Source organism: Limnobacter sp. (assembly GCF_964228395.1).
In the GTDB taxonomy this organism is placed as follows: domain Bacteria; phylum Pseudomonadota; class Gammaproteobacteria; order Burkholderiales; family Burkholderiaceae_B; genus Limnobacter.
Genome location: NZ_CAXQZX010000114.1, coordinates 1 through 57,671 on the forward strand (window position 1 = coordinate 1; position 57,671 = coordinate 57,671).

Genomic DNA, 57,671 nt, shown 5'->3' on the forward strand with positions numbered 1-57,671 from the left:
CCCGCGACTAGAGCATGTATTCTTAGTTAGAATTGAGGGTGACAGCGAGCCCGCCATGCCGTAACATATACTGGGCGTATGGGTAGTCTATGTTCCTCCGTCTTCACTTTGCCTTTGCGCAGCATTTATCTTTCAAGGCCCATACAAGCTCATGCAATTTAAAGCCGACCTCTCAAACCCCAACAAGCCAACGCATGTGGTTGGCATCGGTGCATCCGCTGGCGGCCTGGAGGCGCTGGAAAAATTCTTCAGGGCAGTGCCCCTGGATACAGGGCTTGCTTTTGTGGTGATTCAACACCTGTCGCCCGATTTCAAAAGCCTGATGGATGAGTTGCTGAGCCGTGTCACCCGAATGCCGATTCGGGTGATTGATGCGGACATGCCCGTGGAAAAAAACTGCATTTACCTGCTCCCTCCCAAAAAAGATGTGGTCATTGACGCTGAAAAACTGGTGGGTTACGACCGATCGCCCGGCAAACAGCTCACCATGCCCATCAATGTATTTTTTCGTTCGCTGGGCGTGGCATGGGGGGAGCGTGCCGTGGGGGTGGTGTTGTCTGGCACAGGCACAGATGGCACCGAGGGCTTGCTGAGCATTCGTGATTGCGGGGGCTTGGTGTTGGTGCAAGAGCCGGGCGATGCCAAGTTTGACGGCATGCCCATGTCGGCCATTTCTACCGGTTGCGTGGACAAGGTGGCCAAGGCCGAAGAATTGCCCGAGGTGCTGCTTAGCATTCTTAAAGACCCTCTGTATGCACGCAATGCCGGTTTGGACGAGACCGTCAATTCTGAGCTGTCGAACCACCCAAAAATGGATTTGATTTACCGGGTGCTCAACGACACGTTCAGCCTGGACTTCAAGCTCTACAAACCCAGCACCATTTTGCGGCGCATTCAACGCCGTGCGGCCATGAGCAAAAATGGATCCGACCTCGATGAGTATGCCGAGGCGCTGGGCTCCACCGATGGGGAGTTGTATTCGCTTTACAAAGATTTGCTGATTGGAGTGACAGGGTTTTTTCGCGACCCCAAGGCCTTTGAGTGTTTGCAAACCAAGGTTTTGGCAGAGGATTTCAACGATCCCAACCTGGTTCACGATTACCGGATTTGGGTGTGTGGTTGCTCCACTGGCGAGGAGGCTTACACCATTGCAATGTTGGTGATGGAAGAATACGAGCGCCGCAACATCACGCCAAGTTTCAAGATTTTTGCGACCGATGTGAACAAGGAATACCTGGAGCTGGCCGCCGAGGGTTTGTATTCGGCCCAGTCCATGGAGGCTGTGCCGCAATACTTTAAAGAAAAATACTTCACCCCTGTGGGCGCAGGCAGCTACAGGGTCAGCCCAGTGCTTCGCAAACCGATTATTTTCTCAGAGCACAACCTGCTGAAAAACCCACCATTCACCCGGATGAATTTGGTGAGTTGTCGCAATTTGCTGATTTATCTTCGAGGCGAAGCCCAAACCCCGGCCATCAGCTCGTTCAATTTTTCTTTGGTCAACAACGGCTGCCTGTTTTTGGGCATCAGCGAGTCGTTGGGGCCGGTGTCAGATGATTTTCTGGTTGTTGACCGGCAGTGGAAAATCCACCGAAAAATTCGCGAAGCCAGCCTGACCATCCCCGTTCGCTCGGTGGACAACACTGGGCAATTGATGTCGTTTGATTACAACAGGCACCGCAACGACAGTCGCCATGCATTGGGCAGGCTCTACCAAATTTTGCTGCACAAGTACATCCACTGCGGTGTGTTGATGTCTGAAGATCTCGAGTTGCTGCAGGTGTTTGGCGATGACCCCAGAATTTTGGCTTTGGGTGCCAAGGTTAACCACAACAACGCCACTTCGGTGTTGGTGCCAGAGTTGGGCAAGCACGTTGAAGCGCTGGTAGAGCGTTTGAAGAAAGACGCCTCTGAGCGGAATTGCCAGCGAACCGTGCAACTCGCGGGCCAGGAAGAAAACATTGCAATCGACATTGAAAGCATTGTCGACAAAATTGGTGGCCACCGCACCTTCATGGCTATTTTCCGGGTGGTGTATTCCAACAAAAAGTTTGCAGTCAGCGAAACCGATAACCCGGACAATCCACTGGCCAAACATTTTTCGCTGCCCATCGAGTCGCGGCAGTACTTGATTGATCTACAAAACGAACTCAAGAGCGTCAAGGAAGCCCTGCAAACCAATGCCGAAGAACTGGAAACCAGCAACGAGGAATTGCAGGCCAGCAACGAGGAGCTGCAAGCCAGCAACGAGGAGCTTCAAAGCACCAATGAGGAGCTTCACTCGGTCAACGAGGAGCTTTACACCGTTAATACCGAGCTTGAGTTAAAAATTGTTGAGCTGGACAGGCTGTCCAGCGATCTAAAGAGCTTGGTGGCTTCCACCCAAATCGGGTCTGTTTTTTTGGACCCCAATTACAAAATTCGAATTTTCAGTCCCTTGGCGGTTGAGGTGTTCAGCCTGATGGAAGGCGATGTGGGTCGTGATATACGAGACTTCTCCCCCAAGGTGCTCGACCCCAATTTATTTAACGACATTGCTTCAGTGTACGCACATGGTCAAACCGTCGAGGTGGTGGTTCGGCACCGGGCTGCCAATGACCGGGTGTATTTGCGGGTGTGTAGCCCCTATAAAAACGGTCGCGGCCAGCTAGAAGGTGTGGTGGTGGTTTACGTTGATTTGAGTGATCTACGAAAGCGGGGTTCTGCTTTGGTGTGGCAGGGCCTGAAAGCCTTGTTCAAGCGCATTAAATAAACCCTGCAAACGAGGCAATTGAGGCCTCAAGAGAGATGCATATGGAAAACCTGAGCAAGCCAACGCACATCGTTGGTATTGGCGCTTCGGCGGGTGGCCTGGAAGCCCTGGAGAAACTGTTTCGGGTGATGCCCCCAAGCACAGGCATGGCCTTTGTTGTGGTTCAACATTTGTCGCCAGACTTCAAAAGCCTGATGGACGAGCTCATGATGCGCTTTAGCACCATGCCCGTTAAGCTGATCGACAGCGAAATGAATGTAGAGCCCAACACCATTTATTTGTTGGCCCCCAAAAAAGAGGTGGTGATTGAGGGTGAAAAGTTGCTCACCTATGACCGCCCACCCGGCAAACAATTGTCTCTGCCCATTAATATGTTTTTCCGCTCGCTGGCAGCCTCGTGGGGTGACAAAGCGATTGCAGTGGTTTTGTCGGGCACCGGGTCAGATGGCAGCGATGGGGTGTTGAACATCCGTGATGCTGGCGGTGTGGTGTTGGTGCAAGACCCTGCCACGGCCAAATTTGACGGCATGCCTCAAAGTGCCATCAGCACGGGGTGTGTAGACGCTGTGTTGCCACCTGAGGAAATACCCGCATCACTTGAATCGATTTTGCAAGACCCCTTGTTTATTCGCAATTACGGCAAAGACGAGGGGGGTGAACATGATTTGATTGAGCTCGAGGGCATCCAAAAAATCTACGAGCTGCTGCGCAATCGTTTTTCGATTGATTTTCGGCTCTACAAGCCCAGCACCATCACCAGGCGCATTCAACGCCGCATTGCCCTGCAAGGCAATGCCGTGTCGATCGATGATTACAGCGATCAGCTAGAAAATGATTCCCAAGAGCTTAACCTGTTGTACAAAGATCTGCTGATCGGCGTCACTGCTTTTTTCAGGGACATCGACGCTTACGATGCCCTGCGCAACAAGGCGCTTCAGGACTTGCTCGAATTGGTGCCGCCAAGCCAGGAGTTCCGGGTGTGGGTGTGTGGTTGCTCCACCGGTCAAGAGGCCTATTCCATCGGCATGATTATTCTGGAGGAGTTGGAGCGCCACGGTCGACCCGTGAATGTCAAGATTTTTGCCACAGATCTTCATCGCGACTCGGTGACCACGGCCGCAGAGGGCGTGTATTCAGAAACCGCGCTCGAGTCTGTGCCCGCACCGTTGAAAGAAAAGTATTTCAATTCGCTGGGAGGCGGCAATTACAAGGTGTCTGGCCATCTGCGAAAGCTGATTATCTTTTCTGAACACAATCTTTTAAAAAATCCGCCTTTTACCCGAATGCATTTGGTTAGTTGCCGCAATTTGCTGATTTACTTCCGTGCAGACGCACAGGTGCCTGCGGTTACGGCGTTTAATTTTTCGCTGGTGAAGGGGGGGATTTTGTTTCTGGGGGCCAGTGAGTCCTTGGGGACCCTGGCCGATGATTTCGACACGGTGGACAGCCACTGGAAAATTTACCGCAAAGCGCGTGATTCGCGTGCAGCGCTTGGCTACCGGGCGCCGGGTAGTTTTTCCCAACTAACAACGTTCGACCCAACCTCATCCAGGTCTAGAGCCGATCGGGCGGTTCCGCTAACCCGTGTGTACCAACATTTGTTGGACAAACACATTCCATCGGGTATTTTGCTCAACGAAAACAATGAGCTGATGCACGTGTTTGGCGATGCCCATCGGTTCATGAAAATTCCCACGGGGCGGCACACTGGCGACGTGTTCACCATGCTGGGACAAAGTTTGTCGATTGCCCTTTCTACCGCCTTGCGGAATATTAAAAGCCAAGCCATATCCATGAGCTACCGGGGCATTCGTGCCGAGGACCACGAGGCCTTGATTGAACTCACGGTTGACCCCGTGTTTGACAAGGTCTCTGGACGTCGCTTTTACATGGTGTTGATGTCGGATCAGCAAATTGGGACGGCGCTTACCCCCGACATTGATTTGTCTGTGGTCAAAGAAGATTTTTCACTCAGTGAGGAGTCTGCCGAATACGTGCGGCAGCTGCAATTGGAGTTGCAGCGCACCAAAGAGGCGCTGCAAACCAACGCAGAAGAGCTGGAGACCAGCAATGAGGAATTGCAGGCCAGCAACGAGGAACTGCAAGCGAGCAATGAGGAGCTGCAAAGCACCAACGAAGAACTGCATTCGGTGAACGAAGAGCTTTACACAGTCAACACCGAGCTTGAGCAAAAAATTGTTCAGTTGGACCGGCTGACAAGCGACCTGCGTAACCTGGTCGACAGCAGCCAAATTGCAACGGTGTTTTTGGACGGCAACTACTGCATTCGCGTTTATACACCCAGAGCCACCGATGTGTTCAATCTGGTACGAAAAGACCTGGGTCGGGATATTCGCCATTTCACACCCCGAATTCCGGACCACCAACTCGAGAGCGATTTGGAGCGGGCTTATCAGCAACAAAAATCGTCTGAGCAGGAAATAGAGGCCGATGGGCGCTATTACCTGCGCCGGTGTGCGCCCCACAAAGATTCTAAGACCGGCAAGGTTGGCATCATTTTGACCTACATTGACATCACCAAGATTCAGGTGGGTGCCTGGGGCATGATTTTCAATGGTTTGCGTTCAGTGTTCTCCGGCTCCAAAGAATCAGCTGACGGTATGGTTCAGGTCTCGGACGCCGACACCGACACCGACAGCAAATCAAAACCCGAGCGCCTGAGCTAAGCGGGTCGCTCCCCAACACATTCAGCCCTCCCCAATCGAGGGGGGGCTTACACAACAGTAAGCCGTTAAACCCTTTGCGCTGTCGATAATTTCAATGTCGGGTTATTTCCTACATTGAGTTTAGACCGCAATGAAGATTTTTTATCTTGAAGACGATGAGCATTTGAGCTGGCTCACAGCCACCGTCCTACGAAAAGCGGGGCATGAGGTGGTGTGTTTTGCCTGCGCAGATGCCTTGATTTCCTCGTTGTCTGCCTCGGCGGCCAATGAACAGCAACCCGACTGTTTTTTGTTGGACCGTGATCTTCCCAAGCGATCTGGCCTGGAGGTGGTGAAGTGGCTCCGGGCTACCCCAATTCACGCGCAAACCCCTGTGGTGATGCTCACGGCCTGCGGCAAAAACGATGAAATTGCTGAGGGCTTGAAAGCAGGTGTTGATGTTTACCTGACCAAACCGATGTCCAGGCAGGTGCTTTTGGCTGCTTTGGATCACTTGTGCCGAGAGTACTTGGCCCGCAAAGACCTTGAAAAGCAAATGGGTGGCATGGCCGCTGGCATGCGGCAGGCCGACTTCATGCAATTCAGGCTGTCGTCCCTTGAGCATGCAAGCAACTTGGCGGCCTTGTTGGCCCACGCCACGGATCAGCCCGATCGCAGTGCGCTGGGCTTCTACGAGATGTTGGTCAATGCCATTGAGCACGGCAACCTGGAAATTTCTTATGAAGAAAAAAGCCGCTTCTTGGAGGCTGGGTGCCTTTCGGAAGAAATTCAAAAGCGCTTTGCCATGGAGTGTTATTCGAAGCGCCAGGTCAAGGTCAATCTGCAGCGGCAGGCGGAAGGTGTGCTTGTAATCATCGAAGACGAAGGCCCTGGCTTTGACTGGCAGCGTTATCTGGATTTTGATCCAGACCGCGCCTTCGACCTGCACGGGCGCGGCATAGCCATGGCCAATCAGATGTTTTTTGATCGTGTGCGGTACCACGGGCGGGGCAATGTGGTTGAGTTGTTTTGTAAATGCGAAGAACCGGCCTAAAGGGGAACGACATGATTTCACAACGCGCTGGTGAAGCACAAAAAAATGATTACCGCCCAGGCGGCTCGGTTCGCTTCAGGTTCATGAGGCCGGTGGGTCTGCTGTTGGTGGTGTTGGCGGTCGCCTTTTTAGGATTTGTGCCCCAGCAGGGCAATGATTTTCAATGGGCCGCGGCGATTTTGGCTTTGGGTTTTTATTTGTTGATTGTGGGCAGCAATCGCAGCGCTGTTCATGGGGGGCTATTTGGTGCGGAGGTGCCTCGCGAACAAGGCATGGACCTGATTGCACGCGTGTCCCCGGTGGGCATTCTTCGCATTGATGCTGCGCTGGGGTGCACCTTTGCAAACCACTACTGGCAAGACCAGATTGGGGTTGAACCAACGACCTTGCAAGGCACAAGGTGGCTTAGATGCGTGCATGTTGAGGATCGCGACCGGGTCAAGCTGGCGCTGCTGGATTTAGTCCAGGGCGAAGAGCCGATGGTGTGCCTGGAGCTGCGCATGGGCGCTGAGGGGGACTGGTCACGCAGCATGATGATGACCTGTAATCTCGATGAAGCCTTGGGCAAAGGTGGTTTGGTGGCTGCATTCACCGATGTGACTGAGCGCAAAGACATTGAGCTTCGCTTGCAGCAAACCAGCCACACCCTGTCGGTGTTAAACCGAATTACCTCGAGTTTTTTGGTTGAACAAAAGGTATCAGACCGGTTCAATGAGGTGCTCGACACCTTGTTGGATATCTCCGAAAGCAAGTTCGGTTTTCTTGCAGAAAGGCTGCTTAACGACGATGGCAAGCCTTTCATGCGCCTGTATGCGCTGAGCGATATTTCTTGGGACAAAAATTCCAAGGGTCTGTACGAAGGGTTTTTGCGCACGGGCTACATCGATTTTCAAAGCCTGGACAATTTGTTCGGATGGGTGGTGTTGCATGGCAAACCTCTGTTGGCCAACGACCCGGCGTCTGACCCACGCTCCAAGGGTTTCCCATCCAAGCACCCCTTGGTAGAAAATTTTTTAGGCTTGCCCTTAACTGCTGGTGATGAAGTGCTTGGCATGATGGCGATCGCCAATCGCGCCGGGGGTTACACCGATGAGCAGATAGAACACCTGGAGCCATTTCGAATGGTGCTTTCGAGCATGATCCGCAGCATGCGGGCCGATCGAAACCGCGCGGCGGCTGAGGCCCAGTTGTTGCTGGCCAAAGAAGAAGCTGAACGGGCCAACAAGGCCAAAAGCCTGTTTTTGGCCACCATGAGCCACGAAATACGAACCCCCATGAATGGCATCATCGGCATGAGCGAATTGCTCAGTGCCACCGAGTTGAATGGCACGCAGGCCCGGTATGCACGCAATATTCAAACCTCTGCAGAGAGTTTGTTGGCCGTGATCAACGACGTGTTGGATGTGTCGAAGTTGGAGGCTGATCATGTTGAGCTTTTGAGCAGACCTTTTAGCCTTGAAAGCTTGATTACTGATGTGGCTGCAACGTTTGAGCACGCGTGTAGCAGCAAACAACTGGAGCTGATCATCAGCTACCCGCCCACATTCCCCCGCCACTTTGTGGGTGATCCATTCCGCATGCGCCAGGTGTTGGTTAATTTGGTGGGCAATGCCGTGAAGTTCACAGAGAGAGGCCATGTGGTGGTGGGAATTCGTTCCAGCGCCGCGGATGAGGACGTTCTTGAAGTGTTTGTTCAAGACACTGGTATCGGTATTCCGCTGCAGGAGCAGAGCAAGCTGTTCCGCGTATTCCAGCAAGTTGATCAGGGTGCAGACCGTCGTTTCGAAGGCACGGGGCTTGGTCTTGCAATCAGCCAAAAATTGATGAATCTGATGGGTTCTTCCATCAAGGTGGTCAGCGAAGCCGGGTTGGGCTCCATTTTTTCATTTCAAGTGCGCTTGCCTGTGGTTGAGAGCGAGGAGCCACTTGAGCCCGAGGTTTTACATAACGTAGCGGGCGAGGTTCAGCTGAAGGTGTTGATCGTAGACGACGTGCCGCTTAACGCATCCATCATTTCCGATAATTTGTCTTTCCTGGGCATCGAGCATGAAACAACCCACTCCGCGGGCAAGGCATTCGAGTTGATGCGGGCGGCCAATCAAGCTGAGAAACCCTTCAATGTGGTGTTGTGCGACATGAATATGCCTGAAAAAAATGGCGATTGGTTAGTCCGCCAGGTGTGGGGGCTTTGGGGAAAGCGTTCTCCGCACGTGGTGATGTTGAGCTCTGGCGGAAGCAGCGAGAACTTGCTCGCCAACAGCAGCGAGTGTTTGGTGGGGGCTTTGCTGAAGCCCTTGCGAGCTCAAGAGCTTAGGCAGTTGATGGCGGGTTTGTCCTCTTGCGTGGCCAATCAGTTGGACCACGTACATGCAAGGCAGCGAATTCTTCAATGTTTGGGAAGTTCTGATCAGGGTGAAGCCAGCAAAGCCACTCCTGTTGCCCCCGTGGAAAGCACATTCAAAGGGCATGTGCTTGTGGCCGAAGACAACCCAATCAACCAAGAACTGTTGGCCATTGTGCTTCCCCAGTTTGGGCTCACCTTCAAAATGGTCAGCAATGGCATTGATGCGGCACGCGCCATTCGCGATGAGCAATTTGATCTGCTGTTGATGGACTGCCAGATGCCAGAGATGGATGGGTACGCCGCCACAAGAAAAATTCGTGAATACGAACGTGATCACGGCCGTCGTGCCATCCCCATCGTTGCTTTGACGGCGAACGTCTTCGCGGCAGATCGAGAGCGTTGCCTGGCTGCAGGCATGAATGAGCACTTGGCCAAACCCATACGTCGGGCCGACCTCATTGAGTTGCTCAACAAATACCTGAGCCAGGGGGCGGGCGAGGAGCCAGAATCCGCTGTTAAAGCCATTGACTGGAAGGTGTTGGACGAGCTGTTTGCTGGGGACACCAGCCTTCAGGCGCAAGTGGTTAAACGCTTTTTGGAAGGCTTTCGGGAAGACGCTCGAACCCTGGTCGCTTTGGCGGATCAGGGAAATCAAAGCCAGCTGAAGCGACTTTTGCACAAAATGCGCGGCAGTGCAGCCTCCACGGGGCTGCGGAGTTTGTCTGAAGTGCTGCTGGCCTGGGAGCAACAGCTCGAAGATGGCGTCGGCTTACCGGATGAATTTAACCAAGTGCTAGAGCAGTGTATTTGTAGTGTGGATTCTGAGTTGAATTCGATGTGCCCTGTTTAGGCCTACCCAAAAGGGTAGGGGGGGGTGGTGTGTCCTCTCCCTAATATGAAAGGCACATCAATGATCAAAAGCAGTCAAAAAGGGGGATACCAGATGTCAGCACAACCTGGGCAAGCACTGTCGACACTCGAGCATGTCAGCGACCGCAGCCCGGTTCAGGACCTGAGGCCCTCCCTTTGGTTGTCCTTTTCCGGTGATTTTGTGATGGCCAATTTGGCTTGGCAGCACTTGACCAACAGCGATGACGACGATCTGTGGGGGCAGCGTTGGAGGCTTTGCATTCATCCCGACGACCGAGATACATTGAGCCTGGCCATTGATGAGGTGGTGCATGATCTTGATTCAACTGCAAAAAGGCTTGAGCTTCGTCTGGGTGAAAAGCCCAGTTGGAGTCACCCAGTTTGCGTGACCGTAGAGGCATTGAACGATGCGGGTGCGGGGGCTGTACGTTTGGGTGTGGATGAGATGCCTGCAATTCAACGGCCAAACAAAACGATGCTGCCGCTGAGCAAGCCCTTTGAACGGGCGCAACAAAGGCTGGCTCAGGGTTTGGGTTTTGAATTGAGTTCCAGTGCAAAGTTGTGTCGTGAAGCCATTTTTAATGGCATGCGACTCAAAACAGAGATAGAGGGTGGGGGGACACAGTGGCTAAGCCGCGATAAGCAAAAAAATTTAAATGCAATGATGGCAGAGCAGGAGCGGCTGCTGCAGACCATCGAGACCAGGGTGGCTGCAACTTCGCATGGCATGGATCAATCCATGCTCAGTATGGTGTCCGTGTTTGATCAGCTTGTCCGATCCTTAGGGGTGGGAGAACGCACTGGTCTTGCACCACAAGGCGCGTTTGTAAGCACGAGGATTTCACACAGCGACTTTCTGGTTTTTTACCGGGGCGTGCTGGCTGCGGTGTTTGAACGGTTCGACGTCGGTTTTATAAAAATTGATGCGCAGCCCCGGCAGGATGACTTGTTGATTCGTTTGATTTGCACCATGCGCTCAAATTTTGGGCCTGTGGACATTGATACATTGCGAGCCGGCATTGAAGCCTCGGCATTGCCACGTTCTTCTGCCTTCGACACGGTGCGTGTGCTGGCCTCTGAAGAAGCCCACACCCTGACGATTGAGTGCTTGCACCTCAATAGCACCGTAAGTTCTGCAGGCAGGTGGATGTCAGATGCCAGCCTGTGGTCAGTGGGGGTTCTATCAGAGAATCCTGAGGCGCTTGATTTTGTTTGTAGTTTGATTGAGCAAGAGGGTGGGGTGGCCATTCCTTACCGCATGGGTGCTGCAGCGCAAGGAAAAGCCCCTCACTCAAACCTGATTTGCCCAGACTTGCTGCTTCTGGTGGGCGATGTTGAGTCTGCCAATGATGCATCGGCTTGGCAACATTGGATGGGCAGTCAGTTTGGTAGGGCTTTGCCATGGGTTAAGTTGGGAGGTGGCGCACAGTGGGCGCGCGTGGGCGAGGACGATTGCCTAGGCCTGATTGACCAAATGATCGACGGACCCATGGTTTGTCGCAATTTGCGTGGGGCTTGTTTGCATCTGCAAAACCCCAAACCGGTCACGCTTGGTTCCATTTTTAAAGTGTCCCATTGCCGCCCCCGGGTTTGGGTTTGCGGTCCGTCGCAGTGGACCGCCCACACCGTTCAAACATGCCTTGGCGCCAATGCCGGTGAAGTTCTTTATTTGCCGACGCTGAAAGAACTCAACGAGGGCATGCGCAACCTGGGTGCAGACTTGCTTGTTCTGGATTTAGAACTGTTTTCTCACGCCGAGCAAGCGGATGTGAAATGTCTTTCTGACCTGGTTTATGAAACGGGCGTTCCTCTTGTCGCCTTGGGTGATCCCGCATGCCCCGTTGCAGACCACATGCATGGTTTCAGTGGCGTTGCCTCCCATGTTGATACCGCTTGGATGGTGTCCCGCCTGAATGTTTCAGCGCAGGCATTCACAAACATGTCCCGGTGGTTGGCCTCTGGCACGTTGTCGCCCCTGTTGGTGCAAACCGAATCTGAAGTGCAGCGCTTGACTGATTTGTCCAAGCCTGTACTGCATGGCCTGCTGCACAGCATCTCCAGGGATTTTGATGCAATTCTGGCGCTCTACCAAGGGTTAAAAGGCAAGGTGGGCGCCTTGGTCGGATCGGTGCTTGATTTGAAGTTGGCTGATTTTGCCATGGCGCTGCAAGACGTGGGCTTTGGTCGCTTGTCACTTTTCATTCAGCGTTTTAAGGAACAGGCGGCATGCCTTAGCCCCACTCAAAGAGATGAGGCCCTCGCTATTTTTTCAGCCGCCTTTGAATTGACTTGTTTGCGCGCCTTGAAGGGCGGTTCTACTTAGGGGAGTACTATGAACGCCAATTTGAATATGGACCCCATGCAGCAGCGATGCGATGCGGTTCTTGGAGTCTTGTCCAAGCATGTAGAGCTGACCGAGGTTGAAAAAAATCACGGCTTGGGTCCGCAACGTGTTTTGGTGGAGGTTTACCGCGTGGTTGACCAAGTGATGAGCGCGCGCAGCGCAGTGACAAGCGCTTTGCTTAACGGCGATTACGAATACGCGGGTTGGCATTTTTTGCGGTTTTATAAATCATGTGAACGTTTGTCCATGCCGGTATTGAGCCAGTATTTTTGGGATTGTGCTTTGGCGTGTCGTGAGCAAAACAAGCAAATTGCCAACATTAGTTGGCGAGAAGCCCAGCGCTGCGTGGGCAATATTTCACTGCAGTTGGGCTATGGCGTGTTGCCGGCAGATGTTCAGACCATGGCCGCAGCCTGAACAAGGGGTTTTTTTCCTTTAATTTGGAATTACGCCTGCTGCAAAAATGAATTAGCATGGCTGAAAGCGGTTTATATCGAGGTCAGCGTGCGTGAAGCATCCTCTTCCCAGCCCTGGGTACAATGGGGCAATGTTTGGCTACCTTGGCTGCTGGCCTTTGGAACGAGCATGTTGGTGTTTGCTGTTACCCACCATTTGGCCGTGGGCGAAAGGCAGCGCCAAACCACTTTGGTTAAGGACAGTTTAACTACCCTGCAAGGCGAATTGTCCAATTACATGGTCGACCTCATGACCGTGTACGAATATGGCCTGAGGGGCGCCCGCGGTGCAGTGGTGGCACGCGGAGTCAACAATTTGTCCGCGGATTCATTCCGGCAGTACATGCGTACCCGTGATTTGCAAGCTGAGTTTCCTGGCTGCCGGGGTTTTGGCTTTGTCCAATACGTGCCCAAGGCAGACGTGGAAGGGTTTCTGCAGGCGGCTGCGCAAGACGAAAGTGATCCCCTGGTGATTCGTGAATTAAGCCCCAATACCGGCGACCGGATGGTGATTCGCTTCATCGAGCCAGCCAACATCAATGGCAACGCGCGCGGTTTGGACATTGCCTCAGAGACCCATCGAAGAGACGCCGCATGGCGGGCATTTAAAACCGGGCAAGCGCAGCTTACGGCGCCGATTACCTTGGTGCAAACACCCAACACGCCCATGGGTGGACTGCTGTTCATCATCCCGGTGTACAGGGAAGACAGATTTTATAAGCCAAGTGGCGATGTTGAGTTAGAGGATCTGGTTGGGTTTGCTTACAGCCCCATTTTTGTTCACGAGGCCTTGGACAAGCTAAACCGCTATACCGATCGAGTTGGTTTCAACATTCAAGATGTGACGGTGGCTGGCCAAACCAAACCGGTTTTTGCCGCTGGCATGGATGCGACCTTGGACACCGGGTTTGAGTCGTTCACCGAGATTCCTTTAAAAGGGCGTGTGTGGCGGCTTACGGTATCGCCTCAATTGGACTATGTTCAGAGCCTGCAGGGGTGGAGCCAAAGGTCTATTTATGCCGTGGGTTTTGCCATGTCCCTTCTGTTGGCCTTAGCAACTTTGCTGCTGACCCGGCTCGCTCAAGCTCGACTCGAAAACTCAAGAAAAAATAAAAATCTCGAGAAGCTTCGCGTGCAGTTGTCCACCTTGAACGATGCGGTATCGGTTGCAATTGCATTGATAGATCGTGAGGGGCGCGTGGTGTCTGCCAGCAAGGCGTGGCACGAGCTTTTTGATTCCACGGGGCAGGCCTCGAATCACAACCAGCGTTTGTTTGACTTAACAGCCCGAGACAACGATCGCAGGTTGCTTCAGGGCCTGTTTGCCCGGGTAATGCGAGGCGAGCATCTGGACCATGATTTTTTGAATCTGGATTTGCCCAATGGCGACCAGCAAAGCATCCGCATGCACTTTACCCCGTGGATGGGCGATAAAAATCAGATTGATGGTTGTGCATTGTTTGTGGAGGACATTCGAAGTTTTCTGGAATACAAGGCGCATCAGCGGTCTGTTCAAAGCACCCTTGAGTTGAAGGTGCAGGAGCGCACCAGTGAATTGACCAAGGCCAAACGTTTTTTAACCGCGACCTTGGATGCGGTGCCCTCGATGATTTGCTATTGGAGTCGGGAAGGGTTTTGTGTGTTTGCCAACGCAGCCAGTGCCGATTGGTATGGGTATTCCGATGAGGAATTGCTCGGAGCAAGTTTGCCGGACGTTTGGGGGAGCTTATACGACGAGCCTGCCACGCGGGCAGTTGAAGGAGTGCTACAAGGCAGAGCCCAAAAGCTTCAGCGCACCTATCCACCACGAACGCTGAACGAACCAGCGCGCCACGCTTTGGTTCAATTGCTTCCCGATGTGGATCGCGGGAAGGTCATCGGCTTTTATGAGGTGGGCAACGACCTCACCGTCTTGATGTCGATGCAACAAGCCTTGGAACAGCGTGCCCAAGACAACCGGGTCATGGTGGATGCTATCAAAAATAGCTTTTCTTACACCCTCACGGACAAGGATGGCTTTTTTATTGAAGTGTCCGAGACCTTCAGTGCAGAGGTGGGGTACGAGCAAATCGACCTGCTGGGATGTTCCATAAAAAAACTCATGCCCTCCGAGGTCGGCCAAATGGCGTGGGACATCTTGGTGTCAAGGGACAAACCCAGTGGGTTTCATCAAACCGAGTTGCATGTGCAATGCAATGGCGACGAATTGCGGGTGTTTGATGTGTGGTTTATCCCCTTGTCAGAGGCGCGTACTTCAGAGTGGAGGCTGCTCGGGCTGTGGGTGGACGTGACCTCCAAACGCGAAACTCAGAAGCTCCTGGAAAATGCCAAACTGGCTGCTGAGCATGCAAACCTGCAAAAAAGCCAGTTCTTGGCCAATATGAGCCATGAATTAAGAACCCCTTTGAATAGCATCATCGGCAATTCTTACCTGCTTCGGCGTTTGCTGGATGCGCACGAACAGCTTGATTTGGTGGGCTCCATCTACAGCTCGGGCCAACATTTGCTCACCCTGCTCAATGACATTCTTGACCTGTCAAAAATTGAAGCCGGGGAAATGCACTTGGAGAAAAGCGAGTTTTCTCTGCATGTGCTGGTTCAGGAAGTGCTCGAGATGTTTTCCTCCGTGGCTGAGCAAAAAGGGATCGATTTGAATGCAAAAGTTGATCGCCAATCGGTGCCTGATGTCTTGGTGGGTGATGAAACCCGAACCAAGCAAATTTTGATCAACTTGGTCGGCAATGCAACCAAGTTCACCAACGCTGGGCAGGTTCAGGTTCGATGTACGCTTGCGCGTCAGAATCAAAAATCCAGCGGTACGCGCATTCGGCTTGAGGTCGAAGATACAGGCCCTGGCATGTTGGAAGAGACCCGGCAAAAGCTGTTCCGGCCCTTTGTACAGGCAGACACCTCCACCACCCGGTATTTTGGTGGCACTGGCTTGGGTTTGTCGATTGTTAAACAACTTGCCGAGTTGATGCGCGGTGAAGTGGGCGTGAGCAGCGCCTTGGGTGAAGGGAGTTTGTTTTGGGTAGAGATTGAACTGGAGCAGCGGGGGGTTTTGCAGGATCGGTCCATTGAGAATGTGACGTCCTCTGACTCGGTTTTGTTGCGTTTGGCTTTGTTCAATCAGACTGCAGAGTTGAAGGCTTTTGCCAGCCAGGCCGCGACTCAATTTGGTTGGGTGGTTTTGCCGGAGGACCAGCAAGCTTCCTGTGATGTCTTGATCGAAGATTCAAATGTGTCTGACGAAGAATTCAGTCAGCCACTCGACGCTGCATCTGCGGGTTTGAAGGTGAAAATCAATTTGAGTCAAAATGTGTGCGAGGTCGGGGGACAATCGTTTGCCATGGCTCGTGATCTGGATTTGTTCAACGCCATTGGTCAAGCTGCAACATTGAAGGGATTGCCCGTGGAATGGCTGGACCAGCGTTCTGTGTTGAAAGAGCCCAGCATGGCAGGCTTAACGGGTGTTCGGGTTTGTATTGTGGATGACAACCCTTTGAACCTGAAGGTGGCATCAGGTTTGTTGCAAACAGAGGGCGCCAAAGTGGTGGCAACATTCCCGGATGGGCAAGCGGTGGTGGATTGGTTGTGCGAAAATCCCGGCGCTGTGGATTTGGTGTTCATGGATATTCAAATGCCGGTGATGGACGGTAACCAAGCGGTTGCTTTAATTCGTAAATTGCCTGGTCTGGGTCAATTGCCTGTGATTGCCCTTACCGCGGGTGCCTTGACCAGCGAAAAGGAAGAGGCCATGAAAAATGGCATGACCGACTACCTCACCAAACCTTTCAACCCGGCCCAGGTTAGAAAAGTATCTCGTTTGTGGGCGCAGCGCGGTACTCAGCAATTCCTGCCTTTGAGGCATAATCAAGCCCCCGCCAAAAAAGACAGGTCCAAGCAGGTCCAGTCATAACCAGAGTCCTTCATGCCCAATACCTTGCTTTTGCCGACCATCAGTTGGATAGAAAATGGCATGCAGCAGCATGCCTTGTGGCAAAGCGAACGCAACCTGCCACCCCCCAAGCAAGTGCAGGTGGCTGACGACACATTGACAGCCGATGCGGCTTACCGCTTGGCCAGTGAGGGCAAGGCATTTGTGTGGCAGGGCGATTTTCAAAATGCACGCCAACTGGTGCAAGCCATGGCGCGCCGTTTGGATAAAAACGCAGAGTACAAAAAAGCCAAGGCCATCAAAGCAGGCAAAGCGACAGAGGATTACCCGCAGCGCTTCCATTTGTACCGCCAGGCGCAAGCCCAACGGGCGCGCATTTTGGGGGCGGTGCTCATTCCCTTCAACGGCGACTACAGCATCCCCCTGAAGCGCTCACCCGATGTGACCGAGGCCTGCACACAAGCCTGGGGTGAGCCGCAGCCCAATGGGCCCATGCGGCTTGCTTCCCTGCGTGAATTGCAGGGCCTAGTTGGGGCCTATGAGTGGCGCAAAAAAGGGGTGGAGGTGCCCGCCTTGGGCGCCGCACCCAACAACAGGATTCACCCCTTCTACGGTGTGTTTTCGCCCGTGCGTGGCGAGTACATCGACCTGGTGAACCAAGCCCCTTTGCCCCCGGCTTGCAAGCCAGGGGGAACGGCGCTGGACATTGGCACAGGCACCGGCGTGTTGGCAGCCGTGTTGGCAAGGCGCAGTGTGGGGCAGGTGCTAGCCATCGACAACGATGCGCGTGCTCTGGCTTGCGCAAGCTTTAACATCCATCAGCTGGGCTACAGCAAGAACGTGCAACTGTTGCAGGGCGATTTGTTTGGTGCGCAAAACCCACCTGCCAAGGCCGACCTTGTTGTGTGCAACCCGCCCTGGTTGCCTGGCAAGCCCACCTCGCCCATTGAGCGAGCGGTGTACGATGAACACAGCGGCATGCTCAAAGGATTTTTAAACGGGCTACGCCAGCACTTGAACCCCGGTGGCGAAGGGTGGTTGGTGTTGTCTGACCTGGCCGAGCATTTAAAACTTCGCACTCGTGAAGACCTATTGACTTGGATTGCTGAAGCAGGGCTGAACGTGCTTGGCCGCACAGACACAAAGCCCAAACACGGCAAGGCCTTGGATGCCAGCGACCCACTTTACGATGCGCGTTCTAAAGAGCTCACCAGTCTGTGGCGTTTGGGTTTGGTCGATTAGGTTTTAAGCCTGTGCCCAGAACACGGCAAACTGTTGCAGTGGGTCGGTGTATGCAGTGCTTTTGGCAAAGCCTGCTTGGGCCAGCAATTGTTCAAAGCCTGCCAGCGTCCATTTGTACGAATTTTCGGTGTGCATGCGCTCGCCTTCTGCAAAACGCCTCTGCCCACCATCCCACTGCACCACCACGTGGCGCACCGCTTCCAGGTGCATTTCTATGCGGTTTAATTCGGTGTTGTACAGGCCGATGTGTTTCCAGTCGGCCAACTTGAAATTGGTGCCCGCCAAACGGTTAAAGTGCAGCAGCATGTTGCGGTTAAATGCGGCTGTTACCCCCAGTGCGTCGTCGTAAGCGGCTTCCAGCACGGCCTTGCTTTTAACCAGGTCCACCCCAATCACAAGGCCACTGCCAGCGCCATGGCCGCAGGCGTGGTGCACTTGTTTTAGAAATGCGAGTGCGGCTTGCGGCGTAAAGTTGCCGATGCTGGAGCCCGGGTAAAACATCACGCGGGGTAGGTCAGCTGGCAATTTCAATTCAGCAGGCAATTGCAGTTGCTCAGAAAAATCCAGCCCAACACCGGCCATGTGCAGGCTGGGGAATTGCCGCTGAAGGCACTCAAGCGCACCTTTTAAAAATTCCACGGAGATATCGACTGCCACATAACGGGAGGGGTGAAACACATTGAAGAGCCGGGCCGCTTTCTCGCAATTGCCAGCGCCCAAATCGATGAGCACCGCGCCGGGTGGAACCTGCTGGGCCATGGCCTGGCTGTGTTCTTTAAAAATGGCTGCTTCCGTGCGGGTGGGGTAGTACTCCGGGATGCAGGTGATGGCCTCAAACAGCTTGGATCCCAATTCGTCGTAGAGGTACTTGGGCGCAATGCTGGGGCACTCGGCTTGCAGGCCCTGCAGCAGTTCTTGCCGAATGTGCTCAGCACGCGCTTGGTGAATTTGAATAAATTGGGGAACAGGAAGCATGTGTTTTTATCGTGTAAGAGAGCGCCGCAATTGATAGCTTAGGCTATCGACCAAAGCAACCAGCAGCAGCATGGCAGCCAAAATGGTGGCGGTTTTGCCCATTTGAAACAGCCCCATGTGAAAGCTCAGCAACTGCCCCAAGCCGCCTGCACCCACCACGCCCAATACGGCGGCGGCGCGGATGTTGTTTTCCCAACGGTACAGGGTGTAGCTCAACAGTTGTGGCAATACCTGGGGCAGGGTGGTGAAATAAAACACGCGCAAATTGCCCACGCCTTGTGCGCGCAGCGCATCGGCAGGTTCGGGCGGAGCATTTTCAATGGACTCGGCAAACAAGCGGCCCAACACACCTGTGGTGTGAAAGGCCAAGGCCAGCGTGCCAGCAAAAGGGCCAAGACCGGCCGAAATCAATAGCAGCGCAGCCCACACCAATTCGGGAATGGAGCGAAGGGCATTGAGTAGCCAGCGTGTGGGGGTGCGAAAAAAACCGTGGTCTTTGCTGTGCAATTTGCTGGCGGGCAAAGCCAGACCCAAGCCCGCCACTGCGGCCAACAGAGTACCAAGCAGGGACATGGCCAAGGTTTCCAGGGTGCCCCAGCCCACTTTTTTAACAAACGCGGCGCCCAGGTCCATGGGGAAAAACTCGCCCACAAAGCGACCCATGGAGCGGAAAGCTTCCAGCGATAAAAATTCGCCCCATTTAAGTTGCAAGGTATAAAAACTGGCCAACACCAGTGCCAACAAAGCAGCCAGCAAAGCGGCTGTGCCGGGTTTGATGAGTGCTGGGGCGCGGCTGGGGCAAGTGGTTGGTGTGGGGTTGCTCACAGCAGCCTCCGCCTAAAAAAGCCACTGACCGAATCGGCCAGCGCCACCAATAGAATAAACACAATCAACATGGTGGCCACTTCGCCGCCGTTGAACATTTTCATGGAAGCGTCCAGCTCTTGCCCCAGGCCACCCGCACCCACAAAGCCCAGCACCACTGAAGAGCGAATGGCGCATTCCCAGCGGTACACGGTGTAGGAGGTGAGCTCCATCACGTTTTGCGGCAGTAGCCCATAAAAGAATGCTTGTAACCGGCTTGACCCGTTGCGCAGCAGGGTTTCGGTGGGTGTGGTTTCGCCGCTTTCAAGAATTTCGCCATACACCTTGCCCAGCATGCCGCCATAGGTGAGCGCAATGGCCAACACCCCAGCGGTGGGGCCCAAGCCCACCACACGCACAAACACCAGCGCCCACACCAATTCGGGAATGCTTCGCAAAAAAATCAGCAACCAGCGAATGGCCAAGCGCACAGCAAAAGGCAATACGCTCATTCGACCAGATATGGCCGACACCGACAGAACCCGAGTAGACAGCACGGTGAGCGGAAAGGCGATGCACAAGGCCAGCACCATGCCAGCAGTGGCAATGGCCACGGTTTTCCAGGTTTCACGGGCGATGCGTGCCAGCAGGTCGGGCTCCAGCACGGGCGGGAAAAAGCTGCCAATGAATTGCGCGCTCACGCGAAGATTGTCTGGCTCAAACAAAACAGCTGGGCGAAATTCAGTGGCCTGCATCAGCGGCCAAAGCAACAGCACCCCAAACACCATCCAGAATAGCCGCTGGTGCCAGGCCGGGTCTTTGAGGGGCACATCAAACCGCGGGTTGTGCACTGGCAGGTTGCTCATCGACAATTGTTGACCACCACCGTGGGCACTGAGCGCTCGAATTGTTTGGCAATCAGCTCCTGGTCGGGCTGAGAAAACAATTCGTGCTCGTATTGGGCATACAGGGATTTCAGCATGGCCGGGGTGACCTTCTCGGTGGGCAAATCAAACACAATTTGCCCATCGCGCAGGCCCACAATGCGTTTAAAAAATGCCAGGGCCATGTCCACCTGGTGCAGGGTGCACACCAGCGTGGTGCTGGTTTCGGTAGCGGTTTGGGTAAGGGCCGACATGGCCAAGCGTGCCCGGATGGGGTCCAGGGCCGACAAAGGTTCGTCCACCAGCCACAGCTTGGCGGGGGACACAAACAGGCGCGCCAAACCCACACGCTGGCGCTCACCCCCCGACAAGCGATCCACGCGCTCAAAAATCTTTTCGGGCAGATCAAGCTTGGCCAAGGCTGCGTGGGCGGCGGGTATGTCGACGGGGTAAAACAGGGACTTCAAACTTTGCCAAAAGCCCATGGCCGGCAGGCGACCCGCCAGCACCGAGGTGATCACCCTTTGGCGAGGAGGCAGCGGTGGCACTTGCGGGGCAATGATCAACTGACCACGAAGCTTCTGCAGCTTGCGTTTGCCCAAGGCCCAAGGGGATTGGTTTTGAACTTGAATGCTGCCTTGCACGGGTTGAAGTGTGCAAGCCAGGAGTTGCAGCAGTGTGGTTTTGCCTGCACCCGAGGGGCCAATAAGCGCAACTTGCTCGCCTTCGTTGATCAACAAGGACATGTTGCGAATGGCGGGGGCACTGCCGGTGGGGGCCGAGGGGTGGCAGGCGTGGATGTCCTGAATTTGAAGCTTCACTGCACTGCATCCCCCATAAGGCCAAGGGGGGTTACCGCTCCCCCCTTAATTAACGCGATTATAACAAGCCAGCGCTGCGGGCGGCGCTTTCCAGGCCTTTGTAGTTCTCGGGCTTGGTGTCCACATAGCGGGTGGCACGGTTCAGTTTCAAGATTTCAGCATGCTCGGGCACCGCTGGGTCCAGATCAAACAGCGCTTTCTGGATTTTTTTGCGCAAGTCTGCAGGCATGTCTTGGTGAACGGTCCAGTTGTAGTTGAAGTAGGGTGGGGTGGTGTAAAAAACATCCACGTCTTTGGTGTCCACCTTGTTCTCGTTCACAAACTTTTTCCACACGGTGATGTCCAGCGCGGCGGCATCCACTTTGCCGCTGACCACGGAGGCAATGGTGGCATCGTGCGCGCCAGAATAGGCCACGCGCTTGAATGCTTTCTCGGGCTCAAGGCCAGCGTCGAGCAAGAAGCTGCGGGGCATCAGGTGGCCCGAGGTGCTGCTTTGCGAACCAAATGAAATTTGTTTGCCCTTCATGTCTTGCAGGGATTTGATGCCCGAGTCGGTTTTGGCGATAAACACCGATTGAAACTTGGTGTCTTCAACACGCTGTGCAATGGGGATCACCTTGCCACCAGAGCGCAGGGAGGCCTGCACATGGGTAAAGCCACCCAGCCACACCAGGTCCACTTTTTTGTTCACCAGCGCTTCCACGGCAGCAGGGTAGTCGCTCACTGGGGTGAACTCCACTTTCATGCCCAGGCTTTTGCTGAGGTAGTTGGCCAATGGCTCAAATTTGCGAATTTGCTCGGTGGCGGCTTCTTCAGGAATGGTGCTCACCTTGAGCACTTGCTCTGCATGGGCTGGCAGTGCAACGCCCAGGGCCAAAGCCAAACCGGCTGCCGTAAACACACGACGGGACAAAGACAATCCAAACTTGTTCATTGATACCTCACGATTGGAGCCCCGGCCGGGGCGTTGAAAAATAAATATAACAGCCATTAGCTGCCATTGCGGGCGGCTTGCACTTGGGCGGCTTGCTCTTCGCCAGTTTTGTAATGCGGTACACGCACCACCAAGCGCTTGGCCCGCTGCAAAAAGCTGTTGTTGTTGGCGACTTCGCTTTGCCAGTAGCCATCGGCCAAGGCAATGTTTTGTTGCAGGTCGAGTTCGAATGCGGCTTGGGACACTTCACCGCCAAAAATGTACAGTTTGCCGTCGACCACGCGGAAATCTTGTGCGTTGCCGCCCCATGGAATACCAAACATGATGCCGTTGGCACAATAGCCACCGTATTGCGGCAGGTATTGTTCGGGTTGCGCATCAAACTGTGCTTTGTGTTCGGGCGTAGAAAAATAAAAATCCACGTCTTTGTAGGTGCTTTTGATGCCGGGTTGGCCTTGCACGTAGGCGTTCTGTGTAAAGTAGGCCACCACATCTGCACCAAACAGCATGACGCGTGGAGAGTCGTCCATGGCCGCTGCGTTGACGGGGCTCAAGCCCGATGACGGGTTTTGTGCAGTCATGGCGCTGCAACCGGTCAGCACCAAAGCGGCAATGCCCACCAGGGCCAGGCGGCGAATTTGTGTGAAAGTGTTCATGGTACTCAACTCCTGTGAATCTAAAAATTACGTGGCCTTACTGACTGGCTCTGGCCCAAACAGTTCCGACCCCTTGGGGTGCGGTGTGTTCATCCATTCCCAGGCCTCGCCTGCGTAGGGTGCAGGCCAACCCAAGAGGTGGCTGGCCTGTTCGCAGCGCTGGCGCAGGTCACTGCTGGTTTGCCCGCCCAAGTGCACAATGCCGTAGCGGTAACTTTGCAGCCATTTGAAGTCGCGCTCTATTTGTTTGCCGTCTTTGGGGAATTCAAAATAAAGCGCATCAGGAAAGGCCTGTGCAAATTGCTGCCTGGCTTGTGAGTCGGGGAATGTAGCACGCAGGGCTGGGTCAAATAAGCGATACACAAAACTGGCGGCAGCGCCTGCGGTGGGCGCATCTTTGGTCAGCATGGCGGGGTTTTGACCATGGGCCAATGCGAAGGCTATTTCGTGGAGGTTAATGCCGTCTACCCGCTGATACAGGTCAGAAAACTGCGAAGCCATTCGGGGGTTAAATTCAATGACCGTGAGCCTGTCGCTTTGCTCACAGTAAAAGAACTCCATGTTGAACAATCCATGCGTAAAACCAATGGCGTCTAAAAAGCGCTGGGCCACATCGGCCGCGCGCCGTTGCACACGGGCGGGCAGGCGGCTGGGGTATTCAAAGCGCATAAAAGCCTGGGTGTTGGGGTACATCACTTCGTCCACCACACCCAAGGGCTGTACCTCGCCCTGCCACACATAGCCGTCCAGGTTGTACTGGCGAGCATTCACTGCTTCTTCGAGCATCAGGCTGTGCGCGGTGCCCGCCTGGGGCAAACGCTTTTGAATAATGCGCTCAAAGGGCTCCACCAAATGCCGAATCACCCACAGTTCCCAGGGGCCAAAGCGTGTGTGCGCCTGCAGTTCTGCTTGGTTGTGTACGGTTTTGGCCAGCACCGAAAACGCGGCTTTGACTGGTTTTACAAAGCAGGGGTAGGCCAGACCATTGGGGATAGGCTCGCCATAGCGGGCGGGCAATCGCTCAAATTTTAAATTGGCCTCGGGCGCCACACGTTGTAATACTTTGCGGGCATACAGCTTGTGTTGGCAGGCCAAAATGGCATTCACCGGTGTGCCGGGCCAGCCCATTTTTTCGGCGATCAGCGCTGCACACAGGGCGCCAAACTGCTCATGGTTAGACATCACGGCCCGAGCGCCTAGCAGCTTGGCCTTAAGCGCGCACAGGCCTACAAATCGCTCCACGTCAAACCAGGCCAAGCGTGCATTGCTGGGGAAGGTGAACAGGTCAAACCCGCTGTGCACACTAGGCCACTGGGCGCGTAGGCGTCGCGTGGCAATGTCGTCCCAGTCGTAATTGAACAGCAGCAGGGTGGTGGGCTTGGGCATGGGGGAGCTGTAAAGTACACGCGTTAAACCTTAAGCAGTGTACTTCGTTTGATGGCTGCTTTTGGTTACACTTCACCACGCCTGCTGTATGCGCTGCCATATGCACCTGGAGACGCTTTCATGCCTGCTGTGCCCACCACCATCGCTTTGCTGCTTGTGAGCAATGTGTTCATGACTTTCGCCTGGTATGCGCATCTAAAGGACATGAGCCAAAAGCCCTGGATTGTGGCGGCACTGGCCAGTTGGGGCATTGCGCTGTTTGAATATTTGTTTCAGGTACCAGCCAACCGCATTGGTTACACCGCCTTGTCTGTGGGGCAACTCAAAGTGCTGCAAGAGGTAATCACCTTGTCTGTGTTTGTGCCTTTTGCTGTGTTTTACATGAAAGAGCCGCTAAAGCTCGACTACCTGTGGTCGGGCCTGTGCTTGGTGGGGGCTGCTTACTTTATGTTCAGAGACAAAATGTGAGTTTGTGTTGAGCCATAAACCGATCAATGGCCTGCTCAAATCGCGGGCCTTGGCCGCCTTTTTCAACCACCATAATTTTGCCGTGTGAGCGCTGGGCCAGCTCATCGGGCAGGATGGGGTCGGACGATTGCACCAGCACCGGCGTGTGTTCGCAGATCGACAACAAATACTTGGCGGTTTGTTCGCCCGGGGAGTCGGGCAGGTGAAGGTCTGAAATCAGCAAATGGCATGAGCGGCTGGTCTTCTTTAACTGCCCCATGGTGCGGAAGTAGTGCACCTCAGCATCGTTGTTCAGCAGGCGTTGCAGGTGGGACTCCAGAATGAAACGGTGCATCTCGAAATCTTCAAGGCAGTGGATGATGGGTTTCATGGGGGCACCTCGCCAGCGTTGCTTCAAAACGAAATGCTACGTCAAGCGTTTGAAAAAACACAAAAGAGTGAGTTTTTCCTCCCTCAAGTGAGGGTGAGGCCCTGCCCCCTAGCCCCAATTCGTTTAACTTGGTTAGACTGTGTACGGTGCCCACTTCACGAATTCACACTTTTATGCTCATCAACCTTGCGATGTTTGTATTGGGCCTGGTGGCCCTGGTGGTGGGGGCCAACCTGTTGGTGCGCGGTGCTTCCAACCTGGCCTTGTCATTTGGTATATCGCCCTTGGTGGTGGGCCTTACCGTGGTCGCTTTTGGCACCAGTGCGCCTGAAATAGCGGTGTCTGTTGGGGCGGTGCTCGAAGGCACCACCGACATTGCCACCGGCAACGTGGTGGGCAGCAACATTTTTAACGTGCTGTTTATTTTGGGCTTGAGTGCCGTCATTATTCCGCTGGTGGTGAACAGCCAGCTCATCAAGCAAGAGGTGCCCATCATGGTTGGCGCCTCGGTGTTGTTGCTGTTGCTGGCCCTGGACGGCCAATTGGGGTGGACCGATGGCGCCATTCTGGTGGTGTTGATGGTGGCCTACACCGCATTTTTGATTATTCAATCGCGCAGCCAAACCCAGGCGGCCGCCGCCGAGTTTGAGCAGGAAATTCTCCCTGCACAGGCGGGTTCTTGGGACTCCAGGTTGCCATTTCAGTTATTGCTCATCGCCGTGGGCCTGGCCTTTTTGGTGTTGGGGTCCGAATGGCTGGTGGGTGCAGCGGTAACCTTTGCCAAGGCTCTGGGCGTGAGTGATGTGGTCATTGCGCTCACCATTGTGTCGGCAGGCACGTCCATGCCCGAGGTGGCCACCTCGATTGCCGCTGCGCTCAAGGGCGAGCGCGACATCGCCGTGGGCAATGTGGTGGGCAGCAGTACTTTCAATATTTTTGCTTGTTTGGGAATTTCCGCGTTGGTGGCGGGCACCCAAGGCTTGGGGGTGGCGCCCTCGCTGCTGGCCTTCGACATGTGGGTGATGCTGGCGGTGGCGTTTGCCTGTTTGCCCATCTTTTTAACAGGCCGTGAAATTGCGCGTTGGGAAGGCGCGGTGTTTTTGGGGTACTACGTGGCTTATGTGGCCTACCTCATTCTGGATGCTCAGGGCCACGATGCGCTGGGCGCTTATTCCACGGTAATGATGAGTTTTGTGGTGCCTATTACGGTGATCACTTTGGTGGTGTCGGTTATACAGTCAAAGTCAGGACAACAAAAGGGCTAAGCCAACAGGCTTTACCCCGCGACAAAGGTGGCGCGTTCATCATGAACAAGAAGTGCGTTGTGGCGTGGTTGTGTGGTGTGTTGTGTATTCAGCCGGTTTGGGCGCAGGGCGACAGCGACCTGCCCCTGTGGCTGCAAGAGCGATTTGAGCCTGTGCATTATGACCTGACCCGCTTGGTGGATGACACTGCGCGGGGCCTGGACCAGTTTTTTGGTACAGACGACAGCCTGTTTGTCGACAATCAATCTTTTTTGCGGATCGGGCTGGAGACGCGCCTGCGCCCCGGGGATTCCAAGCTCGACCCCAGTGTACGTTTTAGGGTCGACCTGCCCACCACGCGTGAGCGGATGCGGCTCATCATCGAAAGCGACATTGAGGAACCCCTTGGGCGTTTGTCTGAGCAAGGGGTGCGTGAAATTCGTGGCGGTGAACGCTTTAACACCAACAATTCGGCGGTGGGTTTGGAGCAACGCAGCGCCAAAGATCCCACCGTGCAATGGGTACAAGGTGTTGGTGCAGGTATTAAATTTGGCTTGCCTTTGGACCCCTATGTGCGTTACACCGCGGCGAGGCAATGGAACTTGGCCGACAAACTTTGGCAGATTAATTCGGTTAGCCGTATTACCCAATTCAACCAGCGTGGTTTCCAGGCCAGAACCAATTTTGACGTCAGCCGCAAATTGGATGAAGACCGTTTTCTGCGCTTTCAAACCTATGTGGAATACGATGAGCGCCGGGATTCAACGGTGTTCTCACAAACCGCAGAAATCAACCGGGTGCTGGATTCGCGCACGGCCATGCGCTACGCCCTGATTGCAGTGGGTGACACCACTGGCAGCGAGCGCATCAAGGACTACATTGTGCAGGCCTTTTACCGGCGCGATGTTCACAAAAATATTGTGTTTGTGGATGTGATCCCCGAGTTGCATTTTCCGACCCTTCCGGGTCAAGACCCTTATGTGGCGCTTACTTTCCGCGTGGAGGCGTTTTTCCGGGGTAATTTTAGCCGTGCGTTTTAGCACTGGTGGCAGACCCAGAAGACAGCAACTCGGCCGGCAAAACGCGAAATTGCTCAATCGTTGCTGTGACCAAAGCCAGCGAAAGCTGGCTTTTTTTTATTCAGCCCGACCTTTTGAGGGATAGAAACCGCGCATACAATGGGGTGTACAGCATTTGCCTGTCTGGCTGACACAATTTAAGAGGGTGGGGATTTGAATGGGGACGCACCATGGCGTTGAATGAATACTTGCCACACGGGTTTTGCATCAACTGGGATCCATTTTTGCTCACCTTGCATGTGGGTTCAGACCTGTTGATTGCGCTGGCCTACTTCTCTATTCCAGTGAGTTTGATCTGGATTAGCCGCAGGCAAAACCTAGGGTCGCTACAAAAGCTGTACTACTTGTTTGCTGCATTTATTTTGGCCTGTGGTGTTACCCACCTCATTGGCGTGGTCACCCTGTGGGCACCGTTGTACCTTTTTGAGGGCTACGTAAAAGCAGTTACAGCAGCGGTGTCGGTGGCCACGGCCATTATTTTGATCCCCAAGTTGAAAGACATTCTTTCTTTGCCCAACCTCAATGAGTTGATTGAGATCAACAATCGGCTGAAAGCTGAGGTGGCCAACCGGGAACGTATTCAAGGCGAGTTGCAGCGTTCCATGGAAGATGCCGTGCAGGCCCGCAACACCCAGGCGCAGTTTTTGGCCAACATGAGTCACGAAATACGCACGCCGATGAATGGTGTGGTGGGTGCTTCAGAGCTGTTGTTGCGTAGCCGCCTGGGGGGCATGCAGTCGGATTTGGTTCGAACCATTCACGCCAGCAGCCAGGCCTTGCTCAGCCTGTTGAACGACATTCTGGATATTTCCCGGCTGGAGAATGGCGACTTTAAAGTTCATCCAGAACCGTGCGAAATGGAAGGCCTGCTGGACGAGGTGGGGCGTGCGTTTTCGCTGGAGGCCGAACGTAAAAAAATTGAATTGCTCTGCCCCGGAACCGCTGATGCGGGCACCGTGCTCGAGTTTGACCGTGGTCGGCTGCGGCAAATTCTGTTCAATTTGGTGGGTAACGCATTGAAGTTTACCGACGAAGGCCAGGTCAGCGTTAAATGGAGTCTGTTGGACCCCTTTGAGGCGGGCAAGCAAGCCCGCCTTTGCCTGACGGTGCAAGACACCGGTATTGGTATTCCAGTCGAACAGTTGGAGCTGGTGTTTGAGCGATTCAAGCAGGCCCTTGAGTTTCAAAATGCCCGCAACCGAGGTGGCACTGGTTTGGGTTTGGCCATTGTTCATGAAATGCTGGTTCGCATGGGGGGCAACATCGAAGTTGAAAGTGAGGTTGGCGTGGGCTCGATTTTCACGGTGACCCTGCCTGTGAAGTGCATCAGCCGAAACACAATCAAGTTGGACCCCCGCGTTATCGAGGGCGGCGCACCACTGCTGTTTGCCGTGCAAATGGCCACGCCTGAAAAACAACAGCTGCTGTTTGATTTGATTTCAACAATCGATCAACCCGTCACCTCTTGGCAAGAACTTAAACAACGTGTGGATTTGGAAGCCGCCCTGGCCAGCCACCGGGTGGTGTTGGTGGTCAGCCAGCATGTGCTGCATGAGGACATGGCCTTTGCCAAAAAATTAGCCATGTTGCGGCGAGATTATGGCGTAAAAGTAATCGGTGTGCAGCACTTGGGGCAAATGTCGGTCACCCCGGCCGACCACCTGCAAGATGCGGTGGATGTGTACATTCAACGTCCCATCGGTTTGCAAAAACTGGTGGGGGCTTTGCACTCCTTGTTTTTGCCGGTCGGTGAGACCCTTGATCAAGACGCTAACAATTCTCGCCAAATTGAAGACTCCTTCGAGGGCAGGGTGGTGTTGGCTGAAGACTCCATGGTCAACCAAAAAATTGCTGTGGGCTTGCTGCGGCATTTTGGCTGTGAGGTGGTCACGGTGAGCAATGGGGCGCTTTTGCTGGAATACCTGCGCGACCACTCGGCCGATTTGATTTTTATGGATGGTCAAATGCCTGTGATGGATGGGTATGAGGCCACGGCGCAAATCAGGAAGGGCGCGTGTGGCGAGGCACTTGTACACATTCCCATTGTGGCCATGACAGCCAATGCCATGGCGGGCGAAAAAGAACGTTGCATTGAAGCGGGCATGGATGGGTATTTGTCTAAGCCGATTAACGTGCAAGAGTTGATTGCCGTGCTTCGCATGTTCTTGAAAAAACGCGACTCAAAGCCTGTTTAATTGGCTGTGGGCACATCGAACCACATGCTGGTGTAGTTCATTCCAAAAATGGTTTGTACGGTGAACTCACTGGCCAAGGTGTGCACCAGGGCCAGCCCCATGCCACCCAGCGGGATTTGATCGTCCTGCTCAATATCAAAATCGAAGTCGTGGGTTTTGGCGTCTTCCAGCCGATCGGTTGGAATGGCGCTGCCCTTGTCCATGACCATCATCAAGAGGCTTTGGTCGGCTTGCAAGAACAAGCGCAGTTCATAGGTGTGTGTGGTTTGTAGGCCCGCATGGCGGCAAAGGTTGCTGGCCACTTCAAACAGCGCCAGTTGAATATTGCTGCTGCGCTCGTCGCCGGGCAGTTTGTCTTCCAGCCATTGGGTGACCTCGGTGTTCAGGTCGGGGATCAGTGTTGGCTTTGCGGCCACTTTTACATACGCGCCTTGACGGAACTTCAATCGGCGGTTGGGGTAGAGGTTTTGCAGCTCCAGTTCCATGCAGCGCAACTCGCCTTTTTCATAGGTGTGAAGTTCCACCGGTGCGTATTCGCTGTACTGGAAGGCCAGCAGGGCCAGGTCGGCGGGTGTTTCTTCTTCATCGCTGTTGGAGTCGAGCGACCATTGCGTGCTTTGCGGCAGTTCGTCATCAAAAAATTTCGGCAAATCGGGCAGGGCAATTTTGGCCGATTGTGCAAACAGCAGCTCGCCGGCTTGCACAAAGTCTTCACCAAGGCTGGGGTGGTCGTTCAGGCTGTTGGAGAACACAAAAAGCCTGTCACCAGGGTTGAGCGAAAAAAACACGTCTTGAAACACAGCCTCTGCGCTTACGCCCAGCGGTGGGCCGTAGGCGCCCACTTTTTCTACTTCGCCGCGCGCTCGCGTGACCACAGCATTGGGGTAGCCTGCATGGCTAATCCGCGCATCGCCGGTGGTTGGGTTGATCACGCCGTAGCACAGGGCATACACCCCATCGGCTCCTTCGCCTTCGTCCAAAACCCAGCTGTTGATTTCGCGCAGCACGGCGCCGGGCGAGAACCCCTGGTTCATGTATTTCGACAACACAGAGCGCCTTTCATCGGCTGCATCAGTGAGGCGGCGGTGCAAGGTCATACCCCGAGCCACGCCCACCAAGCCGCTGCCTTGAGCGCTGAGGTGAAAAAAAGCAATGTGCCCGTCGGCCAGTTGCATCACATTCATGAACTGGTTGGAGATTGGCCTGGCCGGCCTGAAGTGCGAAAACACATGCAGCATGTCTTGATACTGCGTGGCCTGGGGCACGTTGTTGGATTGTATTTGCGACACGCGGCGCACATCGTCTTCGATCTCTTTGTGCAGGCTGTCGATGCGTTCTTTTTCTTGCCCAAAATGCCGGTGAACCATGGCCAAGCGAAGGCCGCTGGCCAAGCGCACGTAAATTTCCTGAGGCGAATAGGCCAACTGTGTGAAATTGTCTGCACCCCACTCAATGGCTTGCAGCAATTGTGTGGCATTGCCCGCATTCGAGATGATAAGCACAAACACACTGGGGTTGCCGCCACGCTTGCGTGCCGCCTCTAAGGTTTGCTGCAGCCTTTGAGGAATATTCTGCAGGTCGATCACAAAAAAGGTGATGGCTCGCTGGGTAAGCTGCTCTTCACATTCAGTGAGGTTTTTGGCCACATGCAAGTGGTAGCCCCAATCGCTGAGCCATTGGGGCAGGTTGGGCGAGCCTTCTTCGTCGTTCAGCAGCAGCACTTCGCTGTTTTCTTTGCGGCGGGCAAAAACAAACGGTTTGGATTCTGGTGCGATGGCCTCGGCAAGCGCTTCCGCGGGCGATTTGGCATCGGCATCTGCGGGTTCGGTGGCCGCGCTGCTGTCTGCTTTTGGACTTGTTTCTTCTTCCGGCTCATCGGGCAGGTCGGGGGTTTTCCATTGCAGGGCCAAAAAAGTGCAGTCGTCGCTGCGCACTTTTTGGTCAAGGCGGCCACTGGACCAATGCACCACGCCTTGGCGCACATGCCTAAGCTGCGTGTGCAGGGTTTCACTGCGGTGGTCTTCTATCAACTGCAGCACACCGGGCAGGCCCAGCGGGGTGTCGTCATTGTCCAGCATTTGCGTTAGCCCGTCTGAAAACACAAACACGCGTTCGCCTGGCTGAAGGTTGAGTTGGTGCAGCGGGTATGTTGTGTCTTCGGCAATGCCCACGGGCACGTCGGCCTCGCCCACCAGCTTGATGGCGCCCTCCAGGTTTTGATGGGCCAAGCGGGGTGTGCCAGCAATGCTGAATTTAAGCTCGCCACTGGTGAGGCAGAACGTGCCCAGCAAAATGGAGATGAACGAGTCGCCCTCCGCATTCATCTGGAAACGTTGGTTGAGATCGTTCAGGATTTCGTTGGGCTCGCGCACGCGTTGTTGAAAGGCGGTGGTGTCGGTTTGGTCCAGCAGCAAGCCATCTTGGGCTTGCAAACTAAGCAACCTGCACAGGTCCAGCGCGTTCATGGCCGAGGCCACGCCATGGCCCACCACGTCAAACACATAAAACACGGCGTTTTGCTCGTCCACCTGCAGCCATTGCAGCATGTCGCCAGACACAAACACCTTGGGTGTCCAAAAGTAGTCCAATTCCAGCCCATGGCTGTTGCTGTTTTTCTGTGGCAGCAGCGAGGCCTGGAATCGCCCCATGGCACGCATGTCGCGTGCCATGGATTGCAAGGTTTTGGGCACGGTTTGCTTGATTTCAAAATACCCGCGTTGCATGGCCACAATGCGTTCAATCACGGCCAGGCGCACATGCATTTCTTCCCGGTTCACGGGCTTGCGCATGTATTCATCAGCACCGGCTTGAATGGCCTGGATGAAGCGGGTTTCCTCGTTTTCAGCACCCAGCAACATCACATACACAAAAAAGTCGAAACGGGCTTGCAAAATGGCGTGGCACAGTTGCAAGGCGTTTTGGTGTTGAAGGTGCTCGTCGTCGCAGATCACCAGGTCGATGCGCTCGTGTTCGATAATGTCCAGCACGTTGTCGAGCGAACTGGCGGTAATCGCCATGAAGTTGGCTTGCGATGCCGCCTTGGTCAACCAATTGCGCTCAAGCACGCTGTCGTTAACGATGAGCGCCTTGAAGGTTTTGTGCAGGGTCAGTTGAGGTGCATTCATGCCTACCACCTTGCCGGGCGTAGCCGGTGGTCGAGGTGCACATGGCTGTCGTACAGGCCCAGCCCCACATTGGGCAGGCGGTTGGCCAAGCTGTGTAGGGTATCCAGCGGCAAGCCCAGGGGTTTGAAGTCAACCGCGCAAAAGCGGTTGTGGGCATCGGGCAAGTGGTTGGAATGGTGTGCAGCACCCTCTGTGAGCGCATTGGTACCATGGGTTCGCAAACCCGAGGTGATGTCGAATACGCAATAGCGGTGGTGCTGTGCAATCAGCTCTTGAAGGGCAGCCATGCGCACCAGCAGTTGCCAGTCGGGCCTGCCCACGGTGTTATTGGCTCGAATGTCGCGAAGCAGCCAGGCTGCCGCATTGACACCGCTTTGCTCGGCGATGTTAACTCGCAGGCGTTGCTTGTTGCGTTGCAGGTCAAGCCAAATGGGGGTGGGGGCGGCAGACACCGGCTTTGCACTAAACCACAGAGCAAGTCCTCCCATGGCGAGCGGTACGCAGGCATGGGTCAGGAATGTTCTGCGGCTTATTTTTTCGCGCATGTAAGTGAAGCGATGTTGATCGTTGAGCTTCCATTCACGGCCAGGCAGCGCACTGTGAGTGTGCCGATGGTCGATGTTTGGGTGTTCAGCACCGTGGCCGAGGAACCCAATTGTACCGGGGGGTAGGTGAAAAAACACTGATTGCCGTTGCCAGTACCACCCGTGCCTGCTGCTTCTACGGTGTTGATGCTACCGCCGGGGCAGGGGCCACTCACCCCTGAGCCCGCTGCAGCCACCCCATCGGGCGTGAACGGCTGTATACGCATACCGACCACGCCGGCTGGGTAGGGTTGGCCATTCACCGTGATGGTGGGGTGAGCAAAATTGGTGGAGTTGGTGTAGTTGAAGCTACCCGCAGCGCTCACCAGGTTGGCGTTGGGGGCCACGCGCGCAAAGCCGTCGCCGCCTAGGCGTTCAAGAATGGCGCCCACGATGGTGCCATCGTATCGACCCGTGCTGGCCACATCGCCCTTGCCCAAAAATGGGTCGCGCACGTACACATACCCGTCGATGACACAGCTGCCCAAGGTGCACCCGGAAGGCGACACCGTGAGGCGCATAACAAACGGGCTGCGATTGAGGGTGGCCAGGGTGCTGGACCCAGCGGGCAGCATTTGCAGTGCTGTGAGCTCGGCCACGGTGGGCTGCAAAATATTGGATACGCCGGATATGGCACTGCCCGCGACCAGCGCAGTGGCATTGATTTTTGCATAAGACGACAAACCGTCTCGAATTTTTTTGATTTGGTCCGCTTGTATGTATGCGCTGTTGATGGTGCTGTCGCGCAGGGTGCTGCGAAGGGCATAAAAGCCAACCACGGCAGCAACAATTAAACCCAAGGAGATCTCGAGGCTGATAAAACCCCATGCAAGGCGGCGTCGAGAGCGATTATTCAATGTGTGCATGTTCGCTTTGACCGAAGAATCGGCCTTTTAAAAAGGAAAATTTGGACCCCTTTGCAGGGGCCCAAACTCAACTCAAAAACATCAATGTGGGCTGATTAACCGCGGTCAAACACCAGGTACAGCGAAGCTGTGGTGGTTACACCGTTGCAAGCTGATGTGGCTGTGGCGGCGTTGATGGCACCTGTTGTGCTTACCACGCTGGTGCCAGCAGCACCGCCAATGCTCACGGTGGAGCCGTTTACGATGTAGATGGCGTTGGTGGCTTGGGCCACAGCGCTGATCAGGTCGTAACACTGGGCTTTGTCCACACCGCCCCAGGCCAGGGTGGCGTAGGTGCCTGTGGGGGTTGTTTCAACTTTACCGTCCAGGCCGCTGCCGTACAGAATGGGACGCACGCCGTAGCTGTTGCCAGAGGTGGCAATTTGAGCTGGGATGGTGTTGGAAATGATGGCAGGGTCGGTGGTGTTGTTGGCGCCGTTCAGCGAGGTGTACTGGTTGGTGCGGCCAAATTTCTGCTTGGCTTCAGCAATGATTTCGGTGATGGCTGTGACGTTTTCGCGAACTTCGTTGCGGCGGGAGTTGTTCTGGAAAGCAATAAAAGCAACCGCTGCCACGATGGCGGCGATGATCAGGCCAATGGACACTTCGATCAAGGTGATACCAGCTTGTTGCTTGCGATATTGGAGGGTAGTGGTGTTCATAACTGTCTGTCTCTCAAAATTTGTGGGGTGAGCCACGGTTTTTAAAAAAGGTACTGCGGGGTTAAATCACTGCAATTCAATTAAATTGTAATTGCAATAATAAATGATGTGATTCCTAATATTGTTTCATCTTGTTAACTGGGTCCAAAGCGTCGGTCATGCTCTGTGCAATCGACAGTTGGCCGACGTATAAAAACAACACACAGGCGGCTGCGGCGATCAACAGCATGGTGTTTAAGCCTTTGGAGGTCTTCTCAATTTCCTTTCGCACCTCGCCAATGCCTTGCGTACCCAGTTCAATCAACACGCGGTCGAAGCGGCTGTCGTTGCGAATGGTGGTGGCCAGGCGGGCCAACAGTTTGGGGCTCAACAGGCCTTTTGCAAATGCCTCTACATATTCGGTGGGCGCCACATACAAGTGACGGCTAACCCGGCGCAAGTGCCACTGCATCCAGGGCTGCGCCGTGCTGCGCAGGCTGTCCAAGGCACCTGTGAGCGTGCTGCCGCTTTTTAACAACACCGCAAGCGATGTGAGCAGCAGCGACACCTGGAAGTCTCGGTAAATCGACAAGGGCAAAGCGATGGGAAACACCGGGAAAATCAACAAGCCCATCCCCTGAGGAATGCGCTCAATGCGCCCACGCCACACACCCTTCCACCTGGGCATTTGGTAGCCCACATAGGCCACCAGCGCAGCCAGCGCGCCCAGCACCTTAAAACCGTGGTTGGCCACATGCTGGGAAAAGTCTCGCACTGCAGCGTTGTAGGGTGTCCATACCTCGGGCGGTGCAATTTTTGAAATAACCGGTATGGACTGTGTGGCCAAGATGTAGCTAAAAATAAACACACCAGGCAACATCACCATCGGTGGAAACATGGCCTTCACAATCAGCGCTTTGGCCTGCTTTTGTTCACGAATGGCGGTGACCAGTGAACGCAGGGTTTCGGGCTTGTCTTTGGATTGATCCACAGCCGACAACATTAGCTTGTCTTCCCTGGGCATGACCTCGGCCAGAATTTGACTGATGCGGAAGTCTTGCCCTTGGCTTAGTTTGGCCAACATGCGTTGCATGGCAAACTCGCGGGAAGAGTCCCGAGTGGCCCTCGCCTTGGCTATTTTTTGCTCTTCAACCAAAAAGGTGCGCAAACGTTCGCGGCGTTCAATGGATTTGGCCAATTGAATGTAAAACTCGTCCCGCTTGCTGCGGAACTCGAGCAACTGCACCCAAACCCAGGCGCTTTGAACGGCTTGCATTAAATTCATGCAGCCTCCCCGGCCGCCACCCCGCTTGGCGGGGGCTTTGGAATTTCAAAACGGTGAAAGCTGTCAAAACGCTCGCACACCCGAAGATCAACCTGACCCAACAGTGCTTTATACAGCGCGTGTTCAAAAACGGTTTTACCGGTCATGTCTGGCGTGTCGAACCGCCCATCAGATTTTGAGCGGAAGTACTGCACTGCGTCGTAATCGCGGGATTGTCGAATAAGGGATAGCCACCCAGTGTCTGGCGCAAGCACCTCGGCCACCACTGTTAAGCCAACCGTACCACGCCCGCGGCAGCGGCTGCAACCGCGCGGATTTTTAAAAAAGAAGCGGTCACGGCTCAGGCCAAATCGCTTTTCTGCCAAGGCCAGGATGTCAAAGATGTGCTCGGAATCGCTGTAGTTGCGCGAATAAATCGAGCCGTTGATGCGGCAATTGGTGCACAGTTTGGGCACCAGGGCCTGGTAAACCAGCAGGGTCAGAATGTTGGGGTTGGTGAGCACTTCGCGGCTCATGCCGATTTCGTCGTTGGTCAGGCGCGGCACAATGCCCGAAATGAGGTGGGCGTGCACCGTGGCACAGGCCATGTGGCCGGTTTCCACAATTTGCTGGGCGGCCATCGCGCTGGCGGGGTCTCGAATTTCACCCATCATCACGCAGCCGGGGTCAGCACGCATCAGCGCGGCAATCACTTCCGAGAATTTGGCCATCGAGGCCTGTTTGTTAATCAGGTCGCGCTGAATGGGAATTTGGTGCACACCTTTCAAAGGGTATTCCACCGGGTCTTCCAGCGAATAAAACGCATCGGCACCCAGCGCGGGGTGTGTTTCGATGAATGTTTTAAGCGAGGTGGTTTTACCCGAACCCGTCACCCCCGCAAAAATAATCAAACCCGAAGGTGTGTTGGACGCGTTTTTTAAATCCTGAATTTGTGATTTCGCATAACCCAGTTGCTCGTAGCTGAGTGTGGGGGAATCCACATCCACGTAGAGCAAACGACACACCAGCTTGGTGCCAGACCAGCCACGAATACTCTGGTAACGCAAAGCCACGCGTTGCCCACCAATTTCGCGTGGCTCGATCATGCAGTACAGGTTTTCGGTGGCAGAAAACTGCGATTCGCTGTTGGAGCCCTTTCCAGAAGCGTTGTTGTAGGCCCAGGCCATGGCCCGCTCAGCTTGCAAGGGGGTGTAAATGCCATTTTGCCCGTCGCGCAGGGCTTCCAGGTCACCGTCCACGCGCAGTTGCACCTGAGCCACGTTGTTGGCGATGCGCACGTGGATGTCGGTGGCCTTTTCGCGCACGGCGGTATTGACCCAAGACTCAAAAATTTCTTGCGCCTGGCTTTGAGAAAACCCGCCGTCTTCGCCGCCGTCTTCGTCGCCCCGGTTGGCGTTGCCCAGCTCCACCAAGTGTTCAAGCACACTGAGCGAACAGGGTTTGTCGGCGCCATCCAGCGTGTATTTGTTGGCAATCAAGCGGCCTTTGGCTTGCGCCAAAAAGGCGGCCAAGGGTACAGGTGAGTCTGGGTTGAACAACACCAGGGCGCGCTTCACGCCGGTTTCAATGACCACCAAATGCGTTTCAACAGCAGCAGGCAACAGCACCACCGAAGACGCAGTACGACCACTGAGCAAGCCTGTGTAAAAAGGCAACTCGGACAGTGAGTTGACCACTTCCACCACGGGTTTTTCAGCGGGTTTGTTCATGGTTGGCCCCCCATGGGCACCCGAATTCGTTTGCCCTTGCCATTGAGTGGTTCGAGTACCGCTCCCTCTTGGCCAAGTGCGACAATTCTGTGATTTGCCCAGCGCTGCCCCACTTTGAAGTAGTCAATGCCGCCACGGCCATCGGCGGCTTCCATGGTGAGGTCTTCAACAGGGCCGTAAATGGCGAGAATCGTATTTTTGGGTGTGTAAGTGGGCTCCATCAAAGCCTGCAGGGCGGGCGAGGGCAGTTCCAAAGGCGGCACATCCACACTGTTGTTTGCTGTGGGTGCGGCTTGCTGTTGCGTGTTGGCTTGTGGTGCCTGGCCCGTGATTTTGTTCAGGAATTCCTGCTGCTCGATTTTGCGCTGCCGCTCGGCCAGCGCCCGAATGCTGATTACCCCTTGCCCTGCAGCGTCTTGGGCCAGCGCCAATGGGTGTGTGAAAGGCGCAGCCAAGGCAGCCAAGCTCAGCGCCATGGCCAACAATGAGGTGCGCGGCTTAGTAAGCATAGTAGGCTCCCTGCAAGTCTAGCTCGATGGTTGGGGTGCCCGAGGTCTCGTTGTTGAACCGCAAAGTAAGCCCTTCCCAGTACGTCGATTTTTCTTGCGCAGCAATAAAGGCCTCCGCATTGGCCACCCCGCCTTGGAAGCGGAACCGGTAACGAACCACCGCGTTGTCCCGCGCTATGTCGGGGTAGCCCAAGGGCCAAATTTCTGGCTCGGAAAACATCTCAATTTTTAATTTGGACAATTCGTAAACCTGCCGCTGGTTGAGGGCCCATACATCCAAATCGGCCTTGCTGGGCAGGTCGCTCCAAATGGTTGGTCCGCTCATGGGTACATCAAAATTACGCAGCACAACGGCCTTGAAGGGGTCGGCCCGGTTGAGTTGAACCACATAGCCTTTGTCGGCAGGTAGCGCAGCTTGTAGTTGCTGGGTGTAGCCACCCACGCTTTTCCAGCGCATCACACAGGCAGCAAACTTGCACTCAATGGCTTCCATGGCCCAGCCCGTGACGTAGAACGGCTGGTCGTAAATCATGTTAAGCAACTTCGAATATTCTGCTGTGGCCAAACCCACTCGACCCAGGTTGTCGGTCAGCGCCTGCCCGTATTCGATGGTCTTGTCGGCCTGGGCAATTTGTTCAGCCAAAATTCGGCGTTGAGTTTCAGCCTGGTAGTACTCATAACCCACCAGCGCCCCCACCAGCAGGGCCACCACCAAGGCAATTTGCCCCAGGTTTTTGTAGTCCAGTGGCACAGAATTAATTTTGTCAGCCCGATTGACATGTTTTTTGATGAAGGCCGAGTCGTCTTCAATGTGTTGGTCGGCCATCCAGATTTTGGTGTCGTTGCTGACCACGCGGTAGGGCTGCATGCCTTCGCGGCTGCGCTGGTAATACTCCATCATGGCGATGGTTTCAGATTCTGTGGCAATCACATCCATGGTGGGCACGCCATTTTCAATGACCACCAAAGCCACTTCGCCCAAACGATCGCCTGTGCGTATGCGCCAAGCCACCAATGTGTCAGCGTCTTTGTAAGCGCGCGCCAGCACCGCAGCGAGTGCATAAGGTGCTTCCGTGCGCTCTTCTTTGCTCACTGATTCATCGTAGGGGTCAAAGCCGGCCACCAGCACTTTTGCGGCCTTTACGCTGCTCCACAAGTTGCTGTCCATCAATTGGCTGTATTCCCGAACCTCGGCCATGCGTCCAAAAAAACGCTTGGCAAACACAGGCTGCCACGACAACCCGGCCACCATGAGCTTCTTGGAAAAATTGCCAATCACGCTGGTTTGCTCTTTCATGACGCGTTAAAGAATGATGGCCCGAACAAACACGATGAAGTTTTCTCGCTGAGCTGTGCTCGTTTTGGAACCACCCCACCACAGGCTTAGTGTTTCGGCCATGGTCCGCTTGTCGGCTTGGGAAATGTCCCGAGATAAACCCGTGATGGCCATCACCTCACCAGGTTTAAGTGCAATGGTGTATTGGTCAGAAATGGCGCTGGTGTTGGGGGTTTGCACGCGTTGCAAGGTGTCGCCACTGCCAGTGGTGACTTCAAACAGGCCCAGCAGGTCAGACAGGCTCAAGCCCATTTTTAGCATTACGGTGTTGTTGTCCAGAATTAATGGCATTACCGCATACTGGTCGCCCGTGGTGATTGAGCTGGTGGTCAGGCCTGGCAAACCCGTGCCGCCCCCTAGGGCTGAGGCAACCGATGGCTTGGTTTCAGACAGGTAGCCTGTGGTGTTGAGCCGGGCTTTTCTGGCCCATTGGCGGTTAAGCGCAATCAGTGAAATAGGCCGGTGCTGCACATTGTTGCCAATCTGGTTGAGCGCGTTGATCACGGCTCTGGAGTCGCCAAAGCGGCGGTTCAAGTCAGAGTTTGCTCCCGTGGCAGGCAAAATGGTGGCCGTCACAGAGCCCACATTGGTGGAGGCAATGGTGGTTGGCGATGTGGCACCCAAGGAGAATGTGCCAGACAGGCTGCGGTAAAAGGCCGTCCAGTCCACGCCGAGTTCGTTGCTGGAATTGGTGCTCACCGAGTAAATATCCATCTGGATTTGCACCTGCTTGAGCATGTTGGCATTTTCGGCACGAATAAACTCGCGCACCATGCCCTGCATGTCTTTGCTGGTTCGCACCACCAAGCGACCCGATCCATCGGCCACAATCACTTCTGAGCCCGGCACACCTTCAACCATTTTCTTGACCACGCTAATAAGGCTGGTCAAGCCATTGATGGCGCCTTGCTCTGCCACGTTCAGTTGTGACGAAGAGCTAATGCCTTGCCCGGTGGTGGAGCCTGTGCTGCCCGAGTTGATGGTGTAGTTGTAGCCGTTGGGGAAGGTGGCCAGCTCGTACGTGGCCGTGGTAAACCGCATGATGTAGATGCTGCCGTCCCGGTATTCCCAAGACAAACCCAATTGATCGGTGATGTGGTCCAAAAAACCCGTAAGGGTGCCGCGCCAGTTCACGCTGCTGGAGGGCAGGTTTAAGGACACGCCAGCGCTGGTGTTGTTGGAGGCAGTGCTGGGCAGCGGCACATTGTTGGCGCTGGCCGGGGCCAGGGCTTGAACAGCAGCTGATAACTGTGCTGCACTGTCGCCAGCCGCAGCGCCTGCACTGGACCCCCCCGACGCTCCGCCTGCAGCAGGAGCCGCCGAGTTTGCGCCGCTTGGCGCTGGATTACTGCCGCTGCCCACTGGGTTGGAATACACGTCTTGGGTGATGCGAACAGGAATGCCCACCATCTGGGCCAGGCGGGCGGTTACTTGCGTGAGGGGGAGGGTGCTGCGCCCGTCTGCAAAGCTCATCACGTAGTCCGACGAAAAACTGGCAGGCAGTTTGTCGTCAGCATTCACAGGCATCATGGCCGCGCCCACCCAGCTTTTGCTGGAATACCGCATCACCTTGGGTTTGATTTGCTGCTGAGCGGCCTGGTCTGCAAAAGCGGTGCCCCCGCGCACATTGGCGTTGCCGGGCAGGGGAGCCAGCACGGCATCCCGTTTCTCGGAGGCAAAGTCGAGCCTGGCGTTGGTTTCTCTTTCTGAACCGGGCATGGCGCATGCGCTTAATGCAAGCGCAGTGGTCACAACACCAAACAAGGTCAGCGGGTTTAAATGCATGTGGGTGTAATTGTTATGGCGCATTAGTTGCACTCCCGAACCTGATCGCCCAGGCGCGTAATGCGAAGCAAAGGCGGGCTGTTGGCGTAAATGCAGGCCTCCAAGGGGTACTCGGAATACAAAATACCCGGGGTTTCCAACACCTGTTGAACCGCCTGGGGCAGGGTGCCTTCAAAGGTGCTGGCTGCGCCTATTAATACATAGCGGTCGGCGTCCCAGCGGAACGAATACCCCGCTTCTTTGGCCCAACGGCCCAAGGCTTTGTCCAGGCGAACGTCGTCTAAGCGCAGATCCCATTGCTGCGCTGGTGCGGGGGTTGGGTTGTCAGCGGCCCAAGCCATGCTGCTGATTGTCAACAGGCAAGACAAGGCCATGCCGAGGTGTGTTTTCATCTTGGAGTGAAGGCGTGTTGTGGTTTTCGCGGGTAGCATTTAACGCAATATAGTTCGGTATTTTTCACATATTGCAACAAGAAAACCCCATCTCCAAATTTTTTTAACCTTGCTGCGCCTTGGCATACAGCAAGTTGTGTCATCAAGTGGTGATGAATGCCCCTCGATGTGCTTATACTGCGTAGAGCGACGGCTGGATGTGCGGCGGTCTTAATGCAAGTAATAATCCATGATTACCCTCGACGAAAAAGACAATGTGTTGCAAGCCCAAGTGCAGGCCAAGGTCATAGACGCCAAAACTGCCGGGCTGGTGCGTGAAACGCTCATGGAGCATGTGCCCCGGTGTCGGCGCTTCATTCTGGACCTTCAACTGTGTCAGCTTGTTGACAGTGGCGGCCTGGCGGGCGTCGTGATGCTGCTCAAGGGCATGAACGCAAACCAATGTGAACTGGTGTTGTGTAACCTCAACAAGCCGGTGACTTCCCTGTTTCAGCTCACTCGCATGGACCGCCTGTTCAAGATTGAGGCTGATGTACCGGCAGCCCAAGCCTATTTCAAGGCGCAGGCCTGATCGGTTAACTGGCTGGTTTACAGTATGTCAACAAAAACCAACACTCCACGGCCAGACTCTTTGTGTCATACGCTGTCGCAACTGGACGCCTTTGCGGAAGCGAGGGGTTGGAGGAAATTCCATAGCCCCAAAAACCTGGCGATGGCGATGATTGTGGAAGCCGCTGAGTTGGTGGAAATTTTTCAGTGGCAGACCGAAGAAGAGAGCAACAATGTGGAGGCCTGCCCGGAGCAGTGGGGCAACGTCCAAGACGAACTGGCCGATGTGATGCTGTACTGTTTGCGAATCGCGCAGGTGACTGGTGTTGATCCCATTGAGGCCATGCAGCAAAAATTGCAAAAAAATGCGCTGAAGTACCCGGCAAGCGCAAACCCTGCGCGGCGTGAGCCCGCGCCGAAGTAAACGCATCCCGCAAACGTGCGTTATGCCACCTGCCTAACTATTTTTTTGTAGTGCTCTGCCCATGCCCTCCATTCTTGCCTTGTTTGCTTTTGTGTTGCTGGTACTTGGCGGGTATGGCTATGTGAACCAGCCTGCGCAAGAGCCCCCTTGGGTGGACATCATCCCCGGCTACGCCTTTTCGCCCTACCAGCCTGGGCAAAGCCCGGTGGACAACATTCACCCCAGCTCGCAAGACATCGAGCGTGATTTGGCTTTGCTTTCTGGCAAAACCCACGCCATTCGAACCTACACCGTGGAAGGTGTGTTTGGTGAGGTGCCCGCACTGGCTAAAAAATATGGCTTGAATGTGGCTTTGGGGGCGTGGCTTGCGGCCAACGAGCAAGCCAATCAAGAAGAAATTACCCGCCTGACAAGTGCCCTGGCCAGCGCACCGGGCAATGTGGTTCGCGTGGTGGTGGGCAACGAAACCTTGCTGCGTGAAGACCTCACCCCCGAGCAAATCATTCCCTATCTAAAAGAGGTGCGCAGCAAAACCCGCTTGCCGGTGAGCACAGCAGAGCCTTGGCATGTCTGGATAAAAAATCCTGAATTGGCTGAGCATGTGGATTACCTGGCAGTTCACTTATTGCCATTCTGGGAAGGCATTGCACTGAACGACGCGGTGGACTACGCCTTCGGACGCTACCGCGAGCTGCAAGCCGCCTTCCCGGGCAAGCCCATTGTGATCACTGAAGTGGGTTGGCCAAGCCACGGTCGATCTATTAAGCAGGCCAATGCATCGCAGGCCAACCAAGCGAAATTTTTGCGCAGGTTTGTGCACAGTGCCGAGGAGCAGGGTTTGGTGTTTTATGTGATGGAAGCCTTTGACCAGCCCTGGAAAACCGACATTGAAGGCAGCGTGGGAGGGCACTGGGGGGTGTTTGATGCCCAGCGGCAGCAAAAATTCGAAACCAGCAACCCCATTATTCCCATACCTCAATGGCAGCTTTTGGCTTCGGCTTCAGTGTTGGTGGCGTTGCTGTTGATTGTGTTTTTGCTCATGGACAGTGCCTCACTTCGCGACAGCGGGCGCACCTTCTTGATGTTCAACGCCTTTGTGGTGTCGTCGCTGATTATTTATGTAATTTACGACTTCACCCTGCAGTATCACACTTGGGCCAGCATGGCCGTGTCGGTGGTGTTGCTGCTGGGTGTGGTGGGCGTGTTTGTCATTGTGCTGGCTGAGGCCCATGAGTGGGCTGAATCGATGTGGTACAAAGCACGCAAGCGATTGCTGAAAGTGGAGGCGGACGCCTGGGTGCCTCACACCCAGCCATTTGTTTCCATTCATGTACCGGCTCACGAGGAGCCGCCAGCCATGTTGATACAAACCCTCAACGCCCTGGCTCGTTTGGATTACCCTAACTTTGAAGTGCTGGTGATCGACAACAACACCGCCAGCGAATCCACTTGGCGGCCTGTGCAAGCCCACTGTGAAGCGCTGGGTCAGCGGTTTCGATTTTTTCATGTCAAACCCTTGGCAGGCTACAAGGCTGGCGCATTGAACTATGCGCTGGAACGAACCAGCGAGCAGGCCGAAGTGGTGGCCGTAATCGATGCCGATTACCAAGTGCACCCCGATTGGCTAAAGCACCTGGCCCCGCAATTTGAAAAACCCAGCATTGCCATTGTGCAGGCGCCCCAGGATTACCGCGATGGTTCAGAGAGCGCCTTTAAGGCCATGTGCTATGCCGAGTACAAAGGGTTTTTTCATTTGGGCATGGTGACCCGCAATGAGCGTAACGCGATTATTCAACATGGCACCATGACCATGGTGCGAAAAAGCGTGTTGCAGGGCGTGGGCGGCTGGGGCACCAGCACCATCACCGAAGACACCGAATTGGGCCTGCGTATTTTTGAACAAGGTCACGAGGCGGTGTACATCGACCGCAGTTATGGTCAAGGCTTAATCCCCGACACTTTTACCGATTACAAAAAGCAGCGCCACCGTTGGGCCTACGGGGCCATGCAAATCTTGCGTGAGCACGCGGGCGAATTGCTTCGCTCCAAGCGCAGCAAGCTGCAACCCGGCCAGCGTTATCACTTTTTTGCGGGTTGGCTGCCTTGGGTGGCCGATGGCTTTAACCTGGTGTTTACTGGTTTGGCCTTGGTGTGGTCGGCCCTCATGCTGTGGGATCCCTTGTCTTTTAATGCACCGCCCTTATTGATCAGTGTGGTGCCCTTGATGTTTTTTGCTTTTAAACTGGTGAAGCTGTTTACCCTCTATGTGTGGCAGGTTAAAACAGGTGTGCGTGGTGCTGTGGCAGCCACGCTGGCTGGGCTTTCGCTAAGCTACACCATTGGTCGGGCCACCTTGTCGGGTTTGTTCATCGGTAAAAAAATACCCTTTATTCGCACTCCAAAACTGGCTTCGCGAGCCGCAGTGCTGCGTGCCTTGTCAGCGGCGCGTGATGAATCCATTTTGGCTTTGGCCTTGTTGTGCAATGTGGGGGCGTTGTGGTTGGCACTGGGCTACGACTCCCGTGAGAACCTGGCTTGGAGCCTGGTGTTGATCACCCAAAGCTTGCCTTTTTTGGCGGCGGTGCTGGTATCGCTGGTCAGTGCCATGCCAGCTAAACCGTCCGGGGAAACCGTCGGAAACCCCGTTTGATGTGGATGTTGTAGCGCCATGAGTTCACCCTCTGCAAGTTTGCCCCAAGCACTGACTGCCCAAGCGAGGCAGGAAGCGCAGCCGCTTCATTGGCGCTCCCTTGGTCGTTTGGCCTTGGCGCTGTTGCTGATTAATTCCTCCCTGTGCTTTGAGGCCATTTGGCCCACGGTGTATGTGCAACCCAGCGCGAGCTTGGCGCCAGAGTTTGCATGTGTGGTGCTGCTGGTGTTGGCCTGTTTGGTGCTGTTTGGCCGTTTTCCAGGCCGATCGCCCGCTGGTTTGCCCCGTGGGTTGAGTAAAGCCCTGGCCATCATGCTGACCTTCATGGCAGTGGGGCGTTATGCCCAAGTGGTGGTGCCCAATATATTGGGCCGCCCAGTCAACCTGTATTGGGACGTGCCACAAATTCCACGTTTTGCCTGGGTCACTGCTCAAGGCTTGCCGTGGTGGATGTCTGCTCTGGCTGTGCTGGGTTTGTTGTTGGGTGTATGGGTTTTGTACAGGCTGATGTTGTGGAGCATTCAAACCGTGGGGCACGGCCTTGCGCCGTGGCACAAAAACCCTGTGGTGTGGGGCGTCGCCGTGTTACTTCTTTTCGCTGCGCTGCCCGGCTTTGAAAAAGAGCACCCGCCCAAGCACTGGGTGAGCCAGGCGGTGTTGCCGGTGTACGTGAATGAACTTGGCCGTTTGATTGACATTGCAGTGCCTGCGCGCGCAGCGCGTTTGTTGCCCGAGTCCACGGTGGTGGACGTCGCCATGGCAGCCGAGCCAGGGCAGGCGCTGGCCGCTTTGCATGGGCGCGACCTCACCATGGTGTTTTTGGAAACCTATGGTGCGGTACTTTACGACCAGCCTCAAGCCAGGCAGGCCGTACAGGCCACTCGCGATCAATTGGAACAAGCCATTGTGGCCAGTGGTCAGCAGGTGGTCTCTGCCTTTTTTACGTCGCCCACCATCGGTGGGGCAAGCGACCTGGCGCACCTGTCGGTGTTGTCGGGCATCGACCTAAAAGATTCGCGCAAACACGACGTGTTGCTCACCACCCAGCGGCCCACCTTGATTGATGTATTCCAAAGGGAAGGCTACGAGGCCTTTGGGCTATACCATTCGGTGGCTTGGGACTGGGTTGAGCGTGTGTACTATGGTTTTGATCAATACCTCAGTGGCCCCGATCTTCAATACCCGGGCCCCCCCATCGGGTTTTGGAAAATTCCCGACCAATACCCGCTGCCCCGCTTGGAGCAATTGCACCCACGCACCGCACAAACCAAGCCGCGGTTTACTTTTTTTACCACCATTTCAACGCATTTTCCGTTTCACCAGGTGCCGCCCTACCAGCCCGACTGGAAAAAGCTGCTGAGCGACCAGCCCTTTGATGCGCATACGGCCGCGCGTGCGCAAGCCGAGCCGGTGTTGTGGGACGACATGCGCCCCGATTTCTACCGCAGCATCAACTATGCCCACACCTGGTTGGCAGGTTATTTTGCCCAGCCACAAGCCCGGCCCACCGTGCATGTTTTGGTGGGGGACCACCAGCCCACGGGCAGCATTAGCCGCGAGGAAACCCCTTGGGATGTGCCCGTGTTTATTGTTAGCAGCGACAAAACATTGCTGAATCGTTTTCGCCATTTGGGTTTTACCGATGGCATGGAGCCAGCGGTGCGCAAACCCATGGGGGGCTTGCATCACCTCACCGAGGTGCTGCTTCACGGTTTGGGTGATAGCCTCCAATAGCGGCGCAAACCCGGTGCTACACTGCGCTTGGCTTAATCTCCCTTTGCGCCATGACCCTCCTTTCCAGCTTGCTGCTGCTTATTGTGGTGGCCCGAATATTCGGGCGATTATTTGCCCGTTTCAACCAGCCCGAGCTCATCGGTGAAATTTTGGCGGGCGTGTTGTTGGGGCCAGCCATTTTGGGTTTGATCGAGCCCAATGCGGCGTTGGCCGCCATCACTGAGCTTGCTGTGTTTTTGATCATCTTGAGCGCCGGGCTTGAGATGCGCTTTTCTGACATTGTGCAGGCCATGAAGGGCCGGGGCTTGGTGTTGGCGGCTCTGGGGTTTTTGATCCCCTTTGGCGGTGGGGTGGTCATTGCGGTGGCTTACGAATTGGATGTGATGCGCATGGTCTTTTTGGGCCTGTGTATTTCAATCACAGCTTTGCCAGTTGCCGTGAAGCTGATGGATGGCCTTGGCATTCTGAACACCCCAATTTCACGATTTGCGCTGGCCACCGCTGTCATCAACGATGTGGCCGCTTTGTTTATTTTGGGCATTATTTTGAATTTGCCTGAGCAGCGCACCCTGGATGATGCACTTAGCGCCATTGGCGTGGCCACCATCAAATTGATGGTGTTGTGCGCCATGGTGTTGGTGCTCAACGGCCTTTTAAAATGGTTGCAAAACAACAAGGTGAATGTGCAAAGCATTCCTGAGAATGTGATTCGCATTTTTGGCCCCGAGGCCTTGTTTGGCATGGTGGTGATGTTTGTGCTGGTGTTTGGCACAGTCAGTGAGGCGCTGGGCTTTCACTTTGTGATTGGTGCGTTTTTTGGTGCTTTGTTTTTGGACCAAAAGCATTTCATGGCCAGCCGCTATAAAGAGCTTCAAGGCACTTTGGGGTCCATTACCAATGGCTTTTTGGCGCCCCTGTTTTTTGCCTACCTGGGTTTGGAGTTGCACCCCATTGCAGTGGAAGACCTTGACTTCCCGATTGTGGTGATTGTGGTGTCGGTGCTCACCAAGTTGTTTGCAGGGTGGTGGGGTGGTCGAATCACCGGCATGGGGCACCGCGAGGCCTTGGGTTTGGGGGCGGTGCTCAATGGTCGCGGCGTGATGGAGCTTGTGGTGGCAGGCATTGCCTACCAAAAAGGGTTTATTGGCCCAACCATGTTTTCAACCTTGGTGTTGATGGGCATTATTACCACCTTTTTAACGCCCATTTTGTTCAAGCAAGCCATGGCAGGCAAGCGACTCCAGCAGTATCGCAATCGCTGGCAAGCTGCCCCGGGACAGCCTGCAAACCTTCCTACATCAAGTGGCGAGCCTCATTGAAGTAGCGCAGATAATTGTCTGCCAGTTCCCGATGCAAGGTGGTGGGGTCAAAGGGTTTTGGGATCACTCCAAAAGCCCCCAGGCTACGGTATTCCTCCAATTCCTCGGCTTGTACCCGGGCGGTCATGAACAGCACTGGGGTGTTGCTCAAATCCATGGTGCAAGTAAGCGCCTTGAAGGTTTGCGGTCCATCCATTTCGGGCATCATGGCGTCGAGCAAAATAATATCGGGGTTGTAGTCTGGGGCTTGGCGAACCGCGTCTGATCCGCGTTCGCAGCTGAGCACTTCCATACCGCCAATGCGTTCCAGCGCCATTTTGACGAGTTTGCGCAGGGTGGGGTCGTCTTCAACATGCAGCACTTTTCTGGGTGAATTCATGCAAGAACCTCCGCGTGGTTGAGCAATTGGCGAACCTGTGCCACCAAGGCATCAATGTTCAATTCGTCTCGGGTGAAAATGGCCACCACATTGTTGGCCATGTCAAAGGGCAGGTCGTGCCCGCTGGTGACAACAACAGGAATGTCAGCACAGTAAATTTGAATAGAGGGAATGATGGCCCGGGCATTGCCATCGTCCAGCTCGGTGTTCATAAAAATCAGGTCATAGTGCCGCGTGCTCAAAAGCTCTTCTGCCGCGCTTAATGTAGACACGGTATCAAATTTGCTGACCATGTGTTCCATGTGGCGCCCCAGGAAGCGGGCAAAGTCGGCATCGGTGTCCATGCACAAAATACTGGGCGTGGGGTTGAGTTTGCGGGGCTCGACCTTTTTGCCGCGCAATTTGAACCAAAACCGTGTGCTGTAGCCCGGGAAAGATTCGTAGCCAATCACCCCACCCATGCGCTCGATGAGCGCCTTGCAGATGGACAAGCCAAGCCCTGTGCCGCGGTGCTCTGCACCCTTGGCGTCGTGTGCTTGCACAAATTTTTGGAACAGGCGCTGCCGCACGTGCATGGGAATGCCTTCACCGGGGTTGATGATGCTAATCAGCACCTCACCTGTGGGCAGCACACTGTGTTCAACCTGCACCGAACCCCCCGCTGGCGAGTGTCGGCTGGCGTTGCCCAAAAGGTTGGCCAACACCTGTAACAAACGGTCGGGGTCAGCCTGCACCATGCATGCCGTGCGGTTGCGCATTTGCAGCCTCACATCAAAGCGCTCGGCATAAGGGGTCATTTGCTTGACCGATTCTTTAATCAGCGGCATCAGGGCCAGGTCTGCAATTTGAATGTTCATTTTGCCGGCCAGCAGCTTTTCCATGTCCAGCAGGTCGTTCACAATTTTGAGCAGGCGTTCGCCGTTGCTCACACCCATGTCCACCAGCTCGGTTTGTTCTTCGTTGAGGTCGCCGGTGACTCCCGATTTGAGCAACAACAAAGCACCATTGATGCTGCTCAAGGGGGTGCGTAATTCATGGCTCACTGTGGCAATGAATTCGCGCTGCAGTTTTTCAATTCTGCGGTGTTCGCTGATGTCTTCCACCACCGTCCACACCACGCCCATGTCGCCGCGGGGGTCGCGCACCATGCTCCCCATCTGCCGCACAGGCAAACGGTTTCCGTTGGCCGTTAGCAGGTCTTTTTCCAGAGGGCCGTATTGGGTATCGCCGTTGGTGAACAGTTCTGAGATGGCCGCCATTTCGCGCGCCTGGTGCTCCAGGGGGGTAAGGTGCAGCAGGTTCATCTCTCGCAGGGCGTAGGGGCTGTGCCCGCTTAGGGCGGTCATGGTGGGGTTGGAGTCCAAAATCTGCCCGGTGTTGGCATCGTGCAGCACAATGCCCAAGGGGGTGCGTTCAAACAATCCACGCAGGCGGGCTTCGGATTCCTTCAAGGCTTCCTGGGTTTCGCGCTCACGGGTAATGTCTGTGATTTGCGATACAAAATGCACTGGCTCGCCTTGTTCGTCACGCACCAAGGCCACGGCCAGCCTGGCCCACATCCACTGCCGGTTTTTTCGCAAGTAGCGCTTTTCCATGGTGTAGTGCTTGATGTTGTCGTTCATCAAAGCTTGCACCAGGTTCATGTCCAGTTGCAGGTCGTCGGGGTGAGTGATGTCCTGGAAGGTGAGGTTTTCCAGTTCGGCCCGGTTGTAGCCCAGGTGTTTGCAAAGCGATTCATTGACCTCGATCCAATGCCCTTGTAACGACACCAAGGCCATGCCGTTGGCCGCAGAGTCAAACGCGCCCGAGAAGCGCCGGCTGGAAAGCCAGGCGTTCTGTTGGGCGGCCAGCAAATTGGTGATGTCCACGGCCACCCCCAAAAACCCCACGATGCCCCCTTTGGGTTCGCGCACCGCGCTGACCGCCAGTCGCACTGTTTTGTGCGATCCATCTTTGCACACATAGGTCCAGTTTAATGTTTCAGAGGTTTGGCTTCTGCTTTTGTGCACAAAGGCTTCAAAGCCGTGAATGCGCAAGCCCGTTTCTGCAGAAAGCTCGCGCGCGCGCTGCGCCACTTCAGAGCCCAGGTGAAACACCTCGGGCGTTTTGCCGATCATTTCGCCCTCGGCGTAGCCCAGCATCATTTGTGCCCCCGTGTTGAACAGGTTGATGCGCCCCTCGGTGTCGGTGGCAACAATGGCCACATCGCTGGAGGCGTTGATGATGGCCTCCAGGCGACCCATGGCATGCTTCCAGGCGCTTTGAATTTGACGCAGTTCGGTGATGTCGTGCATCACGATCATGGCGCCAATTCGCTCTCCATTCGGTGAAGTAAGCTGACGGCCACTGCACTGCACGCTGCGGGGCGGCTGGCCTTTGGCTTTGATCACCAGCAATTGGTTGTCGATGACATCACCCATGAAGGCGCGTCGCAGGGGAATGCGGTCCGTGGCCATGTGGGTGTGGCCATCGCCCTCAAACAGATCAAACTGTACACTCCACTGCTCGGGGGGCATGCTGCGGGGGTCGGCCCCATGCCAATTGCGGGCGGCGCGGTTAAATCGGGCTAGGTTACCATCCGCATCGCAAGTGACCACTCCCCCAGGGAGTTCTTCCAAAAGGGCATCCAGCTCAAGCGATGCACGCTCGGCTTCCTGCTGCAGTCGGCTGGTGTTCAACAAGCCAAGCACCAGGCGAGCCACGCACTGTAGCGATTCTTCAGTGGCTTGGGGGCAAGCGCCGTCTTCAAGACCAAAAACCCGCATCACCCCCACCGCTGGGCCGTTGCCGGTTTGCAGGGCAATTTCAAGGCTGGCTGCTTGTTGGGTGGTGCCAGGGGCACCTCGCTGTGGCGGGCCCTCCCAGATTTGGGCCGGGGCGTAAAGCTCAATACTCACCTTGGATGCCCGGCATACTTTGGCGGCCAGCTCTGCCAGGTCCAGCAACTGGTCATGCAAGCTGGGATAGATTCGGTAGGCGCTTCCTGGATGGCTGGCAGTGACTGCAAGTGGCTCGTTGTGCATGGATCGGCGCTCTGTTTACATTGTTAAAACAAATGTAAACTGTTGATTGTTATTGGATTTACATTTAGGGAGTCTCCCACATCTCCCCCAAAGTCATCCAAAAAGAACCCGGTGCTTCTTGCCTCTTCTTTTTCTTTAAGCTTCAAGACGCATACACGCATGCTTTGCCTGTTGTTTGGCATGTAGCCAGTTAAAACTCTGCAAAGTCTTTGTCGACAACCGCTAAGGCGGGGCGGGCGCCGCTGCGCGTGGCGGCCATTGAGTGAGCCGCGGCCCGGCGCTTGTTGGCCGCGCCTTGGCTGGTGTTGCCAGCATGGGTTTTAAAAAACGACACCAGGTGTTGCAGTTGGGTGGCGTGGTCATTCATTTCTTCCGCCGTGGCGGCAAGCTCCTCGCTGGCGCTGGCATTTTGCTGCGTAATTTGGCTCAGTTGGGTCATGGCATTGTTAATTTGTTGGCCTGCCATTTTTTGCTCGTCGCTGGCCGCGGTAATTTCTTGCACCAGGTCGCTGGTGCGCTTGATGTCGGGCACAATTTGATTCAACAATCCGCCCGCGCGCTCGGCCACGTCCACGCTGCGCTCGGCCAGTTTGCCAATTTCTTGGGCAGCTTCTTGGCTGCGCTCAGCGAGCTTGCGCACCTCAGTGGCCACCACGGCAAAGCCTTTGCCATGCTCCCCGGCGCGGGCGGCCTCAATGGCGGCATTCAGGGCCAGCAAATTGGTTTGGTAAGCAATGTCGTCAATGATCATCACTTTGTCGGCGATGCTGCGCATGGCTTCTACGGTGCCAGCCACGGCCTTGCCGCCTTCCTCGGCGTCTTTGGCTGCCTTGGTGGAAATGTCGGCGGTGACGCGTGAGTTGTCCGAGTTTTGGGTGATGCTGGAGCTAATTTGTTCAATGGAGGCGGTCGTTTCTTCTACGCTGGCCGCCTGCTGGCTGGTGGCGCTGGAAAGGCTCTGTGAGGTTGAGCTGATTTGACCGCTGGCGGTGGCCAAGCTGTCGCAGCTGTTGCGCACCTCAGACACCACCTCCGCCAGGCGTTGTGTCATTTGGCGCATGTGGTAGAGCAGGCTGGATGTGTCGCCTTTGCGCAAGGGAATTTCAACTGTCATGTCGCCAGTGGCAATTTCTTTGACCAACTCGGCCGCATCAGCTGGCTCCCCCCCAATTTTGCCCAACACAAACCGGGTGATGAAAAAGCCCACGCCAATGCCCATGGCAAAAGCGATGCCAACAAAAGCAAACAAAAAGTTACGCGAGGTTTCGTAGCTGTCGCGCATGGTTTGCACCGCGTTTTGTGAGTTCACCACCTTGAATTCAGACAAGGTGTGAAAGGCCTCATCCACGGTGGTGGTACGCGCTCGCACTTGGGTGATTTTTTCGCTCAATTCGGCCCCCATGGTTTGATAGGGCGCGTTTTTAATGGCAGCTTCCAGGGCTTGCACATCGGCCCACCACGCTTGGTGTGCTTGCTCGGCCATGGCAATGGTGGCCTTGCCTTTTTCTGTGTAGAACAGGGGCTTGGCCTTGTCGAACTCGGATTTTATTTTGGCATTGCTGGCATGCAGTGCGTCTAAGGCTGTTTGCCGGGCTTGCAGGTTGCCCGACAGGATCGCCTGTCGCCAATCGCGCCCTGCAGCAAACAGGTGCAAGTTGGCTTCTTTGACATACGACAAGCCCATCATTTCTTTTTCGTACAGTTTGTCGGCAGCCTCGCCAATGTTTTTCATGTTGGACAGACCCACGGCGCCGACCACCCCAGTCAAGATTGCGCTGAATGCGAAGCCTGCAAGCAGCAGTTTTTTTAAGCTCATGTTCATGTTGTTTACTCAAAACGAAGTTGCCGTTTAACGGGAAATAACCCATGGGCAAAAGAATATGCATCCTCCGTTTTGCGCCATACGGATTCAGTATCGTCTTACTTCGATTATTGTGTGAAATGTAAAATGAAGGGGGCTTCAAACGGAGGGGTGTTCGTGGTATGTTTTATGAAGATATTGAAAAATAAGGAAAATATTCCGATATTTTACTTCTATGTTTAATGTAAATTTAAGAAATGTAATTTAACAATTGAAGCTTGTTGACCAAAAAGGGCTTTTAAATCAATCCCAAAAGGGCTACGATGGGCCACACCTTACAAAAACTTACAAGACCTGGAGACGCCCATGCAAGTAGCCCCCATACCTGTTGATGAAGCGCAGCGGCTCGGCGTATTGCGCAGCCTTGATATTTTGGACACCCCCTCGGAACTGTGTTTTAACGTGGCGGTGGGTTTGGCCGCAAAAGCACTTAAAGCGCCGGTGGCCGCCGTAAGCTTGGTGGACGAAAACCGCCAGTGGTTTAAGGCCATGAAGGGTTTGAATGTGCGTGAAACCCCTCGCGAAGTGGCTTTTTGTGCTCACACAATTTTGGGCGATGAGCCTTTGGTGGTGCCCAACACCACTGTCGATGATCGTTTTAAGAACAACGTCCTGGTGACCCATGCGCCGCATATTCGTAGTTATGTGGGCATGCCATTGCGCGTCAAAGATGCAAAAGTGGGCACCTTGTGTGTGATTGATCACGAGCCACGTGAGTTTGGCCGAGCCCAGTTGTGCATGCTGCGCAAGTTGGCCGACATGGTGGAGATGTTTTTGGTGGCGCAGGGGCCAAGGTAAGTACAGGCTTTTGATTGCAGCGCAAAGTAAAAAGGCCCGCTAATGCGGGCCTTTTGAATTTTGGTGGGTCGTGCAGGATTCGAACCTGCGACCAAAGGATTAAAAGTCCTCTGCTCTACCAACTGAGCTAACGACCCTTTGGCTTAGCGGGCGTCGCCCTAACCAAAGACCGCGATTATGGTTTAAAAATTAAAAGCCGTCAAGGCTTGGGCTTCAAAAAACTGTGCCAACTACGCACGCCTCGCCGTGCCCCTCAACCTTGGTTGACGTAAGGGTTTGAAATTTTGAATCTTTTTAAAATTTCAATTTCTTTGTTTTCCATCAACTCGGCCTGAGCGTCGGTTTCGTGCACATAGCCTTGAGCATGCAGGCAGCCATGCACCACCAGGTGGGCAAGGTGGTCAAAAGGGTGTTTGTCTTGCTCCTTGGCTTCACGCTCCACCACGGCTGGGCAAATCACAATATCGGCCATGAACGTGGGCAGGCCGCTGCCTGGCCCCAGCGCAGGCAGGTCCATGGGGAAGGTCAGCACGTTGGTGGCGTAATCTTTGCCACGGAAGTCACGGTTGAGTTGCTGGGCTTCAGCAGGGCCAACCATGCGAATGGTGATCTCAGAAGGATCTAAAAAACAAGCCTTGGCCCAACGCCGAATTTGGGCATTGTCCAATTCAGAAAAGGGCGGATGATCGGCTTCCTCAGTCCATTGAATGGCAACGCTGATTGGCGGGGTGGCTCGCTTGGTGGCTTTGGTGTTCATTCGGTTTCGTTGTCGTCGGCTTGCACACTGGTGCGGGCACGCTCGGGGTTGTTGAAGCGCTCGTAGGCCTCGACAATGCGGGCCACCAGGGGGTGACGAACCACGTCTTGCGCTGTGAAATAGGTAAATGCGATGCCTTTGACATTGCGCAGCACATGCTGGGTTTGCACCAGCCCGCTTTGCTGCCCTTTGGGCAGGTCGATTTGGGTGATGTCGCCTGTGATGACCGCCTTGCTGCCAAAGCCAATTCGGGTCAGGAACATTTTCATTTGTTCTGGCGTGGTGTTTTGTGCCTCGTCCAAAATCACAAAGGCGTGGTTGAGGGTTCGGCCACGCATGTAAGCCAGGGGGGCGATTTCAATCACATTGCGCTCAAACCATTTTTGCACACGGTCATAGCCTGCCAGGTCGTGGAGGGCGTCGTACAACGGGCGCAGGTAAGGGTCGACTTTTTGGTTGAGGTCTCCGGGCAAAAAGCCCAGGCGCTCGCCTGCCTCTACGGCAGGTCGGGTCAAAATAATGCGTTTGATGGCATCGCGCTCCAGTGCGTCTACCGCGCAGGCCACGGCCAGGTAGGTTTTGCCGGTACCCGCTGGCCCAATGCCAAACGTCAGGTCGTGTTCCAGCACAGCCTTCAGGTAATCTTTTTGTCGGGCGGTGCGCGGTTGCAGGTCGCCGCGCTTGGTGCGCAACACCACGCCTTCGTCTTGCCCCAGCACCACGGTGGGTTCTTGCGGGCTGGCCAGGGTATTGGTGTTTTTTAGCTCCACCAAAGCCAATTGGATTTCGTCCGTGGTAACAGGCCGCTCGCTTTTATCAAAAAAGTGGTTGATCAGCAGAATGGCCTGGCGTGCGTTTTCGCGGTCGCCCTGCACATTGAGCATGCTGCCGCGTCGCGCAATTTTGACTTGCAACGCGGCTTCGATTTGCCTCAAGTTGGCATCCACCGGGCCGCACAGGTTGGCCAGTTTGTGGTTATCGTCTTCTGGCGCTTGCCATTCGCTGCTTTTTGCTCTCATGCGGTTTGGGTGGGTGCTGCTGTTAAATTGCTTCTATTGTAGTCAATCACTCTTCGGCTTGCCGCTGGTGGGGCGGGAAACTCACCCGCATCACCGTGCCCGGGCGCTCGGGCTGGGTGGCGCGGGGGTTGTTGTGGATGCTCACATGGGCATTGTGACGGTCGGCAGTTTCTTGAACAATGGCCAGCCCAAGGCCGGAGCCATCTTCGCTGGTGCCCAGCACGCGGTAAAAGCGGTCAAACACCAGGTTGCGTTCGCCAGCGGGGATACCCGGGCCGTCGTCTTCCACCTCCAGCACAATGGCTTCGCGTTGTGGGCTGTCGTCCACGCGCACGGTCACGCAACCACCTTCGGGGGTGTAGCGCAGGGCGTTCTCCACCAGGTTTTTGAGCATCTCGGTCAGCATCAGGGTTTGACCGTTGACAAACACTGGGTGATCCGGCACTTCCACGCCCAGGTCAATGTGTTTGTTCATGGCGTCGGGCACAAAATCGCGGGTAACGGCTCGGGCAATGTGGGTAATGTCCAGTTGCTCAAACTGCAGCACCGAGGGTGCCTCTGTGCGGGCCAAGGCCAACAGTTGGTTCACCAAGCGGGTGGAGCGTTCGGTACCCAACTTTAGGCGGCGCAAGCTGCGTGCGCGCGCGGCCGGGTCGGTTTCGTCGCTGAGCAGTTCCACCTGCATCCGCAGGCCCGCCAAAGGGGTTTTAAGCTGATGGGCGGCGTCGGCCACAAATCGCTTTTGTGCGTCGATGGTGTGCTCCAGGCGCTGCAACTGGTCGTTCAAGGCGCTAATTACGGGTAGCAGCTCTTCGGGCGTGTCTTTGGTGTGTAGCGCGCTGAGGTCGTCCGGTTTGCGGTTGCGGATTACATCCAGCAGGGTGTTTAGCGGTGCAATGCCACGCGACAAGCCAAACCACACCAGCAACACGGCCAATGGCAAAATGACAAACTGCGGCAAGATGACGCCTTTGATGATCTCGTTGGCCAGGCTCTCGCGCTTGCCCAGGGTTTCGGCAATTTGAATGAGCATGAAGCGGTCATCACCCGCCTCGGGCAATTCGATCCACAGGTGGCCCGCGCGGAAATCTTCCCCATTGACCACCAGGTCCCTAAAATTAATCACCCCGATTTGGCGCGGGTCGCGGACAGGCACCGGCAAAGTGCGTTCATCGCCCAGCAAAAAAGAGCCGTCTTTGCCCACCACCTGCACCCGAAGTTGGTCGGTGCCGTCAGCCAATAAAATTTCCATGGCCTGCGTGGGCAGTACAAAGGATGTATCTGCCGATTGTGCCGCCACCTCTTGGGCCAGCGCAGTGATTTTGTCGTCCAGAATATGGTCAAAAGGGTCGTTTGCGATGGATTTGGCGACCAAGTAGGTCACCCCAATGCTCATGGGCCACAGAATGAGCAGGGGGGCCAGCATCCAGTCGAGAATCTCGCCAA

The 57,671-nt window shown here is 55.0% G+C and carries 42 protein-coding genes and 1 tRNA gene (1 of these 43 running past the window's edge); 18 read left to right on the plus strand and 25 right to left on the minus strand.

Annotation, left to right across the window (positions count from 1 at the left end):
• Positions 1-151 precede the first annotated feature (151 nt).
• The 8 genes from ACEQU8_RS09245 (at position 152) to ACEQU8_RS09280 (ending at position 17,625) form a co-directional block, all read left to right on the plus strand.
• A complete protein-coding gene (locus ACEQU8_RS09245; protein ID WP_370263113.1) occupies positions 152-2,752 on the plus strand; it encodes a chemotaxis protein CheB in 2,601 nt (866 codons plus the stop codon).
• Positions 2,753-2,793: 41 nt separating this feature from the next.
• Complete coding sequence (locus ACEQU8_RS09250) at positions 2,794-5,439, plus strand: chemotaxis protein CheB (RefSeq protein WP_370263115.1); 2,646 nt, start codon at positions 2,794-2,796, stop codon at positions 5,437-5,439.
• 130 nt (positions 5,440-5,569) lie between these two features.
• Complete coding sequence (locus ACEQU8_RS09255; protein WP_370263117.1) at positions 5,570-6,472, plus strand: response regulator; 903 nt, start codon at positions 5,570-5,572, stop codon at positions 6,470-6,472.
• 11 nt (positions 6,473-6,483) lie between these two features.
• Complete coding sequence (locus ACEQU8_RS09260) at positions 6,484-9,666, plus strand: response regulator (RefSeq protein WP_370263119.1); 3,183 nt, start codon at positions 6,484-6,486, stop codon at positions 9,664-9,666.
• A gap of 93 nt (positions 9,667-9,759) precedes the next feature.
• Positions 9,760-12,009 carry a hypothetical protein gene (locus tag ACEQU8_RS09265; protein WP_370263120.1) on the plus strand — a complete coding sequence of 750 codons (2,250 nt, stop codon included), beginning with the start codon at positions 9,760-9,762 and terminating at the stop codon, positions 12,007-12,009.
• 9 nt (positions 12,010-12,018) lie between these two features.
• Positions 12,019-12,447 carry a hypothetical protein gene (locus ACEQU8_RS09270; RefSeq protein ID WP_370263121.1) on the plus strand — a complete coding sequence of 143 codons (429 nt, stop codon included), beginning with the start codon at positions 12,019-12,021 and terminating at the stop codon, positions 12,445-12,447.
• A 168-nt stretch (positions 12,448-12,615) separates the two neighbouring features.
• A complete protein-coding gene (locus ACEQU8_RS09275) occupies positions 12,616-16,404 on the plus strand; it encodes a CHASE domain-containing protein (RefSeq protein ID WP_370263122.1) in 3,789 nt (1,262 codons plus the stop codon).
• A gap of 12 nt (positions 16,405-16,416) precedes the next feature.
• Entirely contained in the window at positions 16,417-17,625 is a 1,209-nt protein-coding gene (locus tag ACEQU8_RS09280; RefSeq protein ID WP_370263124.1) for a methyltransferase, read from the plus strand.
• Positions 17,626-17,628: 3 nt separating this feature from the next.
• Here ACEQU8_RS09280 and egtD read toward each other — a convergent pair whose 3' ends face one another.
• Genes egtD through ACEQU8_RS09315 form a run of 7 tightly spaced genes read right to left on the minus strand, consistent with a single transcriptional unit; the run spans position 17,629 to position 24,085 of the window.
• Entirely contained in the window at positions 17,629-18,600 is a 972-nt protein-coding gene (gene egtD, locus ACEQU8_RS09285) for an L-histidine N(alpha)-methyltransferase (protein WP_370263125.1), read from the minus strand.
• A 6-nt stretch (positions 18,601-18,606) separates the two neighbouring features.
• The gene (gene phnE / locus ACEQU8_RS09290; RefSeq protein ID WP_370263172.1) at positions 18,607-19,377 is read right to left on the minus strand and encodes a phosphonate ABC transporter, permease protein PhnE; all 771 of its coding nucleotides are present in this window, start codon (positions 19,375-19,377) and stop codon (positions 18,607-18,609) included.
• 44 nt (positions 19,378-19,421) lie between these two features.
• Positions 19,422-20,270: a PhnE/PtxC family ABC transporter permease gene (locus tag ACEQU8_RS09295; RefSeq protein WP_370263127.1), complete on the minus strand. Its 849-nt coding sequence runs from the start codon at positions 20,268-20,270 to the stop codon at positions 19,422-19,424.
• Positions 20,267-21,109 (minus strand): phosphonate ABC transporter ATP-binding protein, encoded by an 843-nt coding sequence (locus tag ACEQU8_RS09300; RefSeq protein WP_370263128.1) that lies wholly within the window; start codon positions 21,107-21,109, stop codon positions 20,267-20,269. The genes ACEQU8_RS09295 and ACEQU8_RS09300 overlap by 4 nt, the downstream gene beginning before the upstream one ends.
• A 58-nt stretch (positions 21,110-21,167) precedes the next feature.
• A complete protein-coding gene (locus ACEQU8_RS09305) occupies positions 21,168-22,043 on the minus strand; it encodes a putative selenate ABC transporter substrate-binding protein (RefSeq protein ID WP_370263129.1) in 876 nt (291 codons plus the stop codon).
• Between the two features lie 56 nt (positions 22,044-22,099).
• Positions 22,100-22,699, minus strand: coding sequence for a YHS domain-containing (seleno)protein (locus tag ACEQU8_RS09310; protein ID WP_370263131.1), 600 nt, complete (start codon positions 22,697-22,699; stop codon positions 22,100-22,102).
• A gap of 27 nt (positions 22,700-22,726) precedes the next feature.
• Positions 22,727-24,085: an acetyl-CoA carboxylase biotin carboxylase subunit family protein gene (locus ACEQU8_RS09315; protein WP_370263132.1), complete on the minus strand. Its 1,359-nt coding sequence runs from the start codon at positions 24,083-24,085 to the stop codon at positions 22,727-22,729.
• A 120-nt stretch (positions 24,086-24,205) separates the two neighbouring features.
• Between ACEQU8_RS09315 and ACEQU8_RS09320 the strand changes: the two genes are divergently transcribed.
• Positions 24,206-24,553 carry a DMT family protein gene (locus tag ACEQU8_RS09320; protein ID WP_370263133.1) on the plus strand — a complete coding sequence of 116 codons (348 nt, stop codon included), beginning with the start codon at positions 24,206-24,208 and terminating at the stop codon, positions 24,551-24,553.
• Here ACEQU8_RS09320 and ACEQU8_RS09325 read toward each other — a convergent pair.
• Positions 24,537-24,923, minus strand: coding sequence for a hypothetical protein (locus tag ACEQU8_RS09325; RefSeq protein WP_370263135.1), 387 nt, complete (start codon positions 24,921-24,923; stop codon positions 24,537-24,539). The two genes, ACEQU8_RS09320 and ACEQU8_RS09325, sit on opposite strands and share 17 nt — an antisense overlap.
• A 173-nt stretch (positions 24,924-25,096) precedes the next feature.
• On the opposite strand from ACEQU8_RS09325, the gene ACEQU8_RS09330 reads away from it, so the two are divergent.
• The 3 genes from ACEQU8_RS09330 to ACEQU8_RS09340 all read left to right on the plus strand — a co-directional run bounded on the left by ACEQU8_RS09330 (position 25,097) and on the right by ACEQU8_RS09340 (position 29,441).
• A complete protein-coding gene (locus ACEQU8_RS09330) occupies positions 25,097-26,188 on the plus strand; it encodes a calcium/sodium antiporter (protein ID WP_370263136.1) in 1,092 nt (363 codons plus the stop codon).
• 41 nt (positions 26,189-26,229) lie between these two features.
• Entirely contained in the window at positions 26,230-27,207 is a 978-nt protein-coding gene (locus ACEQU8_RS09335) for a hypothetical protein (RefSeq protein ID WP_370263137.1), read from the plus strand.
• A 209-nt stretch (positions 27,208-27,416) separates the two neighbouring features.
• Positions 27,417-29,441 (plus strand): ATP-binding protein, encoded by a 2,025-nt coding sequence (locus tag ACEQU8_RS09340; protein WP_370263138.1) that lies wholly within the window; start codon positions 27,417-27,419, stop codon positions 29,439-29,441.
• Here ACEQU8_RS09340 and ACEQU8_RS09345 read toward each other — a convergent pair.
• From ACEQU8_RS09345 to ACEQU8_RS09390, 10 genes are all read right to left on the minus strand, one after another.
• Positions 29,438-32,566: a SpoIIE family protein phosphatase gene (locus tag ACEQU8_RS09345; protein ID WP_370263140.1), complete on the minus strand. Its 3,129-nt coding sequence runs from the start codon at positions 32,564-32,566 to the stop codon at positions 29,438-29,440. The genes ACEQU8_RS09340 and ACEQU8_RS09345 overlap by 4 nt on opposite strands.
• Before the next feature lie 2 nt (positions 32,567-32,568).
• Positions 32,569-33,054, minus strand: coding sequence for a D-Ala-D-Ala carboxypeptidase family metallohydrolase (locus tag ACEQU8_RS09350; protein WP_370263141.1), 486 nt, complete (start codon positions 33,052-33,054; stop codon positions 32,569-32,571).
• Between the two features lie 41 nt (positions 33,055-33,095).
• Complete coding sequence (locus ACEQU8_RS09355; protein WP_370263142.1) at positions 33,096-34,016, minus strand: hypothetical protein; 921 nt, start codon at positions 34,014-34,016, stop codon at positions 33,096-33,098.
• Between the two features lie 95 nt (positions 34,017-34,111).
• On the minus strand, positions 34,112-34,717 hold the full coding sequence (locus ACEQU8_RS09360) for a prepilin-type N-terminal cleavage/methylation domain-containing protein (RefSeq protein ID WP_370263143.1): 606 nt from the start codon (positions 34,715-34,717) through the stop codon (positions 34,112-34,114).
• Positions 34,718-34,832: 115 nt separating this feature from the next.
• Positions 34,833-35,981 carry a type II secretion system F family protein gene (locus tag ACEQU8_RS09365; RefSeq protein WP_370263145.1) on the minus strand — a complete coding sequence of 383 codons (1,149 nt, stop codon included), beginning with the start codon at positions 35,979-35,981 and terminating at the stop codon, positions 34,833-34,835.
• On the minus strand, positions 35,978-37,690 hold the full coding sequence (locus tag ACEQU8_RS09370) for a GspE/PulE family protein (RefSeq protein WP_370263146.1): 1,713 nt from the start codon (positions 37,688-37,690) through the stop codon (positions 35,978-35,980). Before ACEQU8_RS09370 ends, ACEQU8_RS09365 begins: the two co-directional genes overlap by 4 nt.
• Complete coding sequence (locus tag ACEQU8_RS09375; protein ID WP_370263147.1) at positions 37,687-38,199, minus strand: hypothetical protein; 513 nt, start codon at positions 38,197-38,199, stop codon at positions 37,687-37,689. The genes ACEQU8_RS09370 and ACEQU8_RS09375 overlap by 4 nt, the downstream gene beginning before the upstream one ends.
• Entirely contained in the window at positions 38,189-39,496 is a 1,308-nt protein-coding gene (pilO2, locus tag ACEQU8_RS09380) for a type 4b pilus protein PilO2 (protein ID WP_370263149.1), read from the minus strand. The genes ACEQU8_RS09375 and pilO2 overlap by 11 nt, the downstream gene beginning before the upstream one ends.
• A gap of 6 nt (positions 39,497-39,502) precedes the next feature.
• The gene (locus ACEQU8_RS09385; RefSeq protein ID WP_370263150.1) at positions 39,503-41,344 is read right to left on the minus strand and encodes a type II secretion system protein GspD; all 1,842 of its coding nucleotides are present in this window, start codon (positions 41,342-41,344) and stop codon (positions 39,503-39,505) included.
• Positions 41,344-41,712 carry a TcpQ domain-containing protein gene (locus tag ACEQU8_RS09390; protein WP_370263151.1) on the minus strand — a complete coding sequence of 123 codons (369 nt, stop codon included), beginning with the start codon at positions 41,710-41,712 and terminating at the stop codon, positions 41,344-41,346. The genes ACEQU8_RS09385 and ACEQU8_RS09390 overlap by 1 nt, the downstream gene beginning before the upstream one ends.
• 229 nt (positions 41,713-41,941) lie before the next feature.
• On the opposite strand from ACEQU8_RS09390, the gene ACEQU8_RS09395 reads away from it, so the two are divergent.
• From ACEQU8_RS09395 to ACEQU8_RS09415, 5 genes are all read left to right on the plus strand, one after another.
• Positions 41,942-42,283 (plus strand): STAS domain-containing protein, encoded by a 342-nt coding sequence (locus tag ACEQU8_RS09395; RefSeq protein WP_370263153.1) that lies wholly within the window; start codon positions 41,942-41,944, stop codon positions 42,281-42,283.
• Positions 42,284-42,307: 24 nt separating this feature from the next.
• Positions 42,308-42,685: a nucleotide pyrophosphohydrolase gene (locus tag ACEQU8_RS09400; protein WP_370263154.1), complete on the plus strand. Its 378-nt coding sequence runs from the start codon at positions 42,308-42,310 to the stop codon at positions 42,683-42,685.
• 61 nt (positions 42,686-42,746) lie between these two features.
• Positions 42,747-45,335 carry a glycosyltransferase family 2 protein gene (locus tag ACEQU8_RS09405; protein WP_370263155.1) on the plus strand — a complete coding sequence of 863 codons (2,589 nt, stop codon included), beginning with the start codon at positions 42,747-42,749 and terminating at the stop codon, positions 45,333-45,335.
• 18 nt (positions 45,336-45,353) lie between these two features.
• Positions 45,354-47,069 (plus strand): sulfatase-like hydrolase/transferase, encoded by a 1,716-nt coding sequence (locus ACEQU8_RS09410; RefSeq protein ID WP_370263156.1) that lies wholly within the window; start codon positions 45,354-45,356, stop codon positions 47,067-47,069.
• 50 nt (positions 47,070-47,119) lie between these two features.
• On the plus strand, positions 47,120-48,388 hold the full coding sequence (locus ACEQU8_RS09415) for a cation:proton antiporter (RefSeq protein WP_370263158.1): 1,269 nt from the start codon (positions 47,120-47,122) through the stop codon (positions 48,386-48,388).
• On the opposite strand, the gene ACEQU8_RS09420 is transcribed toward ACEQU8_RS09415, so the two are convergent.
• The 3 genes from ACEQU8_RS09420 to ACEQU8_RS09430 form a co-directional block, all read right to left on the minus strand.
• Entirely contained in the window at positions 48,363-48,767 is a 405-nt protein-coding gene (locus ACEQU8_RS09420) for a response regulator (protein ID WP_370263159.1), read from the minus strand. The two genes, ACEQU8_RS09415 and ACEQU8_RS09420, sit on opposite strands and share 26 nt — an antisense overlap.
• Entirely contained in the window at positions 48,764-51,790 is a 3,027-nt protein-coding gene (locus ACEQU8_RS09425) for a PAS domain S-box protein (RefSeq protein WP_370263160.1), read from the minus strand. The genes ACEQU8_RS09420 and ACEQU8_RS09425 overlap by 4 nt, the downstream gene beginning before the upstream one ends.
• Before the next feature lie 190 nt (positions 51,791-51,980).
• A complete protein-coding gene (locus ACEQU8_RS09430) occupies positions 51,981-53,612 on the minus strand; it encodes a methyl-accepting chemotaxis protein (RefSeq protein WP_370263162.1) in 1,632 nt (543 codons plus the stop codon).
• A gap of 345 nt (positions 53,613-53,957) precedes the next feature.
• On the opposite strand from ACEQU8_RS09430, the gene ACEQU8_RS09435 reads away from it, so the two are divergent.
• Positions 53,958-54,449, plus strand: a complete 492-nt coding sequence (locus ACEQU8_RS09435; protein ID WP_370263163.1) for a GAF domain-containing protein — start codon at positions 53,958-53,960, stop codon at positions 54,447-54,449.
• A gap of 61 nt (positions 54,450-54,510) precedes the next feature.
• On the opposite strand, the gene ACEQU8_RS09440 is transcribed toward ACEQU8_RS09435, so the two are convergent.
• From ACEQU8_RS09440 to ACEQU8_RS09455, 4 genes are all read right to left on the minus strand, one after another.
• Positions 54,511-54,586, minus strand: a tRNA-Lys gene (locus ACEQU8_RS09440).
• A gap of 116 nt (positions 54,587-54,702) precedes the next feature.
• Positions 54,703-55,206 (minus strand): rRNA maturation RNase YbeY, encoded by a 504-nt coding sequence (ybeY, locus tag ACEQU8_RS09445; protein WP_370263164.1) that lies wholly within the window; start codon positions 55,204-55,206, stop codon positions 54,703-54,705.
• Positions 55,203-56,225 (minus strand): PhoH family protein, encoded by a 1,023-nt coding sequence (locus tag ACEQU8_RS09450; protein ID WP_370263166.1) that lies wholly within the window; start codon positions 56,223-56,225, stop codon positions 55,203-55,205. The genes ybeY and ACEQU8_RS09450 overlap by 4 nt, the downstream gene beginning before the upstream one ends.
• A gap of 46 nt (positions 56,226-56,271) precedes the next feature.
• Positions 56,272-57,671: the 3' portion of a sensor histidine kinase N-terminal domain-containing protein gene (locus ACEQU8_RS09455; RefSeq protein WP_370263167.1), read on the minus strand. 58 nt of this gene lie beyond the right edge of the window; 1,400 of the gene's 1,458 nt are visible here — the last part of the coding sequence; its start codon lies off the right edge, out of view — the gene reads right to left on this strand; it ends in the stop codon at positions 56,272-56,274.

Coding starts and splice junctions, on each gene's coding strand:
- ACEQU8_RS09275 (WP_370263122.1), top strand. CDS start 12,616: ATGTTGGTGTTTGCTGTTACCCACCATTTGGCCGTGGGCGAAAGGCAG.
- ACEQU8_RS09335 (WP_370263137.1), top strand. CDS start 26,230: ATGAACAAGAAGTGCGTTGTGGCGTGGTTGTGTGGTGTGTTGTGTATT.
- ACEQU8_RS09430 (WP_370263162.1), bottom strand. CDS start 53,612: ATGAACATGAGCTTAAAAAAACTGCTGCTTGCAGGCTTCGCATTCAGC.
- ACEQU8_RS09320 (WP_370263133.1), top strand. CDS start 24,206: ATGCCTGCTGTGCCCACCACCATCGCTTTGCTGCTTGTGAGCAATGTG.
- ACEQU8_RS09260 (WP_370263119.1), top strand. CDS start 6,484: ATGATTTCACAACGCGCTGGTGAAGCACAAAAAAATGATTACCGCCCA.
- ACEQU8_RS09415 (WP_370263158.1), top strand. CDS start 47,120: ATGACCCTCCTTTCCAGCTTGCTGCTGCTTATTGTGGTGGCCCGAATA.
- ACEQU8_RS09265 (WP_370263120.1), top strand. CDS start 9,760: ATGTCAGCACAACCTGGGCAAGCACTGTCGACACTCGAGCATGTCAGC.
- ACEQU8_RS09375 (WP_370263147.1), bottom strand. CDS start 38,199: ATGCTTACTAAGCCGCGCACCTCATTGTTGGCCATGGCGCTGAGCTTG.
- ACEQU8_RS09350 (WP_370263141.1), bottom strand. CDS start 33,054: ATGGGAGGACTTGCTCTGTGGTTTAGTGCAAAGCCGGTGTCTGCCGCC.
- ACEQU8_RS09420 (WP_370263159.1), bottom strand. CDS start 48,767: ATGAATTCACCCAGAAAAGTGCTGCATGTTGAAGACGACCCCACCCTG.
- ACEQU8_RS09315 (WP_370263132.1), bottom strand. CDS start 24,085: ATGCCCAAGCCCACCACCCTGCTGCTGTTCAATTACGACTGGGACGAC.
- ACEQU8_RS09410 (WP_370263156.1), top strand. CDS start 45,354: ATGAGTTCACCCTCTGCAAGTTTGCCCCAAGCACTGACTGCCCAAGCG.
- ACEQU8_RS09365 (WP_370263145.1), bottom strand. CDS start 35,981: ATGAATTTAATGCAAGCCGTTCAAAGCGCCTGGGTTTGGGTGCAGTTG.
- ACEQU8_RS09355 (WP_370263142.1), bottom strand. CDS start 34,016: ATGCACACATTGAATAATCGCTCTCGACGCCGCCTTGCATGGGGTTTT.
- ACEQU8_RS09385 (WP_370263150.1), bottom strand. CDS start 41,344: ATGCGCCATAACAATTACACCCACATGCATTTAAACCCGCTGACCTTG.
- ACEQU8_RS09280 (WP_370263124.1), top strand. CDS start 16,417: ATGCCCAATACCTTGCTTTTGCCGACCATCAGTTGGATAGAAAATGGC.
- ACEQU8_RS09400 (WP_370263154.1), top strand. CDS start 42,308: ATGTCAACAAAAACCAACACTCCACGGCCAGACTCTTTGTGTCATACG.
- ACEQU8_RS09250 (WP_370263115.1), top strand. CDS start 2,794: ATGGAAAACCTGAGCAAGCCAACGCACATCGTTGGTATTGGCGCTTCG.
- ACEQU8_RS09295 (WP_370263127.1), bottom strand. CDS start 20,270: ATGAGCAACCTGCCAGTGCACAACCCGCGGTTTGATGTGCCCCTCAAA.
- ACEQU8_RS09345 (WP_370263140.1), bottom strand. CDS start 32,566: ATGAATGCACCTCAACTGACCCTGCACAAAACCTTCAAGGCGCTCATC.
- ACEQU8_RS09305 (WP_370263129.1), bottom strand. CDS start 22,043: ATGAACAAGTTTGGATTGTCTTTGTCCCGTCGTGTGTTTACGGCAGCC.
- egtD (WP_370263125.1), bottom strand. CDS start 18,600: ATGCTTCCTGTTCCCCAATTTATTCAAATTCACCAAGCGCGTGCTGAG.
- ACEQU8_RS09425 (WP_370263160.1), bottom strand. CDS start 51,790: ATGCACAACGAGCCACTTGCAGTCACTGCCAGCCATCCAGGAAGCGCC.
- ACEQU8_RS09435 (WP_370263163.1), top strand. CDS start 53,958: ATGCAAGTAGCCCCCATACCTGTTGATGAAGCGCAGCGGCTCGGCGTA.
- ACEQU8_RS09390 (WP_370263151.1), bottom strand. CDS start 41,712: ATGAAAACACACCTCGGCATGGCCTTGTCTTGCCTGTTGACAATCAGC.
- ACEQU8_RS09370 (WP_370263146.1), bottom strand. CDS start 37,690: ATGAACAAACCCGCTGAAAAACCCGTGGTGGAAGTGGTCAACTCACTG.
- ACEQU8_RS09450 (WP_370263166.1), bottom strand. CDS start 56,225: ATGAGAGCAAAAAGCAGCGAATGGCAAGCGCCAGAAGACGATAACCAC.
- ACEQU8_RS09395 (WP_370263153.1), top strand. CDS start 41,942: ATGATTACCCTCGACGAAAAAGACAATGTGTTGCAAGCCCAAGTGCAG.
- pilO2 (WP_370263149.1), bottom strand. CDS start 39,496: ATGAAAGAGCAAACCAGCGTGATTGGCAATTTTTCCAAGAAGCTCATG.
- ACEQU8_RS09310 (WP_370263131.1), bottom strand. CDS start 22,699: ATGAACACTTTCACACAAATTCGCCGCCTGGCCCTGGTGGGCATTGCC.
- ACEQU8_RS09325 (WP_370263135.1), bottom strand. CDS start 24,923: ATGAAACCCATCATCCACTGCCTTGAAGATTTCGAGATGCACCGTTTC.
- ACEQU8_RS09405 (WP_370263155.1), top strand. CDS start 42,747: ATGCCCTCCATTCTTGCCTTGTTTGCTTTTGTGTTGCTGGTACTTGGC.
- ACEQU8_RS09255 (WP_370263117.1), top strand. CDS start 5,570: ATGAAGATTTTTTATCTTGAAGACGATGAGCATTTGAGCTGGCTCACA.
- ACEQU8_RS09340 (WP_370263138.1), top strand. CDS start 27,417: ATGGCGTTGAATGAATACTTGCCACACGGGTTTTGCATCAACTGGGAT.
- ACEQU8_RS09330 (WP_370263136.1), top strand. CDS start 25,097: ATGCTCATCAACCTTGCGATGTTTGTATTGGGCCTGGTGGCCCTGGTG.
- ACEQU8_RS09360 (WP_370263143.1), bottom strand. CDS start 34,717: ATGAACACCACTACCCTCCAATATCGCAAGCAACAAGCTGGTATCACC.
- ybeY (WP_370263164.1), bottom strand. CDS start 55,206: ATGAACACCAAAGCCACCAAGCGAGCCACCCCGCCAATCAGCGTTGCC.
- ACEQU8_RS09270 (WP_370263121.1), top strand. CDS start 12,019: ATGAACGCCAATTTGAATATGGACCCCATGCAGCAGCGATGCGATGCG.
- ACEQU8_RS09245 (WP_370263113.1), top strand. CDS start 152: ATGCAATTTAAAGCCGACCTCTCAAACCCCAACAAGCCAACGCATGTG.